Origin of the sequence: Streptomyces rhizoryzae, assembly GCF_023155275.1 — a bacterium.
Classification (GTDB): Bacteria; Actinomycetota; Actinomycetes; order Streptomycetales; family Streptomycetaceae; genus Streptomyces; species Streptomyces rhizoryzae.
On record NZ_JALMUV010000014.1, the window covers coordinates 56,958 to 114,422 of the forward strand.

Here is a 57,465-nt window from a genome sequence, read left to right on the forward strand (position 1 = left end):
CCGGTGTCGGGGAGGAGGGTGCGGACCGCCTCCTCGCCGGCGAGTTTGGTGCGGCCGTAGGCGCTGCGCGGGCCGGTCGGGGCGTCCTCCCCGTACGGGGCGCGGGCGCGGCCGTCGAAGACGTAGTCCGTGGAGACCTGGAGCAGGACGCTGCCCGCGCCGCGGCACGCCTCGGCCAGCAGGCGCGGGCCGGTGCCGTTGACGGCGAGCGCCTCGGCCTCGCGCTCCTCGGCGTCGTCCACCGCCGTCCAGGCCGCGCAGTTGACGACCACGGCGGGGCGGTGGGCGGCGAAGGCCGCGCGCACCGCGTCCGGGTCGGTGATGTCCAGGTCGCCGCGGGTGGCGGCCACCGCGGGCAGGCCGGCGGCGGCCAGGCGGGCGAGGAGGTCGCGGGCGAGCATGCCCCCGGCTCCGGTCACCAGCCAGGGGCGGGCCCGGTCGGTGGTCACAGCGCCGCTCGCGCCTTCAGCGGCTCCCACCAGGCGCGGTTCTCGCGGTACCAGCGGACCGTGTCCGCCAGGCCGGTGGTGAACGGCACGCGCGGGGCGTAACCCAGCTCCTCGCGGATCTTGGTGCAGTCGACGGAGTAGCGGCGGTCGTGGCCCTTGCGGTCGGCGACCTGCTCGACGGCGCCGGCCCAGTCCGTGCCGAACTCCGCGAGCAGCAGCTCGACCAGTTGGCGGTTGGTCAGCTCGGTGCCGCCGCCGATGTTGTAGATCTCGCCGGCCCGGCCGCGGGTGCGCACCAGCTCGATGCCCTGGACGTGGTCGTCGATGTGCAGCCAGTCGCGGACGTTGCCGCCGTCCCCGTAGAGCGGGACCTTCCGGCCGTCCATGAGGTGGGTGATGAACAGCGGGATGGCCTTCTCGGGGAAGTGGTGGTGCCCGTAGTTGTTCGAGCAGCGGGTGACGCGGACGTCCAGGCCGTGGGTGTGGTGGTAGGACAGCGCGATCAGGTCGCCGGACGCCTTGGCGGAGGAGTACGGGGAGCTGGGGCGCAGCGGGTGGGTCTCGGGCCAGGAGCCCTCGTCGATCGAGCCGTAGACCTCGTCGGTGGAGATCTGCACGAAGGTCTGGATACCGGCCCGGTGGGCGGCGGCGACCAGGGTGTGGGTGCCCAGGACGTTGGTGCGGATGAAGGTGTCGCCGCCGTCGATCGACCGGTCCACGTGCGACTCCGCGGCGAAGTGCACCACCTGGTCGTGCTCCGCCATCAGCGGGTCGACGGCCGCCGGGTCGCAGATGTCGCCCCGGACGAAGCGGAAGCCCGGGTGGGCGCGGACCGCGTCGAGGTTGGCGGGGTTGCCCGCGTAGGTGAGGGAGTCGAGCACGGTGACCGCCACGTCGCCGGGGCCGTCCGGGCCGAGCAGCGTGCGGACGTAGTGGGAGCCGATGAAGCCGGCTCCTCCGGTCACGAGTATCCGGGTCGTCATGAGGTGCGCACCTTGGTGTGAACACCGGCGCGGGCCGGTGGGTCGGGCGGTCAGTGGCCGGCGGTCGGGGCCGGCGGTCTTCGCGGGGCGGTCGGGTTACGAGGGGGCGGGCAGGACGAGGGCGGTGAGGAGGTGGCGGGGGGTGGCCCGCCAGGTGCCGTCGAGGACGGCGGGGACCGGCGGCGCGCTGCCGTCCGGTCCGGGCGGGGCGGCGCGGAGCACCCGCGCGCGGAAGGTCCCGGCCGGGTCCAGGGCGATGCTCGCCTCGTGGAAGCCGAGCCAGGCCCCGGTCAGCGGTGACCACACCTTGTAGACCGCCTCCTTGGCGCAGAACAGCAGCCGGTCCCAGCACACCGCGGGGTCCGCCGCCCGCAGGGTGCGCTGGTCCTGCCGTTCCTCCGGCAGCGCGATCCTGGCCAGCATGCCGGACGGCAGCGGCCGGTGCGGTTCGGCGTCGATGCCGACCGCCCGGACGGCGGCGGCCCGGGCCAGCGCGGCGGCGCGGTAGCCGTGGCAGTGGGTGAGGCTGCCGACGAGGCCGGCCGGCCACCGCGGGGCGCCGCCCTCGCCGGGCAGCAGCGGTGCGGGGGCCGCGCCGAGCCGGAGGGCGGCGCGGCGCGCGCAGTGCCGGGCGGTGGCGAACTCGCGGCGGCGGGCCGGCGGCATCGCCGCGGCCCACTCCCGCTCCCCGGGGAACAGCACGGCCGCCGGATCGTCACCGTGGGACTCCGCGACCGCGACGTGGGCCGGGACCAGCTGGGCGAGCACGCGTCAGTCCCGGCCCGGGGCGAGCGCCTCGACCTGGGCGACGGGATCGCCGCCGTCGGCGGGGAGCAGCGCCAGCACGGGGGTGTCCAGACCGGCGTCGACGTACTGCCGGATCCGGGCGCGGCAGGCGTCCGGGGGGCCGTGCACGACCAGTTCGTCGACCACCTCGTCCGGGACGGCCATCATGGCGCGCCAGCGGTCGCCCGCGTCCCAGGCGCGGTACATCGCGGCGAGCGGCTCGGTGCGGCCGAGCCACTCCTGGAACGCGCGGTAGGCGGGCACGGTCAGATAGCTGCCGATCATCATCCGGCCCAGCCGGCGGGCCTGCCGGGCGTCCTCGGTGACGCACACGAAGACCGGCGCGACCAGCTCCGGGCCGGGGCCCAGCGCGGCGCGGACCGTCGGGACGTCGGAGGGGGCCAGCCAGTTGGTGATCGCACCGTCCGCCTCCTCGGCGGCCAGCCGCAGCATCCGGGGGCGCAGCGCGGCCAGCAGGATCGGCGGGGGCGTGGCCGGCGGCCGCTCCAGCCGGAAGCCGCGCACCTCGAACGTGGGGTACCGCTCGGTCACCGGCTTCCCGGCCAGGGCGGTGCGCAGGAACCGCAGGGTGTCGCGGGTCCGGCCGAACGGGCGGGTGTGCGCCAGGCCGTTCCAGTCCTGGACGACACCGGGGGAGGAGGCGCCGATGCCGAGGGCGAAGCGGCCGGGCGCACAGTCGGCGACGGCCGCGGCGGTCATCGCCAGCAGGGCGGGCCCGCGGGTGAACACCGGGGCGACCGCGGTGCCCAGCCGCAGCCGGGACGACCACTGCGAGGCCAGCACCAGCGGCGAGAAGGCGTCCGCGCCGGACGTCTCGGCCGTCCAGACGCCGGTGTACCCCAGATCGGGGAGGCGCTCGACGAGCGCGCGGTGGGCCGGCAGGGGCATGCCGGTCAGCGGGAGGGTGATCCCCCAGCCAGTCATCGCGGTGTGGTCTCCGTCTCTCGGGGCGGCGGGCCGGAAAGGGGTGCGGGCGCCCGGCCGGGGCGGGCGCCCGCGGTCTGCGGCGTCAGGCGGTGCCGGCCAGCTGGCGCTCCGCGTGGTCGCGGAACAGCTCGGCGGCGGCGCGCACCTCACCGGCCATCGGGCGGTCGGCGTCCAGCGCGGGGGAGATCCGGGCCAGCTCGGCCCAGACGCCGGTGGCGGACTCCTCCTTGCCGGTCATCACGGCCAGCTGGGCGGCGGCCAGGGCGAGCGAGCCGACGGCGAGCCAGCCCAGCTCCAGGGCCTCGCCGACGCCGTTGGCGCCGTTGAGCGCCATCGGGACGTGGTCCTGGTTCCAGCCGTTGGTGGGCAGCGTGGTCAGCGAGGCGGGGGTGACCAGCTGGCGGATCCGGGAGATGAACGAGGTCGCGCTGATCTGCACACCGGCCAGACCGCAGCCGCGGCCGGCCCGCGGGGTCAGCATGATCGGCAGGTCGCCGTTGGTGGTGGGGTTGACCACCAGCCCGAGCTGACGCTCCGCCAGATACGCGGCCATGTGCATCGCCAGACCGGTCTGCTCGGAGGCGAAACCGACCGGCATCGCGTGGAAGTTGCCGGCGTGCAGCACCCGGTCCTCGTAGGTGAGGGGGTTGTCGGTGCAGCCGTTGGCCTCGCGGAGCAGGATCTCGCCGGCGGTGGTGAGCTGGTCCAGCACGGCACCGAGCACCTGGGGGGCGCAGCGCAGGCTGTACGGCTCCTGGAGCGGGCGGCGCTCGTCCCGACGGTGGTCCGCGGGCAGCTCCTGGCGGATCCAGCGGGCCACCGCCAGCTGGCCGAGCTGGTTGCGGGCCTGGCCGACGCCCTCGTCGTAGTGCTCGGCGTTGCCGCCGAGCAGGTCCGTCAGGCGGGCGGTGAGGGTGGCGACGGCGCGGACCAGGCGGAGGGCCGAGCGCTGGTTGAGGATCGCGACGGCCAGGCCGACACCGGTGCCGTTGACGAAGGCGAGCGCCTCGCGCACCGGCCAGACCAGCGGTTCGGTGCCCAGCTCGGCGAGGGCCTCGGCGGCCGGGCGCCGCACCCACCGGCCCTGGCCGTCGCGCACCCACGCCTCGCCGTGCCCGGCGCAGGCCAGTGCGACGTGCGCCAGCGGCTGGAGGTCGCCGCTCGCGCTGACCGTGCCGTCGCGCGGGATCACCGGGGTGAAGCCGGCGTTCCACAGGTCGGCCAGCCGCTGCCAGAACTCCGTGGAGACCGCGGAGAAGCCCTTGCGCATGCTGTTCAGCCGCAGCCAGAACACCAGGCGGGCGGCGTCCGGGTCGATCGGGCGGCCCTGGGCGGTGCCCAGGTGGGAGATGAGCGAACTGCCCTGCTCCATCTCGGAGGTGGCGGAGTACGTCACCAGCGGGCCGAAGCCCTGGGTGAGCCCGTAGACGGGCCGGCCCTCGGCCAGGTACGCGTCGACGGTGGCGCCGCTGCGGTCCATCCGCGCCACGTCCGCGTCGGTGAGCGGGCCGAGCTTGGCGGTCCAGGAGGCGGCCTCGACGATGCTGTCCAGACTCGGCATGTCCGTACTGTCGCCGCCGGCCGGCGCCGCGGCCGGCGTGGAGGTCTGTGTCACGTTGCTATCCCTGGTTCGGTGGGTGTGGAGGTCGTGGGGTGCTGGAGCTTGCCGAGCGCGGACCGCTTGAGGTCGGGCACGGTGTGCACCTTCCGCGGGCGGGCGCCCAGGACGGCACGGACCGCGGCGAGGTCGAGGGCGTCCGGGCCGCCGCCGGGCCGGGGGACGACGTACAGGTCGACGTGCTCGCCGATCATCGGGTCGCTGACCGGTACGAGCGCCAGGTCCGCGCAGTCGAGCCGGGCGCGCAGGGCGTGCTCGGCCTCGTCGAGGTTGATCCGCTGGCCGTTGACCTTGACCAGGCGGCCGACGCGGCCCAGGAGCCGGAAGGACCGGTCGTCCAGCGGCTCGACGAGGTCGCCGGTGGGCCAGTCCCGCGGGGCGGGGTGGCCGGGGCGGGCGGCCAGGCGGGGGCTGCGGATCACCAGCGGGACGGCGGTGCCGGGGGCGCCGGGGCCGTCCTGGCCGGTGTCCTCCTGGCCGGGGGCGAAGGTGACGTCCGGGAAGAGGGTCCACGCGGGCGGTTCGCCCTCGCTGAAGCGGCGCATCGCGATGCCGCCGGTCTCCGTCGAGCCGAGCAGCTCCACGACGGCCGCCCGCTCGGGCCCGGCCTCCTTGAGGAAGTCACCGGCCTCGGCCGGCAGCATCGCACTGCTGTAGAGGACGGTGATCCGCTCGAAGGAGCGGACCCAGTCCATGTTCCGCAGCAGCAGGGAGAAGATCCACGGGGTGGCGACCACGGCGATCCGGCGCTGCCCGGTGTCCGGCAGGGCGCCGAGGTAGCCCGGCCGGTACCACACCGGGACGCCGAGCCGGGCCGGCACCAGCAGCGTCGCCAGGGCGCCGTAGACGTGCACCGGCGGGGCGAAGGAGACCACCGCGCCCGGCCCGTCCGGCCGCAGGAAGCCGGCGAGCATACCGGCCTCCTGCCAGGCGGCCTCCCGGCTGCGCTGCCAGCGGCGGCTGGGGCCGGTGCTGCCGGAGGTGTGGAAGTCCAGGACCGGCGGCAGGAGGCGCTCGATCGCCTCCGGCCCGCCCGGGGTCTCGTCCCACCGCACGTACCAGGCGCGGTCGGTGACGTCCGGTGCGCCGAGCCCCGGCGCCAGCAGCTGGGCCGGGGTCAGCTTCTGATAAGCCACTCCATCTCCCTGTGGTGGAGCCCGCAGCGCGCGGGCGGGTCCGCGGTCAGGCGGCGTACTGGGCGACCTGCATGAGGTACTGGCCGTAGCCCGAGTTGCCCATCCGCTCGCCGAGGCGGTGGCAGTGCTCCGCGTCGATGTAGCCCATGCGCAGCGCGATCTCCTCGACGCAGGCCACCCGGACGCCCTGCCGGGTCTCGATGACGTGCACGTACTGGCTGGCGGCCAGCAGTGAGTCGTGGGTGCCCGCGTCCAGCCACGTGAAGCCGCGGCCGAGCCGGATGAGGCGGGCCCGGCCCTGCTTGAGGTACGCGAGGTTGACGTCGGTGATCTCCAGCTCGCCGCGGGCCGAGGGGGTCAGCTCGCGGGCGATCTCCACCGCGTCCGCGTCGTAGAAGTACAGCCCGGTGATCGCGTTGTTGGACCGCGGGTTGAGCGGCTTCTCCTCCAGCGAGACCAGATTGCCCTCGGCGTCGGTCTCGCCGATGCCGTAGCGCTCGGGGTCGGAGACCGGATAGCCGAACAGCGTGCAGCCGTTCAGATCGGTGCGGGCGTTGCGCAGGATCCGGGGGAAACCGGCGCCGTGGAAGACGTTGTCCCCCAGGATCAGCGCGAACGGGTCGTTGCCGATGTGGTCCGCGCCGATGATGAGTGCTTCCGCGATGCCCCGCGGCTCCTGCTGCTCGGCGTAGGTGATGGTCAGCCCGAGGTGCGAGCCGTCACCGAGCAGCGCCTTCAGCGGGGGAATGCTGGTCGGGGTCGAGATCACCAGGATCTCGCGGATTCCGGCCAGCATCAGCACCGAAAGCGGATGGTAAACCAAGGGCTTGTCGTAGACCGCGTGCAGCTGCTTGGACGTTGCCAGGGCCGAGGGGTACAGCCGGGTGCCGTTGCCGCCGGCCAGCAGAATTCCCTTCATCGCTCTCCCTGCTGGTCAAGGTGATTTCTGCCGGTGCGGCAGATCACACCACGTGTACGGTCGGAACGTAGAGAATCCACTTGCCGCCGGCCTCGCGGAATTTCTCTTCCTTCGCCATGATTTCCTCGGCGTGGTTCCAGGCGAAGAGCAGGGCGTAGTCCGGGTATTCACCGGAGAACGCGTCCGGGGTCTTGACGGGAATGTGCGTCCCCGGGCTGAGCCGGCCCTGCTTGGCGGGCGTGGTGTCGCAGACGAACGGGACGAGGTCCGGGCCGATGCCGCAGAGGTTGGTGACCGTGGCGCTCTTGGCGGTCGCCCCGTAGCCGACCACGGTCTTGCCCTCGTCGCGCAGCTTCGTCAGCAGCGCGGTCAGGTCCTCGCGGATCTTCACCACGTTCGCCCCGAACGCCTGGAGGGTTTCGAGGTCGGACAGCTTGCGCTCGCGCTCCTCGGCGACCAGCGCGGCCACCGCCTCGGAGGGGGTGCGCTGCCCGGCGGGCGCGAGGAAGTAGCGGACCTCGCCGCCGTGCACCGTCAGCCGCTCGACGTGCACCAGCTCCAGGCCGTTGCGCCGGGCCATCTCCTGCACCGAGCGGGCGGTGAAGAAGTAGAAGTGCTCGTCGTAGATCTGGTCGAACGAGGTGCGCTCGACGATGTCGCCGAGGTAGGGGTCCTCGAAGACGAACACGCCGGTGGGCTTCAGCAGCGCCCGGACGCCCGCCAGGATGGAGTCCATGTACGGGATGTGGCACAGGGTGTTGGCGGCGTAGAGGACGTCGGCCGGGCCGTCCTCGGCGCGGATCTGCTGCGCCGTGGACTCCTCGAAGAACGCCGTGCGGACCCGGATGCCCTTGGCGGCCGCGACCTCCGCCACGCTGGCGGACGGCTCGACGCCCAGGTGGCGCACGCCCTGGTCGGCGATGGCCTTGAGCATCACCCCGTCGTTGCAGCCCAGTTCGACGATGAACGGGTCCTCGGCGGTGAGCTCGTCGGCCAGCAGCTGCTTGGCCAGGCTCTCGAAGTGCTCCCGCATGTAGGCCGAACCGGACGAGAAGTACGGGTACGCCTCGTGGAACATCTTGTCCCGCGGGACCTCTTCCATCAGCTGCACCATGGTGCAGGACTCGCAGACGCCGACGGCCAGCCGGAAGAAGAACTCCTTCGAGAAGTCCGCGTCCGGAGCCAGGAAGGCGTCGGACAGGGGCTGGCGGCCGAAGTCAAAGAATTCCTGTACCGGAGCGGCACAGATACGGCATGGGGACGTACTCGACATACATGCTCCTGGAAGGCCGACCGGCGGCGAGTGAACGGAATACCCGAACTCCGGCAGCGCGCTTGTGCGCCGTCCGAAGCGGTTCTCGGTGAGTGTGCCCCAGAAACCGGCCGGGGCGGAAGGTGTGCATTGTTCGGTGTCTCGCTGGCGGGACAGAGAAACCGCCGCCGCACGGCCGTTACCGGCGGGCCCGCGAACCCCCGTGCGCGGATGGGGAATTCACCTGTCCCGCCTGCTCGGTGACATTTATCCTTGCGATGTCCCAGTGCGCCCGTGCCGTCCGCAAGAGGCGCCCGCGGAAATCGCGGGCCCGGCCAGGAATCCCGGGAATGGCTCACGCCGGCCGCCGGCGGTCCTCTCGCACGGCTCCAGTGAGAAGGCATGTGAACCATGACGAAGACCAGCTCCCTTCCTCCCCTGACAGAGACGGCGGTGGTGCTCACCGACACCCAGCGTGAAGAGGTCGCCCTGCTGGCCGAGGACCTCACCCGGGCCGCGTCCGGGGTGCTGGACAGCGCCGCGTGGCTGGCCGCGGCCCGCGCCGCGGCGGTCCGCCTGCCGCATCAACTCGCCCATGCGATACGGGAGTTCCGCCATGACGCGGGCCCCGACGGGGTGCTGGTGGTCCGCAACCTCCCCGTCCACGCGGACCTGCCCGCCACCCCCACCCGGCTCGGCTCGGTGCAGCGGACCGCGACCACCGCCGCCGGTGCGATCGCCATGGTGCTGCTCCAGCTCGGTGAGGTGGTGGCGTACCGCAGCGAGAAGTCCGGTGCGCTGGTCCAGGACGTGGTGCCGGTGCCGGGCCAGGAGGGCGAGCAGAGCAACGCCGGGTCGGTGCACCTCCAGATGCACACCGAGAACGCCTTCCACCCCAACCGCCCCGACTACCTCGGCCTGCTGTGCCTGCGCACCGACCCCACCGGCGACGCCCGGCTGTGCACCGCGTCGGTCCGCCGGGCGCTGCCGCTGCTGTCGGGTCAGGCCCGCCGGACGCTGTCCGAGGAGCGCTTCATGACCGAGGCGCCGCCGTCGTTCGGCGGCTCCGGCAGCGTCCCGCCGCCGGTCCACGCGATCCTGCGGGGCGCTCCGGAGGACCCGGACGTCCTGGTGGACTTCAACGCCACGCACGCGCTCGACGACGGGGCGCGGCGGGCCATGGCCGAGCTGAGCAGCGCCTTCGAGCGGACCACCCACGCGCTGGCGCTGACCGCCGGCGACCTCGCGGTGGTCGACAACCGGCTGGTGGTGCACGGGCGGACGTCCTACACCCCGCGCTACGACGGCACCGACCGCTGGCTGCACCGGGTCTACGCGGTCGCCGACTACCGCCGCTCCCGGGCCGACCGGCAGGACGCGGGGAGCGTGCTGGACTGACTCCCGGCCCGCCGGGCCCCCGGGGCCCGGAGCCGGACGCGGGCCCCGCCGTACGGTCACCGACGGCGGGGCCCGCGCCTGCGTGCGGACCGGATCAGCCCTCGCCGGGGCCGGCCCCGCGGCACCACTCCAGGACCGCCATCGCACTGTGCATCTTGTTGCCGGCCTGCTCGAACGCCAGGCTCCGGGGCCCGTCCAGGACCGCGGCGGTGACCTCCTCGCCCCGGTGGGCCGGCAGGTCGTGCAGGAACACCGCGTCCGGGCTGTCCGCCCACAGCTCCTCGCGGACCTGGAAGGGGGCGAACACCGTGCGCCAGTCGGGGTCGGCCTTGGACGTGCCGGTGGTCTGCCAGCGCGCGGTGTAGACGGCGTCGAAACCGCCGGGCAGCGCGTCCATGGTGTGGCTCTCGCGCAGCACCGCGCCGGAGGCCGCGGCCTGCCGGGCCGCCTTCTCGGCGAGGGCGGCGGGCAGGCCGTAACCGGGCGGGGTGCGCAGCTCGAACTCCACGCCCGGGAAGCGGGTCAGCGCGAGCGCCAGCGCCGTGGCGGTGTTGTTGCCCTCGCCGAGGTAGAGCACCCGCAGGCCCTCGACGCGCCCGAAGTGGCGGTACAGCGTGGTCAGGTCCGTCAGCGCCTGGGTGGGGTGCTCCTCGGCGCTCATCGCGTTGATCACCGCCATCCGCTGCTGGCTCGCCCAGGCCCGCATCTCGGCCGGGTCGCCGGCCGTGCGGGCCACCAGCACATCCAGCATCCGGGACAGAACCCGCCCGGTGTCCTCGCTGGTCTCACCGGTGTTGAGCTGGAGGTCCCCCGGCCCGTAGGCGATGAGCGAACCGCCCAGCCGCAGGGTGCCCGCCGAGAAGGCGGTCCGGGTGCGGGTGGAGGTCTTGGCGAAGTAGACGCCGGTGACCAGGCCGTCCAGCGGGCGGCCGGCGTCCGCGGTACCGGCGGCGAACGCGGCGCCGCGCTCGACCAGATGGCGCAGGTCCGCGTCGGACAGGTCGTCCAGGGATATCAGGTGGCGCACGGGGCGGTTCTCCTGGGGCATCAGCGGTCTCCCGAGGGGGTGGGGGCGAGGGCGTCGGCCAGCTCGGCCACGGTGGGGTGGCGCAGGGCGGTGGCCGGGTCCAGGGCGAGCCCGGCCGCCCGGGCCCCGGCCAGGACCCGCAGCACCAGCAGCGAGTCCCCGCCCAGGTCGGTGAAGTCGTCGTGCACACCGACCCGGTCCAGGCCCAGCACCTCCTGCCACACCCGGGCCAGCCGCCGCTCGGTGTCCGTCCGCGGTGCCGCGTACGGGGCCCGGACGGCGGTGGCCTCCCGGGCCGCCCCGGCCGCGGCGGCCCGGTCGTACTTGCCGTGCGCGGTCAGCGGCAGCGCGTCCACGATCTCGTAGGCGGCCGGGACGAACGCGGCGGGCAGCAGCGTGCGCAGCCGGGAGCGCAGCTCGGCCGGGCGCGGCGGGCGGCCCGGGGCGGGCACGACCCAGGCGGTCAGCCGGGGTTCGCCGGCGGCGTCCGGCGGCGCCGCGACCCGCGCCGCGCGGACCCGCGGGTCGGCGGTGAGCGCCGCCTCGACCTCGGCGGGCTCGACGCGGTGGCCGCGGACCTTGAGCTGCCGGCCGGTCCGCCCGGTGAACTCCAGGGTGCCGTCCGGCAGGACCCGGGCGAGGTCGCCGGTGCGGTACAGCCGGGCGCCGGGCGGCCCGTAGGGGTCGGGCAGGAAGTGCTCGGCGGTGCGGGCGGGCAGGCCGGCGTAGCCGCGGGCGAGCCCGGGGCCGCCGATGAACACCTCGCCGGTGATGCCGTCGGGCACCGGCGCCAGGCGGTCGTCCAGCACCCGCAGCACCGTGCCCGGCAGCGCCCGGCCCAGCGGGACCAGCGGGCGGTCCGCCGGCTCCGCCACCCGGTGCGCCGCCGCGGCCACGGTCGCCTCGGTCGGCCCGTACTCGGCGGCCAGCCGCATCCGGCCGCCGCCGGCCGCGATCCGGGCCGCGACGCGGGCGGCCTGCCCGGCGGGGTAGGCGTCGCCGGCGCACACCAACTGGCCTGCCAGCCCGGCCAGTTCGGCGTCCGGCAGCTGCTCCTCCAGCAGCGCCAGGTGGCCCGGGGTCATCCCGGTGAAGGTGTACGGGCCGCCGGCCGCCAGTAGCCGGCCGAACTCCTCCGGCGCGAAGCGCGGCGGCAGCAGATGGACCGTCCCGCCGGTGAGCAGCGGCACGAACAGCGCGGGGACGCCCAGGTCGGTGCCCACGGAGGTGAAGAACGGGGCGTCGGCCGGCCCGCCGCCGGCGTAGGCGCCGGCCGCCCAGCGCAGGTAGTGGGCCAGCGCCCGGTGCTCGACCGCCACGCCCTTGGGGGCGCCGGTGGAGCCGGAGGTGTGCAGGACGTAGGCCAGGCGCTCCGGGGCGCGGTCGGCGGCGGACGGAGCGGCGGGGGCTGCCGCGTCCGCCGTGCCTGTCCCGTCGGCCCCGCCCGTACCGTCCGGTGCGTCGGCCACGAGGGCCGGGAGCCCGGCGGTGCGGGCCGCGTGGGCGGTGGAGGTGAGGACCAGGCGGCAGCCGGCGCCGGTGAACAGCGCGGCCAGCCGGGCGTCCGGGGTGCACGGGTCCACCGGTACGTACGCCGCCCCGGCCTTCCACACCGCCAGCAGCGCCGCGACGAGGTCCGGGCCGCGGTCCAGGAGCACCCCGACGCGGTCCTCGGGGCCGGTGCCGCGGGCGCGCAGCCGCCGGGCCAGCTCCTCGGCGCGGGCGTCGAGCCGGGCGTAGGTCAGGCGGCTGCCGTCGGCGGTGACGGCGACCGCGTCCGGGGTGCGGGCGGCCTGCGCCTCGATGGCGGTCAGGACGTCCTCGAACGGGGCCGGGGAGCCGTCCGGCGCGTCCGGTCCGGCGGGCAGCGCGGGCAGCTCCCGGCCGTGCTCCGCCGCCTGCGGGTAGCCCCGCCGCGCGTCGCCGTCCGGGCCCTCGGCGGCCATGTCGGTCAGGACCGCCATGTAGAGCCCGGCCAGCGCCTCGGCGCGGTCCCGGCGCAGGGTGCGGGTGTCCGACGCCACGGTGAGGTGGTCGCGCAGCGGCGTGCCGACGACGACCGGGAACTCGTTGGGGCTGTCGTCGCGGGTGGCGAGCGGGTCCACCAGGTCGGTGTCCACCTGGTGGAAGTCCAGGTAGTGGAAGAGCACGTCGACCAGGTGCGGATCGCCCCCGGGGCGGCGCATCGCGGGCATCGGGAACCGCCGGTGCGGCCACAGCTCCACCTCGGCGGCGAAGACCTGCTGGGCCAGCTCGCCCCAGGTGCGGGCCGTCCGCTCGTACGGGAACGGCACGGAGTTGAGGTACATGCCGGAGACCCGCTCGGCGCCGCGCACCTCGGGCCGGGCGTCGGCCACCATGCCGCCGCGGAACGCCCGCTGCCGGGTGAGCAGCCCCAGCACCTTGCTGTGCGCGGCGTGCAGCACGCTCTTGTACGGCACCCCGGCCGCCGACGCCAGCGCCCGCAGGCCGGGCACCAGGTCGTGCAGGGGCAGGTCGATGCGGTACCGCTCGGCCGCCGCCCCGGGGGCGCCGGACCAGCCGGCCGGGACGCGGAACTTCTCGTAGCGGTCGAGGAGCCCGTGCCAGTAGGCGCGGTCGCTGCCGGGGCCGTCGTCGGCGAGCGAACGGACCTCGGCGGCGATGAAGTCGGCGTAGCGGACGGCGGGCCGCGGCGGGGCCGCTTCGGGCTCCTGCCCGTCGCGCAGCCGGCCGTAGGCGCCGAGCAGCTCCATCAGCTGGTTGTGGTAGCTCCAGCCCTCGATGGCCGGGTGGCCCTCGGTGATCGACAGCCACCAGCCGGCGTCGTCCAGGACGTGGGTGGCCATCCGCATCAGCGGGGCCCGGGCCGGGTCGAGCAGCCGGTGGCGGTCGGCACGGGCGAACGCCACCAGGGCCGGCCACCGCTCGTCCTCGGGGAGGTGCCGCAGGTCCTCGTGGACGCAGTCCATCGTGGCGCTCGCGTGCACGACTTGCAGCGGCCGGCCGTAGCCGGTCAGCGCGAACGAGGTGCGCATCGCCTCGTGCCGGGCCACGACCAGCGCGGCGGCGGCCCGGAACGCGGCGGGGTCGAAGGGGCGGTCGTCGCGGATCCGGAACGAGGTGATGTTGTGGTACCGCTTCTCACCGCCGTCGCGGTACATCTCGACGAACATCCCGGCCTGGGTGCGGGAGAGCGGATAGGCGTCGACGGCGTCGGCCGGCAGCGCGGCCCGGTCCGCGGCGTCCACCAGCGCGAACGGCGCGACCGGCCGGAAGCCCGGCTCACCGGCCACCGCCCCCTGCTTGACCGCCCGGCACAGCCGGGCCACGGTGCGGTGCTCGAAGAGGTCGCGCACCGCCACCGCCAGGCCGGCCTCGCGCAGCGCGCCGGCCAGCGCGACCGCGCGCAGCGAATCGCCGCCCAGGTCGAAGAAGTTGTCGTGCACGCCGACCCGGGTCAGGCCCAGCACCTCGGACCAGACGGCGGCCATCGCCCGCTCGTCGTCGTCGCGCGGGGCGACGTGCTCGCCGACCGCGGTGGCGGCGCGGTCCGGGGCGGGCAGCGCGGTGCGGTCGAGCTTGCCGTTGGCGGTCAGCGGCAGCGCGTCGAGGGTGACGAACGCGGACGGGACCATGTACTCGGGCAGGCGGGCGCCCAGCAGGCCGCGGAGCCGGGCCGGGGCGAGCGCCGCGGCGTCCGCCCCGGCGGCCGGGACGAGGTAGGCGACCAGCCGCTTGTCGCCCGGCGCGTCCTCCCGGACCAGGGCGACCGCCTCGGCGACCGCGGCGTCCGCGGTCAGCACCGTCTCGATCTCGCCCGGCTCGATGCGGTAGCCGCGCAGTTTGACCTGGTGGTCGGCGCGGGAGACGAAGTCGAGGTTGCCGTCCGGCAGGACCCGGGCGAGGTCGCCGGTGCGGTACAGCCGGGCGCCGGGCGGCCCGTAGGGATCGGGCAGGAAGCGCTCGGCGGTCAGGCCGGCGCGGTGGGCGTAGCCGCGGGCCAGGCCGATCCCGCCGATGTACACCTCGCCGACGCTGCCCAGCGGCACCGGGCGCAGCCGGGAGTCCAGGACGCGCATGGTGGTGTTGGGCAGGGCGCGGCCGATGGAGATCAGCTCGGCGTCCTCGCGGCCGTCGATGAAGTAGGCGGAGTTGCCGACGGTGATCTCGGTGGGGCCGTACTCGGCGGCGAGCCGGGTGCCGCCGGCCTCCGCCGCGCCGAGCCAGCGGTTGGCGAGCCGCCCGGTGAAGGCGTCGCCGGCCGCGATCACCAGCCCGGCCAGGCCGGTCCGCTCCTCCTCCGTCAACTGCTGGGTGAGCAGGTCCAGATGGCCGGGGGTGAGCTTGACGAACGCGTACGGGGCGTGCCGCATCAGCAGGCGGCCCAGGTCCGTGATCTCGAAGTCCTGGTCGAGCAGGTGGACCGGCTGGCCGGTCATCAGCGGGGTGAACAGGTCGGGCACACCGAGGTCGAAGGCGACCGAGGAGAACAGCGGCGCACCGCCGGTGCCGGCGCTCGCGTACGCGTCGGCGGTCCAGCCCAGGTAGTTGGCGAGCCCCCGGTGGGTGATCAGCACGCCCTTGGGGCGGCCGGTGGACCCGGAGGTGTAGATGACGTAGGCGAGGTGGTCGGGGTCGTAGCCGCCGGGCGGCGGGGCGAGCGGGGTGGCCGGGCAGTCCGTGCGCGCCCGGCGCTCGGCGTCCTCGTCGAGCACCACGAGGCGGGCGCCGGTGCCCGCCAGCCGCGCGGCGTGGCGGCGCTCGGTGACCACGAGCCGGGAGCCGGTGTCGGCGAGCATGAACGCCAGCCGGTCGTCCGGGTAGCCGGGGTCGAGCGGGACGTAGGCGGCGCCGGTGCGCCAGATGCCCAGCAGGGTGGCCACCATCTCCGGGCCGCGGTCCAGCAGCACGCCGACGGTGTCCTCGGGGCCGGCGCCCAGGGCGCGCAGCCGGTGGCCCATCCGGTGGGCCAGCGCGTCCAGTTCGCCGTAGGTCGTGCGGCGGCCGCCGTGCAGGACCGCGGTCGCCTCCGGGGCCTCGGCGGCCCGGCGGGCGATGGCCTCGTGGACGGGGCGCAGGGCGGCCGGGTCCAGCGGGGTGCGGGTGCCCACCGGCTCGGCGGGGCCGTCCAGCAGCAGGGCGCGCTCGGCGTCGTCGAAGAGGTCCAGCTCGGCGACCGGGGTGTCGGGGGCCTCGGCGGCGGCCGCCAGCAGGCGGGTGTAGTGGCCGGTGATGCGCCGGGCGGTGGCGGGGTCGAACAGCGCGGTGGCGTACTCCAGGGAGCCCGCGAAGGACCCGTCCGGCCGCTCCTGGAGGTGGACGGTGAGGTCGAAGCGGGAGATCCGGCCGGGCGGCTCGACCGGCGCGGCCGCCACCTCCGGCAGGTCCAGCGGCTCGGCCGCGTCCGCCCGGGTCAGGTCGAACATCACCTGGAACACCGGGGTGGTGGACAGGTCGCGCTCCGGCTCCAGCGCGTCGGCCAGCCGGTCGAAGGGCACCGACGGGCGCTCGAAGGCCGCCAGCACCGTCTCGCGGTTCTGCTCCAGCAGCTTGGCGAACGGCGGCTCGTCCGCCCAGCGGGCGCGCAGCACCAGGCTGTTGTAGGCATAACCGGCCATGGTGGCCAGTTCGGGGCGGTTCCGGGCCGAGACGGCGGTGCCGACGGCCACGTCCGGGGTGCCGGTGTAGCGGGCCAGCAGCACCTGGAAGGCGGTGAGCAGCACCATGAACGGGGTGGCGCCGTGCGCGGCGGCGACGTCCCGCAGCCGCCCGGCGACCGGCGCCGGAACGGTGAAGTGCTCCTGGGCGCCGTGCCAGGACCGGACCGCGGGCCGCGGCCGGTCGGTGGGCAGGTCCAGGGTGCTCAGACCGGCCAGCTCCCGGCGCCACCAGTCGAGTTCGGCGCGCACCTCGGGGCTCTCCTGGCGCTCGGTGAGCCAGGCCGCGTAGTCGGCGTACTGGACCGGCTCGGGCGCCGGCTCCGGGGCGCCGCCGCCGCACTCCGCGCGGTAGAGCGCGGACAGCTCGGTGAGCAGCAGCGGGCGGGTGGCGGCGTCGCAGGCGATGTGGTGCAGGACGAGCACCAGCAGGTGGTCGTCGGCGGCGAAGCGGACCAGGCGGAACCGCAGCGGCGCCCGCTCGGCCAGGTCGAACGGCTCCAGCGCCGCCTCCTCGGCGTACCGCAGGGCCGCCGCGTCCCGGGCCGGGCCGGACAGGTCCGTGCGGGCCTCCTCGGCGAAGTCCACCGGCCCCGGCGCGTCGATGACCTGCCGGGGCTCGGTGCCGTCGAGGACGTAGCGGGTGCGCAGGATCTCGTGGCGGGCGGCGAGCCTGTCGGCGGCCCGGCGCAGCGCGGCCGCGTCCAGCGGGCCGCGCAGGCGGTACGCCACCGGGAGGAGGTACTCCGGGGCGGCCGGGTCGAGCTGGTGCAGGAACCACAGCTGGCGCTGGCCGGCGGAGAGCGGGAGGGGCGCGCCGCGGGGCACGCGGGGGAGCGTTCGGCGGGCCCGGGCTGCGCCGCCGGACAGGCGCCGGCGCAGCAGCTCCTCGCGCAGCGCCGCGGCCGAGGCGGCGTCCGCGGGGGCGTCCGCGGGGGTGGCGGGGGGTTCGGTCATCGGTCGTACTCCCTGTGTGCGGCGGCCAGTTCGGCATCGCTCAGTGACGCGATCTCGGCGCGTACGGCGTCCTCGACGGCCTCGGCGAGCGCGGCGACGGTGGGCCGGTCGAAGAGGGCGCGCAGCGGCAGGGCGACGTCGTACTCGTCCTGGATCCGGGCGATGACCCGGGCGGCGCGGATCGAGTCGCCGCCCAGCCGGAAGAAGTCGTTCCGGGCGCCGATCCGGGGGGCGCGGCCGTCCGGACCGGTCAGCACCGCCGCCCAGATGCCGGCCAGGGCCTCCTGGAGCGGCCCCTCGGGCGCGGTGTACGGGGCGTCGTCGGCCACCGCGGTCAGGTCGGGGGCGGGCAGCGCGGCGAGGTCGATCTTGTTGTGGCGGGTCAGCGGCAGGGCGTCCAGGGACACCAGGAGGGTGGGCAGCATGTAGCCGGGCAGGTGCCGGGCGCAGTGGTCCAGCAGCGCGCCGCGGTCCGGCAGCGCGCCGCCGGCCGGGACGCAGTACCCGACCAGCCGGGCCGCGTCCCCGCTCCCGTGGGCGACGACCACCGCCTCGGCCACCCCCGGGTGGCCGGCCAGCACCGCCGCCACCTCGCCGGTCTCCACCCGCCGGCCGCGGATCTTCACCTGGCCGTCGGCGCGCCCGGCGAAGACCAGGGTGCCGTCCGGCAGCATCCGGGCCAGGTCGCCGGTGCGGTACAGCCGGGCGCCGGGCGGCCCGTACGGATCGGGCACGAAGCGCTCCGCGGTGAGCGCCGGGCGGCCCGCGTAGCCCCGGGACAGGCCCCGGCCGCCCAGGCACAGTTCGCCGAGCGTGCCCGGCGGCACCGGGCGCAGCAGCGGGTCCAGGACGTGGGCGCTGACGTGCGGGTAGGGGCGCCCGATGGGGAGTTCGGCGGTGGTGCCGGAGACGGTCCAGCGGGTCGCGGCGATGGTGGCCTCGGTGGGTCCGTACTCGTTGACGAACCGCTTCAGGCCGCGGGCCAGTTCGCGGGCCAGCTCCGGCGGGCAGGGCTCGCCGCCGGTCTGCCCCACCAGCGGGCGGTCGCCGAGCCCGCTGTCGCGGAGCATCCGCCACTGCGGGTGGACGGCCTGGAGGTGGGTGACGCCGGCCCGGTCGATCAGCTCGACCAGCGCCGGGTAGTCGTCGGTCTCGTGGTCGCGGGCGAGCACCACCGTGCCGCCGGCCAGCAGCGGCATGACCAGCTCGGTGAAGGAGATGTCGAACGAGGCCGGGGCGAGCGCGAGCCAGGCGCTGTCCGGGCCGAACTCCAGGTGCTCGCGGGAGGCGTGCAGCAGCCGCAGCAGCGACCGGTGCTCGACGCCCACGCCCTTGGGGCGGCCGGTGGACCCGGAGGTGTAGATGACGTACGCGAGCCGGGCCGGGTCGTGCCGGACGGCCGCGGGCGGCGCGGCCGGCCCCGGGCCCGCGGCCGGGTGGGGTGCCTCGCCGGTGGTGAGCCAGGCGCCCCGGTGGCGGTCGCCCAGCCGGGCGCGGCCCGCCGCGTCCGAGACCAGCACCCGGGCCCCGGAGTCGGCCAGGATGTGGGCCAGCCGCTCGTCGGGCGAGCCCGGGTCCAGCGGTACGTACGCGGCGCCCGCCTCCCAGCAGCCCAGCAGGCAGGCCAGCAGGTCGCCGGAGCGCGGCAGCAGGACGGCGACCGCGGTCTCCGGGCCGGCGCCCAGCGCGCGCAGCCGGTTGGCGAACCAGCCGGCGCGGGCCCGCAGCCGCGCGTAGCTCCACCGCTCGCCGCCGCAGACCAGCGCGGTGGCCTCCGGGGAGCGGTCGGCGGCCGCGGTGAACGCGGCGGACACGCAGCCGTCGGGGGCGTCGGCGGCGGCCGGGGCGGCGGCGCCGAGCGCGAGCAGGCGGGCCCGTTCGGCGTCCGGCAGCAGCTCGGCATCGGCCAGCCGCCCCCCGGGGGCGTCGGCGAACGACTCCAGCAGCCGCACCCAGCAGGCGGCCAGCCGCTCGACGGTGGCCGGGTCGAACAGCGCGGTGGCGTACTCGGCCAGGCCCAGCAGGCTGCCGTCGGCCTGCCGCTGCACCACGAACGTCAGGTCGGTGCGGGCGGACTGCCAGGCGGCGCGGAACGCCTCCAGGTCCGTGCCGCGCAGCGCGGTACCGGTGCGGCCCTCCTCGTGGAAGTCGAACATCACCTGGTACAGCGGCGTGCGCGAGGGGTCGCGCTCCGGCTGGAGCGCGCGGACCAGCCGGTCGAACGGCAGGTCCTGGTGGGCCAGCGCGTCCAGCACGGTGTCCCGCACCGCGGCGACGGCGCCGGTGACGGTGTCCGCGCCGTCCGGACGGCAGCGCAGGACGAGGGTGTTGAGGAAGTAGCCGGCGGTCTGCGCGACCTCGGGGCGGTGCCGGCCGGCGACCGGCATGCCCAGGGTGAGGTCGGTGCGGCCGGTGAGCCGGGCCAGGAGGGCGGCGAAGGCGGTCAGCAGCGTCTGGTGGAGGGTGGCGCCGGCCTCCCGGCCCAGGGCGGTGAGCCGTGCGGTCAGCGCGGCGGGCACCGTGAAGGTGTGCAGCGCGCCGCGGCCGTCGCGGTCGGCCGGGCGGGGGCGGTCGGCGGGCAGCTCCAGGGGCGTGGCGCCGCCCAACTGCGCGCGCCAGTAGGCGAGATGGCGCTCCGCCGCGGCGTCGCCGGCCGCGGCGCGGCGGCGCTGCCAGACGGCGTGGTCCGCGTACTGCACCGCGACCTCGGGCAGCGCGGGCCGGCCGCCGGAGTGCACCGCCCGGCCCAGGGCCAGCAGATCGCGCTCCAGCAGCACCGAGGACCAGCCGTCGCAGGCGATGTGGTGGATGCCCAGCAGCAGGACCTGGCCGCCGTCGGCGGTGCGCAGCAGCAGGCCGCGCCAGACCGGGCCGCGGGCCAGGTCGAAGCCGCGGCCCAGCTCCGCGCGGGCCAGGTCACGCACCGCGGCGGGATCCGCGGCCTCGGCGGTGCGCAGCTCCACCGGGGCGCCGGGGGCGTCGACGAGCTGCACGGGGTCGGTGCCGCGCACCTCGTAGCGGGTGCGCAGGATCTCGTGGCGGTCGGCCAGCCGCACCAGGGCGGTGCGCACGGTGGCCTCGGTCCACTGCGCGGGGAGCCGGATCCACACCAGGTCGGCCCACTCGGGGCTGCCGGGGCGCATCTGCTCCAGCAGCCACAGGCCGCGCTGCCCGTTGGACAGCGGCAGCCCGCCGTCCCGGGGGACGGGCACGACGGGGTCCTGGCCGGCGTCCGCGTCCGCCGCCGGCAGCTCCGGGGAGCCGTCCAGGAGCGCGGCCTGCTCGGCGACGGTGAGCGCGGAGAACAGGGCGCGCAGCTCGACCCGGCGGCCCGCGGCGGCCGAGAGCCGGCCGGCGAGCTGGCCCAGGTGCAGCGAGGAGCCGCCGCTCCGGAAGAAGTCGTCGTGCGCGCCGATCGCGTCGGCGGGCAGCTCCAGGGTCTCGGCCCAGGCCCGGGCCACGGCGCGCTCGGCGGCCGTGCGCGGCGGGACGTGCCCCGCCCCGCCGGCCCCGGGCCCCGGCTCGGGCAGCGCGGACCGGTCGGTCTTGCCGCTGGCGGTGCGGGGGAAGGCGGCGACCGGGACGAAGACGGCCGGGACCATCGGGTCCGGCAGGGTGCGGCGGGCGAACGCGCGCAGCTCCGCCGGGGCGGGCGCGGCGCCGCGCGGCTGCACCCAGGCCACCAGCCGCTGCCCGCCGGACCGGTCCGGGGCGGTGCCGACGACGACGCCGGCCACCCGCGGGTGGCCGGCCAGCGCGGCCTCCACCTCACCGGGCTCGATCCGTACGCCGTTGACCTTGAGCTGCTGGTCGAGGCGGCCGAGGTAGTCCAGGGTGCCGTCGGCGTTCCGGCGCACGCGGTCGCCGGTGCGGTACAGCCGGGCGCCGGGCGGGCCCTCGGGGTCCGGGACGAACCGCTCGGCGGTCAGGCCGGGCCGGCCGAGGTACCCGGTGGCGACCCCGGCGCCGCCGGCGTGCAGCTCGCCGGTGCCGCCGTCCGGCACCGGGTGGCCGTGCGGGTCCAGCACCAGGGCGCGCAGGCCGCCCAGGGGGCGGCCGATGGGCACCGGGCCGGTGGTCTGCGCGGGGTCGAAGCGGTGCTCGGTGATGTCCACCGAGCACTCGGTGGGGCCGTAGGTGTTCCAGATCTCCACCTGCGGGGCGCGGGCGAGCAGCCGGTGGCACAGCTCGGCGTGCAGCGGCTCGCCGGCGCTGAACAGCAGCCGCAGGGCGCCGCAGCGCTCCCAGCCCGGCGCGTCCGCCAGCGCGCGCAGCACCGAGGGCACGCCTTGCAGGACGGTGGCCCGTCCGGCGGCCACCGCGTCGAGCAGCGCGGCCGGATCCCGCTCCGCGCCGTGCGGGGCGAGTACCACCGTGCCGCCGCCCACCAGCGGCGCGAAGAGTTCGAGACCGGCGGCGTCGAAGCCGATCGTGGTCTTCTGGAGGACCCGGTCGGCGGGGCCGAGGCCGTGCCGGGTCACCAGCCAGCGCACGCGGTTGGCGATGCCGCCGTGCGGCACCACCACGCCCTTGGGGCGGCCGGTGGAGCCGGAGGTGTAGAGCACGTAGGCCGCCCGGCGGGCGGCCTCGGCCGGGCCGCCGGGGAGCGGCGGTGCGGTGTCCGGGAAGGCCGCGGGGGCCTCGTCCGGGGTGCCGCCGTGCTCGTCCAGGAGCAGCAGGCGGGTGCCCGTGCGGTCCGGGTCCGGCAGCGCGGCGCGGGCGCCGGCCTCGGTCAGCACCAGCGGGGCGCGGGTGTCGGCCAGCGTCCAGGCGAGGCGGTCGGCCGGGTGGTCCGGGTCCATCGGGACGTAGGCGGCGCCGGCCCGCCACACCGCCAGCAGGGCGACGACCAGGCCGGGGCCGCGGCGCAGGGCCACCCCGACCAGGCTGCCCGGGCCGGTGCCCAGGGCCCGCAGCCGGTGCGCGAGGCGGTTGGCCCGCCGGTCCAGGTCGCCGTAGGTGAGGCCGGGCCGCCCGGCGGGGAGGCTGTCGACCGCGGGCGCGCCGGGGGCGGCCGCGGCCCGAGCGGCGATCAGGTCGGGCAGCAGCGGCTCGTCGCCCGCCGCGCCCGGTGCGCCGGGGTGCCCGGACGGCCACCCGGGGGTCGAAACGGCCGACGGCGTCCAGTCGTTCACAGATGCTCCTTCGACGGCATCGCCCCGTGCGGGCGGGGAAGGGCGGCGCCCTTGGGGGCCGGTCAGCCGGCGGCGGACCGCTCCATCCGGCGGCGCAGGCTCAGCGGCCGCATGTCGGTCCACACCGTGTCGATGTGGTGCAGGCACTCCTCGCGGCTGCCTTCGGTGCCCTCGGCGTACCAGCCGTCCGGCAGCGGCCGGTCGGCCCACCAGATCGAGTACTGTTCCTCGTCATTGCGGACCACGCGGTAGGTGTGGTCGCTGCTGTGGTCGTCCATGCGGGATCCCAGGGTCGGGTGCGGGCGGGACGGGCGGGCCGGTCAGCTCTCGACGATGCGCCGGACCCGGGCCTCGAACTCGGCGGTGGTGCCGTTGCGTTCGGCGATGCCGGCGATGTGCTCGGCGATCTCCCGGAACGTGCGGCCCTCGAAGCCCTCCAGCTCCTCCAGCACCTTCATCTCCAGCTCGTTCTCCAGGTCGAGCAGGACCTGGACCATGGAGAACGAGTCCAGGTCGCGCAGCTCCTCGGGCTCGGGGACGTCGGGCTGCTCGGCGCAAATCGTGGCGGCCGTCTGGCGAATGACCTCGGTGAATTCGTCGATGAAGGCCGGTGCGCCGCTGTCCGTGGCAGTTGCGTTGTCCAACATAATTTTCGCCTACGCTCCTTGACCGCTCGCGCGGTTGAATTCTTCCGCCGTCGGGCAGGCATGTGCCGAAACGGAATGAAAGTCCTGCGGCTATCGGCCCGAACGTAGTCCGGGCCGCGCGCGCGGGTCAATGAATCACCACCGGCTTGTGCGCGGGCCGTCCCGCCGGCGAGACAGCCGCCGCGTCTTTCCTGGTCAGCGCTTGACCGCCGGCCGCGGGCCTGCCTACCGTCCGGTGATTCCCGCGCCTTGACCGACCGCCGGACCGGCCGGAATATCGCCGGCCGCCGCATTGCCGCCCGCATTCTCGGCGGTATAGAAATCGGTACGGAAAATCAAGGGATTCACGACGGGCCGGCGGGCCGGTTCATCCATGGTGAAAGAGGCAGAAGGCCCATGTTGTTTCCGCACACCGAGACCCGGCGGGTCGCCCTGCGCCCGGCCGGCCCCGAGGACGCCCCCGAGGCATACCAGATCCTCTTCCGGCTGGGGACCGCCGGACTCCCCGTGCTGGACACCTACACCAAGAATTTCGGGGCGGGGCTCTCGGCGTGCTTCCTGGTGCACCGGAAGGACACCGGCGAGGTCGTCGGGCTCGGCACCGTCTCCGATCCCACGCCCGCCGGGCACGTCCGGATCGAGGTGCACCTGGCCGGCCCGGAGAACGCCGAACTCGCCGGCGAGGTGCACGCGCTGACCGCCAACTTCGCCTTCGCGATGTGGCGGGTCCGCAAGGTGTACATTCACCGGACGTCGCCGGACGCCGGCGCCCTCGGTTTCGGACCGGACCACTCCGCCATGGTGCGCGCCGAGGCGGTCCTTCCCGACCACACGTATTTCCACGGCAGGTTGTGGGACGTCCACATCTTCGCCATCCACCGTGACGACTGGAACGCGCACGGTGTGGCTCTGCTCAAGCAGATCGTCTGAAACGGCCGGGCGGCGGTCCGCTTCCCCACGGCCAACTCTTCAATCCTGACGGCAACCCTGTTGGAGGTGACGTGCCGCGATGACCCAGCATGTGTGGGGTTACTTGCCGGAGTACGACAAGGAACGCGCGGACATTCTCGACGCGGTGGACACGGTGTTCAGCTCCGGGCAGCTGGTGCTGGGGAAGAGCGTCAAAGGCTTCGAGCGGGAGTTCGCCGACTACCACGGCCTCGCGCACTGCGTCGGTGTCGACAACGGAACGAACGCCATCGTCCTGGGCCTGCGCGCCCTGGGCATCGGCCCCGGTGACGAGGTGATCACGGTCTCCAACACCGCGGCGCCCACCGTCGTGGCGATCAACGCCGTCGGCGCGACCCCGGTGTTCGTCGACATCCACCCCGAGACGTACCTGATGGAGGTCGACCAGGTCGCCGCCGCCATCACGCCGCGCACCCGCTGCCTGCTGCCGGTGCACCTGTACGGGCAGTGCGTGGACATGGCGCCGCTCAAGGAGCTGGCCGCCCAGCACGGCCTGGCCGTCCTGGAGGACTGCGCGCAGGCGCACGGCGCCCGCCACCACGGCAGCCTCGCCGGCACCATGGGCGACGCCGCGGCGTTCTCCTTCTACCCGACCAAGGTGCTCGGCGCGTACGGCGACGCCGGCGCCACGGTGACCGACGACCCGGCGGTGGACGCCCGGCTGCGCCGGCTGCGCTTCTACGGCATGGAGGACCGCTACTACGTCGTCGAGACGCCCGGTCACAACGCCCGCCTGGACGAGGTGCAGGCCGAGATCCTGCGCCGCAAGCTGACCCGCCTCGACACGTACATCGCCCGCCGCCGGGCGATCGCCGACCGCTACGCGGACGCGTTCAAGGGCACCGACCTGATCACCCCGCGGACCGCGCCGGGCAACGACCACGTCTACTACGTCTACGTGGTCCGCCACCCGCGCCGGGAGCAGCTCATGGAGGGCCTCAAGGCCCACGGCATCGCGCTGAACATCAGCTACCCGTGGCCGGTGCACACCCAGGCCGGCTTCGCCTACCTCGGCTACGGGAAGGACGCGCTGCCGGTCACCACCAAGGTCGCCGACGAGATCTTCTCGCTGCCGATGTACCCGTCGCTGTCCGACGCGGAGCAGGAGCGGGTCATCGACGCGGTGTTCGACGTCATGGGAAGGCTCTGACCGAGGTGAGCCTCATGTCCACCGCCGAGTTCCACGCCTGGTGGGCCGAGCGCCGCCGGGCGGGCGGATTCTCGGTGGAGCGCATCCCCTTCGCCGACCTGGATTCCTGGGGTTTCGACCCGGGGACCGGCAATCTCGGCCACACCAGCGGGCGGTTCTTCACCGTCGAGGGGCTCCAGGTCCGCGCCGGCGGCAGCGGCGGCGCGGAGATCTGGTCCCAGCCGGTGATCAACCAGCCGGAGATCGGCATCCTCGGCATCCTGGTCAAGGAGTTCGACGGCGTCCTGCACTGCCTGATGCAGGCCAAGATGGAGCCGGGGAACTCCAACACCATCCAGCTCTCGCCCACCGTGCAGGCGACCCGCAGCAACTACATGAAGGTGCACCGGGGCGCCGGCACCCGCTATCTGGAGCACTTCACCGGTCCGCAGCGCGGCCAGGTGCTGGTGGACGTGCTCCAGTCCGAGCAGGGCGCCTGGTTCTGGCGCAAGCGCAACCGCAACATGGTGGTGCTGGCGACCGGTGACGTGCCGCTGCACGAGGATTTCTGCTGGCTCACCATCGACCAGATCCGCGCGCTGATGGCGGTGGACAACCTCGTCAACATGGACGCCCGCACGGTCCTGTCGTGCATGCCGTTCATGCTCCCGGACGAGGCCGTGGCGCCGACCGGCGACGCGTTCCGGGACGCGCTGGTGCGCTCGTACCAGTACCAGGGCGCGGCGGAGAGCCGGTACGTGCCGGACACCGCGGGCGGGATCCTGAGCTGGTTCACCGAGGCGAAGACCCGGTGCGACTGGACCGCCCGGCTGGTGCCGCTGGCCGGGGTCGCCGGCTGGAAGCGCGACGACTGGGAGATCACCGACGAGGGGGCGGAGAACTTCCGCATCATCGCGGTGCGGGTGGCGGCCGGCACCCGGGAGGTCACCCGCTGGACGCAGCCGCTGCTCCACCCGCGCGGTGAGGGCCGGGCGGTGTTCCTCGCCCGCACCATCGGCGGGGTGCTCCACCTGCTGGTGCGGGCCCGGCCGGAGTACGGCCTGATGGACCAGGTGGAGATGGCGCCGACGGTGCATCTGCACCCCGGGCAGGGCCCGGACGCCGTCCAGGAGGACGTGCTGCGCGCCGCGCTGGCGCCGGGCGGCGGCACCACCCGCTACGACCAGGTGCTCTCGGAGGAGGGCGGCCGCTTCCACCACGCCCTGACGCGCTATCAGATCATCGAGGTGGGCGAGGACTTCCCGCTGGACGTGGAGCCGCACCTGTGCTGGATGACGGCCCGGCAGCTGACCGACCTGCTGCGCCACGGCCACTACCTCAACATCGAGGCCCGCTCCCTGCTGACCTGCCTGCTCAGCCTCTGCTGAGCGGGCCCGGCGGGTGATCCGTATGCGTGCGACCGACTGCGAGCTGACGAGACTGGTGGGCCATGTTTGATGCGGCACGAGTGACCGAAATGACAATCAAGGGGGCGTATCGCATCGTCCCCAACAAGATCCCGGACCTGCGCGGTTCGTTCTTCGAGGCGTTCCGCGCCGAGACGCTCACGGAGATCATCGGCTATCCGTTCACCGTCGGGCAGGCGAACTACTCCGTCAGCCGCCGGAACACCATGCGCGGGATCCACAGCACCTTCCTCCCGCCCGGCCAGGCCAAGCTCGTCACCTGTGTGCGCGGCGCGGTGCTGGACGTCGCGGTGGACCTGCGGGTGGGCTCGCCCACCTTCGGGATGTACGACCTGACACCGCAGGACGAGGAGTCCGGCACCGCGGTGTACCTGGCGGACGGCATCGGCCACGCCTTCCTGACCCTCACCGACAACGCCTGCATGAACTACCTGTGCTCGGAGGCGTACGTCCCCGGCACGATGATCGAAGTCAACCCCCTGGACCCGGACATCGGCATCCCCTGGGGGCTCACGGAACCGCCGGTCATGTCGGAGAAGGACGCCTCGGCGCCCACCCTGGCCGAAGCGGTGTCCCAAGGACTGCTTCCCACCTATGAGGAGTGCCTGGCCCACTACGCGGCGCTGGGAAAGCGCTCGGCCGACGCCTGACGCCGCCGCGGCACAGGCGACCGCTCCCCTCTTCTTCTCACCCCTGCTTCCCACGCTGAGCGGAGTTCTCCCACATGTTCAATAGCACGAGCGACCGACTGCGCATCGGGATCATGGGGTGTGCGGATATCGCCTGGCGGCGGACGCTCCCGGCCATGGAGGGCAACGCCGCCGTGCAGGTCACGGCGATCGCCAGCCGGGACGAGCGGTCCGCGACGCGGTTCACCGACCGGTTCGGCGGGGTGCCGCTCGAAGGCTACGGCGCCCTGCTCGACCGCGCCGACGTCGACGCCGTCTACATCCCGCTGCCCGGCCTGCTGCACGCCGAATGGGTCTCCCGGGCGCTGGACGCGGGCAAGCACGTCCTGGTCGAGAAGCCGCTGACGGCCGGCTACGAGGACACCCGCGAGCTGGTCGCCCGGGCCCGGGAGCGGGGCCTGGTGCTGCTGGAGAACTACATGTTCCTCTACCACTCGCAGCACACCGCGGTGCACAAGGCGCTGGCCGGGGACGCCATCGGGGAACTCCGGGGATTCTCCAGCGCGTTCACCATCCCGCCGAAGCCGGTGGGCGACATCCGCTACCAGCGCGACGTCGGCGGCGGCGCGTTCCTGGACTTCGGCGGCTACCCGGTACGGGCCGCGCAGTTCTTCCTGGGCAGCGAGCTGAAGGTGGCCGGCGCGGTGTTCCGGCACGACCGGCAGCGGGGCGTGGTGATGTCCGGCAGCGTGCTGCTCTACACGCCCACGGGCATCCCGGCCCGGCTGACGTTCGGCATGGAGCACTCCTACCGCAACACCTACAGCCTCTACGGCAGCACCGGCCGCATCGTGCTGGACCGCGCCTTCACCCCGCCGGAGACCTACCAGCCGGTGATGCGGGTCGAGCGGCAGGACCACAGCGAGCAGTTCGTGCTCCCCGCCGACCACCAGTTCGCCAACGTCATCGACACCTTCGTGGAGGCGGTGCTCGGCGGCCAGGACGTGGCCGAGCAGCAGGAGGGATCGCTGCGGCAGGCCGCACTGATCGAGGACATCCGGCGGAACGCGCTGCTGGTGGAGATCTGAGCGCCCGCCGATCCGGGCCCCGCCGCTCCCGGCCGGGCCGCACAACGCCGACTGCCGTGCCCTCCCGATATTCCTCGGGAGAGCACGGCAGCCGGCGTTGTGGGCGCGGAGCGGCGGGGCCCCCTACGGCAGGAAGCCCTCGACGCGGACGCCCGTACCGCGCGCGCCGGCCTCGTCGCGCACCCAGCGGGCCAGCGCCAGGTCCAGGATGCCCAGGCCGAAGGGGGAGAAGACCGCGGTGCGCGCCGGGTCCCGGCGGAACGCGGACGTGCCGCGCAGCAGCGCCCCCAGCGAGGCGGCGATGAACTCCCGCCCGCCGGTGGCCAGTTCGGCGAGGTGCAGGGTGGTGCGCTCGCGGCAGACGTGGTCGGCGTCGTCGACGACGTTCTGCGCGCCGAGGACCGCCTCCACCGTCAGATCGCGCAGCGAGACGTGCAGCACCGTCGCCCCGGCCGGGCAGGCGGCGAGGTCCAGGTGGGGCTCCACGGCGGAGGTCGCCAGGGAGACCAGCGGCTGGCTGCCGAGCGCCTGCTCCACCTGATCGGCGACGGTGAAGGTGACGTCGGGGGCCAGCTCGCCGGCCCGGTCGGCGAAGGCCGCGGCCCTCGCCCGGTCCAGGTCGAAGACCACGGCCTCGCGCAGCGACGGCAGCTGGGCCTTGGCGAACCGCAGCACCTCGTGGTTGATCGGGCCGGTGCCGATCAGGGCGATGCCCTGCGGCGCCGGGTCCGGGGCGAGCTGGGCGGCGGCCAGCGCGGCGGAGGCCGCGGTGCGCTGGGCCGAGATCAGCGATGCCTCGATCAGCGCCTGCGGGGTGCCGTCGGCCATGGAGTTGAGCAGCATGGCGGCGCTGGCGCGCGCCCGGCCCTCGGCGACGTTCCCGGGGAAGCTGGCGATCCACTTCATCCCGGCGACCGCGTCCTCGCCCCCCACGTAGGCGGGCAGGCCGATGATCCGGTCCCGGGCGCGGTCCGGGAAGCGCAGGAACACCGAGTGCGGCAGGGCGGTGCGGCCCTCGTCGTGCAGCCGGTAGGCGTCGGCCACCAGCGAGAGCACCCGCTGCTCCTGGCCCCGGAGCAGCTCCCGGACCTCGTCATGGCGGATGATCAGCAAGAGACGGTCTCCTTCGGGTCGGGCGAGGCCGGTTTCGCCCACAGGTGCGAGACCTCGCCGAAGTGGTGACGCACCCAGGCGTCGGAGTAGATGGTGTCGAGGTAGCGGTCGCCGCCGTCCGGCAGGACCAGCACGCAGGACGCCCCCGGCGGGATGTCCGGCGCGGCCTGCTCCAGCGCGGCGACCAGCGCACCGGAGGAGCCCCCGGCGAGGATGGCCTCGTGCCGCACCAGCCGGCGGCAGCCGACCACCGCCTCCAGGTCGCTGACGTGCACCACGCGGTCGGCGGCCGTGGGGTCGAAGAGGGCCGGTACGACGGCGGCGCCGTGCCCGGGGATGAGCCGCGGGCACACCACCGGGGAGCCGAAGATCCGGCTGCCCACCGCGTCCACCGCGACCACCGTCGTCGGCAGCCCGCGCCCGCGCACGTACGCGGCGCAGCCGTTCAGCGTCCCGGTGGTGCCGGCCGCGCAGAAGAGGTAGTCCACCGCGCCGTCCAGCGCCTGGTCGATCTCCCGCATGGTCTCCAGGTGCGCCCGGGGGTTGAACGGGTTGCCGTACTGGCCGGGCACGTAGGAGTCCGGGAGGGCCGCGGCCAGCTCCGCCACCCGGCGCAGCCGCTGCGGCAGGTACTCGCCGGACGCCGGATCGGGCTCGGTGACCACCTCGACCTCGGCGCGGTAGGCGCGCAGGATGGCGCGGTTCTGCTCGGTGGTGCGGGCGTCCACCACGCAGATGAACCGCAGGCCGTAGTAGCAGCAGATCTGGGCGATGCCGATGGCGAGGTTGCCCGAGCTGGACTCGATCACCGTGGTCCGGCCGGGCACCACCTCGCCGGTGCGGATCGCCTCGCGGAGCATGCTGAGCGCCGAGCGGTCCTTGATGCTGCCGCCGGGGTTGAAGCGCTCGACCTTGGCGAAGACCCGGAACGGGTAGCCGAACGCGCCGGCGAGCCGGGACAGTTCGACCAGCGGGGTGTCCCCGACCGCGGCGAGGATGCCTTCGAGGGGTTGCGCGGCCACCGCGTCAGCCCCCGGTGGCCAGGCGCGGCAGGTCCTCCGGGCCGAACAGGTCCGGCCGGGTCCAGCCGTCGAGGTCGTACTCCGCCATGCACTGGTCGGCGAACCCCTTCAGGGTGTCGGCCTGGCCCCGCGCCTGGTAGCTGAGCAGGGTCTGCACGCGGATGCCCTCGTGGTCGCCGCCGTAGTTGCGCTCGTACAGCTCGTGCCGGCCGGCGAACTCGGTGCCGACCGCGTCCCACAGCAGCTTCAGCAGCTTGACCCGGTCCACCGCCTCGACCCCGCGCGAGCCGCGCAGATAGCGGTCCAGGTAGGGGCGTATCTCGGGGTTCTTCCAGTCGCTGGAGTGGGAGTTGAGGTAGATCAGGCCGCTGCCGACGGTCTGCTGGATGATCTCCCGGATGCGCGGGTAGCCGATGCCCATGAACGTGCGGTACGCCAGGCCGTAGTTGAGGTTGGGCTGGACCGCGCCGTTGTGCCACGGGGTCGGCGACTTCGCCATCGCGTCGGACATGCCCCAGAACATGTCGCGCCAGTTGAGCACCTCGCCGATCTGCGCCTGCACGCCCCGGAAGCCGGAGGTGCCGGTCACCTCGACGGCCTTCAGCAGGCAGCCGGCGATGAAGTCCAGCTTGACCGCCAGGCGGGTGCAGCCGTGGAAGGTGAAGCGCTCCAGGAAGCCCGAGCGGGTGGCGAAGGCGTTGGCCGACACCGCGTCGTACATGAAGACGTTGTCCCAGGGGACCAGCACCCGGTCGAGGACCATGATCGAGTCGTTCTCGTCCAGCCGGCTCGACAGCGGGTAGTCGAAGGGGCTGCCGAGCAGCGCGGCGTGCATCTCGTAGGAGGTGCGGCAGAAGAGCTTGAGGCCCGGGGCGTTCATCGGCACGGTGAACATCGCGCCGAACCGCTTGTCGCGCAGCGGCAGGCCCATGTGCGCGATGAGGTTGGCGTTGGTGAGCGCCGAGGACGTCGCCACGACCTTCGCGCCGGAGACCACCAGCCCGGCGTCGGTCTCCTCCTCGACGTGCACGCAGACGTCGGCGGTCCGGTCGGCCGGGCGGTCGCGGTCCACCGGCGGGTGGACGATCGCGTGGTTGAAGTACAGCACCCGCTCCTGCGCCTCGCGGTACCAGCGCAGCGCGTTGTCGCGGAACGGGCCGTAGAAGTCGGCGTTCGCCTCCAGCGTCCCGAAGAACGCGGCCTTGTAGTCCGGGGTGCGGCCCATCCAGCCGTACACCAGGCGCTGCCAGGCGACGATCGCCTCGCGCGCGCTGATGAGGTCCTCCGCACTGCGGGCGGTCTTGAAGAAGGGGTGGGTGAAGCCGCCGTTGCCGGTGTCCGTGGGCACGCTCAGCACCCCGCGGGACTCCGGTGCGTGCAGCACGTCGTAGAGCTGCGCGAGCGAGCGCGAGCTGTTGCGGAACGCGGGGTGCGCGGTGACGTCCTCGACCCGCTCACCGTGGATGTAGACCTCGCGCCCGTCCCGGAGGGATTCCAGGTATTCCGCACCGGTCATGGGAGCGACACCGTTCGGCGCGTCCATATTCGTACCTGACGCTTTCGTCAACTCGGTCTTCTCTCGCAGAAAGGGCGCCGGCCTGACAGATGAGGCCGCGTCGGTGGCGGGGAAGGGAAAACACAATCCGGGCCGCGGGAAAACCGGAGAGAATTCTCCGTCCCGCCGGCGAGACAGGGCCGGACGTGCACGATGCTGTCCCAGCGGCGCCGTTCGAGACGAAAGTCTCCAACCGTCCGACCAAGGTATCGTCCACCGTCCGTCCAGGCCGCGGGAAGGGATCGGGCCGGTAAAGTCCCGGCCGTGCCCGTCAACGTGACCGCTCCCGCGCCCGTACGGCGGAGTCCCCGGGACTGGACCGTGGACACCGTCTTCTTTCTTCTCGCCGTGGCCTACGGCGTGTTCAGCGCGAAAAGCCGCGGCCGGGCCGGATTCGACCTCGGCGGCCTGGACTGGTTCCACGTCGAGCAGATAGCCGCGGTCGGCGGCTGTGTGCTGCTGTGGCTGCGGCGGCGCCGGCCGGTGGCGGTCGCGCTCGCGCTGATCGCGCTGTCGGTGCCGTTCGAGATGGCCTCCGGCGCCATGCTCGTGGCGCTGTTCTCGGTCGCCGTCCACCGCCCGCCGCGCACCACCGCGGCCGTCTACGCGGTGAGCCTGGTGACGGTGGTCTCGGACGCCGTGGTCCGGCCCGCCGCGGTGCTGCCGGACTGGCTGTTCTACTTCCTCTTCGGCGCCCTCGCCCAGGGCACCGCGGTCGGCTGGGGCCTGTTCGTCCGCCACCGCCGCCAGCTGCTCGAACGGGTCGCCGCCGAGGCCGAGTTGCGCGCCGAGCGGGCCCAGCTGCGGGCCCGGGAGGAGGTGGCCCGGGAGATGCACGACGTGCTCGGCCACCGGCTGTCGCTGCTGAGCCTGCACGCCGGAGCGCTGGAGTACCGCCCCGACGCCCCCAGCGAGGACATCGCGCGGGCCGCCGGGGTGATCCGGGAGAGCGCCCACCAGGCGCTCCAGGACCTGCGCGAGGTGCTGACCGTGCTGCGGGCGCCGGCCGCCGGGCTGCCCCAGCCCACGCTGGCCGACCTGCACCGGCTCGTCGCCGAGTCGTGCGCGGCGGGAATGCGGGTACGACTGGCCACGGAGATCCCCGAAGCGGTCCCGGAACTGGCCGGCCGGACGGTCTACCGCGTCGTCCAGGAGGCGCTCACCAACGTCCGCAAGCACGCGGAGGGCGCCCCGGTCGACGTCCGGGTGACCGGGGAGGAGGGCGCGGGCCTGCGCGTCGAGGTGGCCAACGGTCCTGCGCCCCGGCACCGGCCGGGTCCGGCGGCGGCGCCCGCGGCGCCCCCCGGCCAGGGCCTGGCGGGCCTCGCCGAGCGGGTCGCGCTGGCCGGCGGCCGCCTCAGCCACGGGCCCGGCGGGGACGGCGGGTGGGAGGTCACCGCGGAGCTGCCGTGGCCGGCCGCGGAGCGGCCCCGCACATAGCCGAGTTGTCGATGTCCACGGGCGCCGGGAGCCGGTGTACCCGTTCGAATGGTGGGAGTGATCTGGCGTGCAGAAAGAGCGGAACCCCAAGGCGGACGAGACCACGGTGCTCGCCGAACCGGTCTCGGGCCAGGTGCTGGTCTGCGTCGTGCTCGGACTGCTCGGGGCGGGCCTGGGCTGGCTGGCCGAGGTGGTGGCGAACTGGCTCGTGACGCTGCCCTGGGCGCCCCTCCAGGGGCCGGCCAAGCTGCTGACCTCGATCCCCCGGCCGGGGCTGACCATCGGGCTGGTCGCGCTCGGCGCGGTGGCCGGCGTCGTCGCCGGCTGGCTGATCGCCCTGCACGAGCTGAAGGTGGAGGTCTCCGCACGCCGGGTCGTGCTCGGCCGCAAGGGCGAGACCCGGGAGATCCCGGGCGAGGAGATCACGCTGGCCTTCCGCGACGGCAAGGAGCTCGTGCTGCTCGGCCGGAAGACCGAGGAGCTGGCCCGGGAGGAGTGCGACCACAAGCCGGCCCGGCTCGCCGAGGCGTTCACCGCGCACGGCTACGCCTGGGCCGACGAGGACCCGCACAAGGAGGAGTTCCGGCTCTGGGTCCCGGACAGCCCCGAGCTGCCGGCGCAGGCGCACGCGGTGCTCAAGGCCCGCGCCGAGACGCTGCGGAAGCCGGGCGGCGACGAGCCCCGGGAGCTGCGCGACGAACTCCGCAGGCTCGGGATCGTCGTCCGCGACGCGGACAAGCGGCAGTACTGGCGCTCGGTGAGCCGCTGACGGGCGGCCGCGGGACGGCCGCCGCACCGCGTCAGCGGACCCCGGCGGCCGCCCGCTGCTCCAGCTCCGCGACCAGGGCGTTGGCGTCCGGCACGGCGAGCGTCTCGGCCCGCAGCCGGTCCGCGGCGTCCCGGAAGCGGTCCTCCGACAGCAGCCGGAGGAGGCTGTCGCGGATGATCTGCCCGGTGGCCTCGGTGGAGTGCGTGGTCAGTCCCGCGCCCTGCGCGGCCAGCCGCGCCGACAGCAGCGGCTGGTCCACGTCCCACGGCACGGCGAGCTGCGGCACCCTGTAGAAGGCGGCGGTGGTCAGCGTGCCCACCCCGGCGTGGTGGATGACCGCCGCGCAGGTCGGCAGCAGCGCCTGCATCGGCACGTACGGCACCAGCCGGGCGTTGTCCGGGATCCGCGCGAGCCGCTGCCGCGCCTCGTCCTTGACGGTCGCCACCAGTTCGATGTCCAGGTCGGCGACGGCGTCGAGGACGTCCTGGAGGTCGACGGGGTAGGCCAAGCCGTGATCGGCCACCGTCAGCCCCATGGTCAGCGCCACCCGGGGCCGCTCGGGGGCCTGCCACAGCCAGCGCGGCACCACCGCCGGGCCGCCGTACGGGGTGAAGCGCACCGACCGGTAGTCGTGGCCGGGCGCGTGCACCTGGAGCGGCGGCGGCAGCAGGTCGATGCTGAACTGCCCGGTGACCAGCTCCTCCCGGAACTCCCCGCCGTACCGCCGGGCGTAGCCGCCCAGCCACGCGGCGAGCGGATCGTCCCCGGCGCCGCCGTGCTCGGCGTGCAGCCGCAGGAAGTGGTGGCGGGCGATGCCGTAGACATCGGCGCCGATCAGCATCCGGGCGTGCGCGGCGCCGACGGCCTCGGCCGCGATTCCGCCGGCGAACGTCAGCGGCTCCCAGATGACGAGGTCGGGGCGCCACTGCCGGGCGTACTCGACCAGCGCGCCGGCCAGCGGCGCGTTGGTCATCTTGTGCGCGGCCGCGATCCGGACCCGGTACGCCTCGCGCATCCAGTCCAGGGTGAGGTCCTCGGGCGCGCGCTCCACCGCGTCGTAGGGCTCGGCCAGGCCCGGTGCCAGCCGGGCGCCCGCGCCGGTGAGCCGCCCGGCGACCTGCCACAGGTCGCGGTCGCTGCCCACGGGGACGGCGGTGAGCCCGGCCTGGGTGATGGCCTCGGTCATCTTCGGCTGGCAGGCCACCCGGACGTCGTGGCCGGCGGTGCGCAGCGCCCAGGCGAGCGGGGCCATGAGCAGGAAGTGGGTGCGCTCGGGATAGCAGGTGAACAGTACGCGCATGGGTTCGGTCGACTCCGGGTCAGGCGGCGGGGCGGTGCCGGGCGGTGAGTTCCTCGAGCCGCGGGACGAGGGCGTTGGGGGTGGGCAGGGCCAGCATCTCGTCGCGCAGCGCGGCCGCTCCGGCGCGGAACTCCGGCTCGTTCAGCAGCCGCAGCACGTGCTCGCGGACCGCCTGCCCGGTGGCCTTGCCGTGCGGCAGTTCGAGCCCGGCGCCCCGCTCGGTGAGCCGGCGGGCCAGGATCGGTTCGTCGAAGCTGTACGGGACCGACAGCTGGGGCACGCCGTGGCGGGCGACGGTGCCGATGGTGCCGGGCCCGGCGTGGTGGATGACCACCGAGCAGGTCGGCGCGAGGGCGTGCAGCGGGACGAACGGCAGCAGCCGGGCGTTGTCCGGGATCCGCCGGAGCTTGGCCTTCTCCTCGTCGGCGATGGTGGCGACCACCTCGATGTCGAGGTCGGCGAGGGAGTCCAGTACGTCCTGGGTGTTGATGGTGTAGCCGTCGAAGAGGTCGGTGGCGGTCAGGCCCATCGTCAGGGCCACCCTGGGCCGCGCGGGCGTCGCCCACAGCCACTTCGGCACACTCGCCGGGCCGTTGTAGGCCACGTACTGCATGCGCACGTACTCGAGGTGGCCCGCTTCGAGCTGGAGGCAGCCGGGGAACTGGTCGATGGTGAAGTGCCCGGTGGTCATGTCCTCGGTGAACTCCCCGCCGTACTTGCGGGCGTAGCCGCCGAGCCACTCGGCGAGCGGGTCGGGCCGCGCGTGGGCCGGCTGCTCGGCCTTGAGGCGCAGGAAGTGCTCGCGGGTCGCCCCGAAGACGTCCAGCCCCCACAGCAGACGGGCGTGCGCGGCGCCGCTGGCCTTGGCCGCGATGGCGCCGGCGTAGGTGAAGGGCTCCCAGATCACCAGGTCGGGCCGCCACGCGCGGGCGAAGTCGACCAGTCCGGCGACGAGCGGGAAGTTCTCCGGTTTGTCGATGTCCTCGACCTGGGCGGCGCAGCCCTTCAGCAGGTGCGCGAAGGTCGCGCCCGCCGGGTCGTTGACGACGTCCCACGGGGGCGGCAGGTCGGCCCGCACCCCTTCGAACGGGTCGATGCCGGCCCACTCCATGACCCGGGAGAGGGTGTAGTTGCGGCCCACGGGGACGGCGGTGAGCCCGGCCCGGGTGATCTCGTCGGCGAACCGCGGCTGGCTGGCGAAGCGGACCTCGTGGCCCGCGGTCCGCAGTGCCCAGGCCAGCGGCACCATCGACAGGAAGATGCTGGTGCCGGGAGCGGCGGTGAACAGGACGCGCATGGTGGTCTTCCTTCCGGCCGGCCTCAGCCGGCGACGCGGTGGGCGGCGGTGAGTTCCTCGAGCCGCGGGACGAGCGCGTTGGGGCTCGGCAGGGCGCGCAGCTCGTCGCCGAGCGCCGCCGCCCGCTCCCGGAAGCCGGGCTCACCGAGCAGCCGCAGCACCGCCTCGCGGACCGCCGGGACGGTCGCCCGCTCGGCCCCGATCGTCAGTGAGCCGCCCTGCTCCGCGGCGCGGCGGCCGAGCACCGGCCCGTCGAAGTCCCACGGCAGCAGCAGCTGCGGCACCGGGTGCTGGGCCATCGTCAGGAACGTGCCGAAACCGGCGTGGTGGATGGCCAGGTCGCAGGTCGGCGCCAGGGCGTGCAGCGGCACGTACGGCACCAGGCGGGCGTTGGCCGGCACCCGGGCGAGCTTGCGCTGCTCGGCCTCGGCGACGGTGGCGACCACCTCGATGTCGAGGTCGTCCAGCGCGTCCAGCACGTCCTGGACGTCGATCTCGTACCCGGCGCCGTGATCGGTGGAGCTGACGCCCATGGTCAGCGCCACCCGGGGCCGCTCGGGCGGGGTCCACAGCCACTTCGGCAGCACCGCGGGGCCGCCGTAGGGGACGAACCGCATCGGCAGGACCGGCGGGCCGCCCGGCAGCCGCAGTGACGCCGGGAGCTGGTCGACGGTGAAGTGCCCGGTGACCATGGACTCGGTGAACTCGCCGCCGTGCATCCGGGCGTAGCCGCCGAGCCAGTCGGCGAGCGGGTCGGTGCGGGCGCCCTCCGGCTGTGCGTCCCGCAGCCGCAGGAAGTGGGCGCGGGTGACGCCGAAGGCGTCCGCGCTCCACAGCAGCCGGCCGTGCGCGGCGCCCACCGCCTCGGCGGCGATCGGCGCCGCCATCGCCAGCGGCTCCCACAGCACCAGGTCCGGCCCCCACTGGCGGGCGAACCGCACCAGGTCCGCGATGAGCGGGAAACTGGCCGGCTTGTGCCACAGGCGGACGATCTCCTCGTACCCCTTGACGAGGTGGTCCCAGTCGGCCCGGGACGGGTCCTGCGCCACGTCGTAGGGCGCGGGCAGACCGTACTCCGGGCGGTAGGACCAGTCCGGGAGCGTGTGCATCTGGCGGCGCAGCAGCTCCCACAGGTCGTAGTCGCGGCCGACCGGCACGGCGGTCAGCCCGGCCTGGGTGATCACGTCGGTGAACCACGGGGTGGCGGCGACCCGCACCTCGTGGCCCGCGGTGCGCAGCGCCCACGCCAGCGGCAGCATGGGCAGCACATGGGCCTTCTCGGGGTTGGCGACGAACAGCACGCGCATCGGTCAGCCCCCGCTCACCGCGCCGGCCGGGCGCCGCCGCTCGGCGGCGAACCGCTCCAGCGTGGCCACCATGGCGTTGGGCGCGGGCTGGTCGAGCATCCGGTCCCGCAGCCCGGCCGCGCCCTGGCGGATCCCCGGGTCGGACAGCAGCTTGAGCAGGCTGTCCCGGACGTCCGCGCCGGTGGCCTCCTTGGGGTTGAGGACCAGGCCCGCGCCGGCCCGCGCGACGCCGTCGGCCAGCGCCGGGCCGTCGTTGTCCCAGGGCAGGGTCAGCTGCGGCAGACCGCGCAGCGCGGTGGTGGCCAGGGTGCCGAAACCGGCGTGGTGGATCACCGCGTCGCAGGTCGCGGCGAGCGCGTCCAGCGGCAGGAAGGACGCCACCGTGGTGTTGTCCGGGATCCGGGCCAGCTTGCGCTGCTCGGCCTCGGCGATGGTGGCGACCACCTCGATCTCCAGGTCGCCGAGCGAGTCCAGCACGTCCTGCACGCCCACCGCGTACTCCCCGCCGTGCCCGGTGGTGCTCAGGCCCAGGGTGAGCGCGACCCGCGGCTTCGCCGGCGGGCGGCGCAGCCACGCCGGGACGACGGCCGGGCCGCCGTAGGGCACGTACCGCAGCGGGAGGTAGTCCAGGCCGCCGGCGCGGCGCTGGAGGCACTCCGGGACCAGGTCGACGGTGGCCTGCCCGGTGATCAGCTGCTCGCCGAACGCGAAGCCGTACTTGCGGGCGTAGCCGCCCAGCCACTCGGCCATGGGGTCGGTGCGCGCGCCCTCGGGCTGCTGCGCGGCCAGCCGCAGGAAGTGCTCGCGGGCCACGCCGTACATGTCGATGCCGAACAGCAGCCGGACGTGGGCGGCGCCGACGGCCTCGGCGGCGATCGCGCCGGCGTAGGTGAGCGGCTCCCAGACGACCAGGTCCGGCTGCCAGTTCCGGGCGAACTCCACCAGGTCGGCGACCATCGGCACGTTGCTGGTCTTGTGCCAGCGGTCGACCTGCGCCGCGTAGCCGTCGCGGAGGTACTCCCAGGTGATCTCCTCGTCCGGGAGGTCGGCCACGTCGTACGGCAGCGGCATCCCGCCCTTGTCGGACTGGCCCAGCCAGGCGGGGTCCCGGGAGAGGATCTGCCACAGGTCGCGGTCCCGGCCGACGGGGACGGCGGTCAGCCCGGCCTGGGTGATCTCCCCGGTGAACTTCGGCTGGCTGGCGAACCGGACCTCGTGGCCGGCGGTGCGCAGCGCCCACGCCAGCGGGGCCATGAGGAGGAAGTGCGTGCGCTCCGGATAGGCGGTGAACAGGACTCGCATGGGGCTGCCTTCCAGGGGTTCAGGCGGGGGTGGTGCGGTAGCGGGCGGTGAGCTCTTCCAGCTGTGGGACGAGCTGGTTGGGGGTGGGCAGGGCGAGGGTCTCGTCGCGCAGGGCGGCCGCGCGCTCGGTGAAGTGCGGTTCCTTCAGCAGGCGCTGCACCGCGTCGCGGACGGCCTGGCCGGTGGCCTGGCTGGTGTGCAGGTCCAGTCCCGCGCCGTGCTCGGTGAGCTTCCGGGCCAGGATCGGCTGGTCGTAGTGGTAGTGCAGGGCCAGGTGCGGCACGGGGTGGCGGGCGACCGTGGCGAGGCTGGCGGCGCCGGCGTGGTGGATGAAGGCGGAGCAGGTGGGGGCGAGGTGGTGCAGCGGGACGTAGGGCACCAGGCGGGCGTTGTCCGGGACGTGCCGGAGCTTGGCCTTCTCGCTGTCGGCGATGGTGGCGACCAGTTCGATGTCCAGGTCGGCCAGCGCGTCGAGGAGGTCCTGGGTGCGCACGGTGTAGCCGTCGTAGACGTCGGTGGCGCTCAGCCCCATGGTGAGCGCGACCCGCGGCTTCTCGGGCCGCTGCCACAGCCACTTCGGGACGGTGGCGGGCCCGCCGTAGGGGATGAACTGGGTCCGCAGGTAGGTGAGTCCGGGCGCCTCGATCTGGAGGCTGCGGGGGAACTGGTCGATGGTGAAGTGCCCGGTGACCATCGACTCGGTGAACTCCCGGCCGTACGAGCGGGCGTAGCCGCCCAGCCAGTCGGCGAACGGGTCGGTGCGCTCGCCGGGCGGCCGCTGCGCCGCCAGACGCAGGAACTGCTGCCGGACCCCGCCGTGCACGTCGATGCCGAAGAGCAGCCGGGCGTGCGCGGCGCCGGCGGCGGTGGCCGCGATCGGCGCGGCGAAGGTCAGCGGGTCCCAGATCACCAGGTCGGGCCGCCACTGCCGGGCGAACTCCACCAGTCCGGCGATCATCGGGAAGGCGGTCTGGCGGTGGCGGTCGGCCACCGCGCGGGCCAGCCCGGGCGCCAGGTACTCCCAGGTGTCCTTCTCCGGGTCGGTGAAGGCGTCGTAGGGCTCCTCGATGCCCGCCCGGCCCGCCTCGAAGCCGGACTTGGGCGCGCGGGCCGCCCACAGCTTGGCGTGGTCGCGGCCCACGGGGACGGCGGTCAGCCCGGCCTGGGTGATGACCGGGGCGAAGTCGGGCTGGCTGGCGAAGCGGACCTCGTGGCCGGCGGTGCGCAGCGCCCAGGCCAGCGGGGCCATGTACTGGAAGATGCTCTTGTGCGGGTTGGTGGCGAACAGGACGCGCATGGTGCGGGGCCTCCTCACGCGGATCGTCGGGCGGGGGAGCGGTACTCCTCGGTCAGCCGCTCCAGTTCGGGCACCAGCTCGTTGGGCGTGGGCAGCGCGCGGAACTGGTCCCGCAGGTCCGCGGCGGCCTTCGCGAACGCCGGTTCGTTCAGCACCCGCAGCAGGCTCTCCCGCACCGCCTCGCCGGTGGCCCGGTCGGCGCGCAGGGTCAGCACCGCGCCCGTGGCGGCGGCCCGCCGGGCCAGCTCCGGTTCGTCGAAGTCCCAGGGCACGGCGACCTGCGGGACCGGGTTGAGGGTGGTGGTCAGGAAGGTGCCCGGGCCGGCGTGGTTGATCACCGCGCTGCACGTGGGCAGCAGGGCGTGCAGCGGGACGTACGAGACCACCCGGGCGTTGTCCGGGACGCGCCGGAGCTTGCGCTGCTCGGACTCGGCGAGCGTGGCGACCACCTCGATGTCCAGGCCGTCCAGCGCCTCCAGGATGTCCCCGACGTCGGCGACGTGGCCGGCGAAGCGGCTGGTCGCGGCGATGCCCAGGGTCAGCGCCACGCGCGGCCTGGCGGGCTCCTCCCGCAGCCACGTCGGAACCACCGCGGGCCCGCCGTAGGGCACGTACCGCATCGGGACGTAGCGGATGCCCTCCGCGGCCATCCGCATCGAGGGCGGGAACTGGTCGAGCGAGAAGTGGCCGGTGGCCAGGTCCTCGGTGTACTCGCCGCCGTACTTGCGGGCGTAGCCGCCGAGCCACTCGGCGAGCGGGTCGCTCTGCTCCGCGGGCGGCTGCTCGGCCTTCAGCCGCAGGAAGTGGCTGCGGGTCTGGCCCAGGACGTCGATGCTCCACAGCAGCCGGGCGTGCGCGGCGCCGGTGGCCTTGGCGGCGATCGCGCCGACGTAGCTGAGCGGCTCCCAGATGACCAGGTCGGGGCGCCAGTGGCGGGCGAACTCCACCAGGTCGGCGGTCATCGGGAAGTTGTCGGTCTTGTGCCAGTGGCCGACGACCTGCTCGTAACCGGCCTTGAGCGTGGCCCAGTCGAGGTCCTCCGGCGCCTGCTCGGCGGCGCTGTACGGGGCGGGCAGGCCCTTGCGCTCGGCCTCCATCCGCTCCGGGTCGAGCTGCGGCAGCCGCCAGATCGGGCGGTCGCTGCCGACGGGTACGGCGGTGAGCCCGGCCTGGGTGATGACGGAGGCGAACTTCGGCGGGGCGGCGACGCGGACCTCGTGGCCGGCCGTGCGCAGCGCCCACGCCAGCGGCACCATCTGCTGGAACAGGCTCTTGTCCGGGGTGGTGGTGAACAGTATTCGCATCGTGTCCCTCGGAGTCGGTCAGGCGGGGGTGCGGTGCTGCCGCGCGACGGCGGCGGCGATCCGGTCCAGCCCCTCGTGGAGCGGTACGCGCGGCGCCCAGCCGGTCACGTCCCGGAACGCGGCGGAGCGCAGGACGAAGTCGAGCTGGTCGGTGGGCATGGCGTACTCGGCGGGCGCGGTGTCCACCACGGGCACCGGCGGGCGGCCGGTCTGCCGGGACACCGCCTGCGCGATCCCCGCGAACAGCTCGGCCACGCTGGTCTGTTCGCCGGTGCCGATCTCCCAGGCCCGCCCGGCGACCGCGTCGAGCGCGTCCAGCGCCGCGGTGAAGGCCCGGGCCGCGTCGTCGATGCCGAGCAGGTCGCGCTTGGCGGTGCCGCCGTGCCAGACGGTGAGCGGCTGCCCCTCGACGGCGCGCCGGGTCATGGACGCCACCACCCCGCGGTCCAGGTCGGCGGGGTCGGTGCCGAGGCTGTAGAGGGTGGACAGGCGCAGCGTGCTGCCGCGCACCAGGCCCTCGTCGGTGGCGTCGGCGATGGCCCGCTCGGCGGCCAGCTTGTGCCGGTCGTAGGCGGTCAGCAGCGCGTCCGGCTGGACACCGCCGGCGGCCAGCGCGGCGGGCACCCGGGCGGTCTGGGAGAGCGAGCCGGAGAACAGCAGGGCCGGCGGGCGTGCCGGGCGGGCGGCCCGGACCGCCTCGATCACGTCGTGCACCAGGCCGAGGTTGACCCGCTCGGCCAGGGTGTCGCCGTCGGCCACCCGCCAGGTGCCCGAGCCGGAGATGTGCGCGACGAGGTGGATCACCACATCGGCACCGGCGATCGCCTCGGCGACCGCCCCGGGCCGGGTGAGGTCGACCCGGCGCTCCTCGATCCGCGCGACGGGGTGCGGCGGCACGGTCACCGGGCGGCGGCCGACGAGCCGGAGGCGGACCGGCCGGCCCGCCAGCTCCCTGCTGACGGCCGTGCCGAGCAGGCCCGAGGCCCCGAGGACGGTGATCAGCGGTCCCGTTCCCTGACCTGGCACTGGTTCTCCTCAATTCCTGTTGCGGTGGGTGGCGGCTGCGGCGCCCCTGCCGCGGCGGGCGCCAGGGGGTGTGACGGGCGGGCGCCCGGGGTCAGGCGGCGGCCTGCGGGCGGTTCGGATCGGTGCGCCAGCTGCGCCCCGGCCCCAGGACGTCGTCGAGGTCGCCGTCGACGTGCTGCTCCCATTCGGCGCGGTCGAGCTGGTAGGTGTGCAGGTCCCAGTGGCGTCCGCGGAAATAGAGATAGTCGCGCAGAACCGCGGTGGCGGAGCCGTCCTGGGAATTGAGGCCGACCGAACCGAACGTCGCTTCGGTGGTCTGCGCGATCACCCTATCGATGGGGAACATCGCGAAGGCATAGTTGATCGTCAGGTAAATCGCCTCGGATCCCACGCCGAGCCGGGCGCGTTCGGGATCCAGATAAACACCGGACTTGATGTGTCCGGCGGCGTCCAGTCCGTGCAGCGTGCTGAAACCCAGCAGATCTCCGCTGCCGCGGCGGGTGACGAGAAAAGCCGCATCGCACTTGGACAGGTCGCGATTGCCCGCGCGGCCGGTGGGGCTGACGTTCTCGATTCCGGTCCGCAGCATGGTGCGTATCAGGTCCGCGTGGTGCGCGGTGGACGCCGGGCGGAATGCCAGCCGGCGCGACGTGGTGTGCGGGAAGAGCACGGTGGTCGTCCCATCCTTCCGGGAAGTGCCGTTCACGCGGACGGGTGGTGGCCGGCGGCGTCCGGGGCGTCCGCGCGGCCCGTACGCTCCTGGCGCAGCCGGTCCCAGTGCATCTCGCCGACCGCCGCCGGCAGCGTGTCGAGCTGGTGCAGGTCCTCCTCGGTCAGCCGCAGCCCGGCCGCGGCCACGTTCTCCTCCAGCCAGTGCAGGTGCCGGGTGCCGGGGATCGGGACGACGTCCGGGCCCTGCGCGAGCGCCCAGGCGATGGCCACCTGGGAGGGCGTGGCGGCGCCGTGCCGGGCGGCGATCGCGCGCAGCCCGTCGAGGATCGCCTCGTTGGCGCGCATCGCCTCGGCGCCGAACCGCGGGTCGCGGACCCGGGAGTCGCCCGCGCCCAGCCGGTCGGGGGAGACCCGGCCGGAGAGGAAGCCGCGCCCGATGGGGGCGAAGGCGAGGAAGCCGACGCCGTTGCGCCGGCACCAGGGCAGGATCTCCCGCTTGCTCTGCGGCGCCCACACCGACAGCTCGTACTGCACCGTGGTGAGCGGGAAGATGGCGTGGACCTCGTCGAGTTCGGCGCAGGTGGCGTGCGAGATGCCCAGGGCGCGGACCTTGCCGGCGGTGACCAGTTCGCCGAGCGCGCCCCAGGTCTCGGCGAGCGGCACGGCGGGGTCCACCCGGTGCAGCTGGTACAGGTCGATGGTGTCGGTGCGCAGCCGGCGCAGGGAGGCGTCGCAGGCCCGCCGCAGGTGCTCGGGACGGCCGTCGCGCATGAACCGGCCGTCGGGCCGGGCGACCATCCCGCACTTGGTCGCCACGACCGCCTCGGCCCGCCGGTGTTCCAGGGCGCGGCCGATCAACTCCTCGTTGGTGAACGGACCGTAGACGTCGGCGGTGTCGAAGAGATTGACGCCGAGATCCAGTGCCCGGTGGATGACCCGGATGGATTCCTGATCATCCCGCGGACCGGTCTCGTAGCCATACGACATGGAACTACAGCCAAGGCCGAGCGCGCTCACGGAAAAGCCGTCCGCCAGCTTGATTTCCCACATCTGGTGCGTACTCCAAAATATCCGGTGTCGACGATACGGGGCGGCCGGGAAACCCTGGGCTTTCCCGCGGCACACATCGATATATGTCCGGGGCTTCAGCGCCGTCCCGCATCTTTCCGTATCCGCCGGGCGGTTCGGGAGTTGTCGGTGCGCATTTACTCCCCGGGCCCGGCGGAATTCCGCTCCGCGGCGGGCCGGAGAATCTCCGCGAGCAGCTCGGGGGCGGCCTCGCCGGCGAACGTCACGAACTGGTCCGCCGTCATATCGGGGGCGTGGTAGTAGCGCATCCCGGCGGCGGTGGGCACGCCCAGGCTCACCAGCCCCAGCCACCGCTGCACCAGCGTCTGGCGCACCTTCAGCCCCAGCACCGCCTCCCGCTGGAGCGCCACCGTCTCCCGCCGGGACACCCCGCGCCGCATGACGAGGTACCGCCCGGCGAAGGTGTGCCCCAGCGTCCGGTAGGCGACCACCGCCAGCAGGACCGGCAGCGGCGCGCCCCACAGCGGGACCTTCCACAGCCACCCGGGGACCACGCCGGTGGCGCCCAGCCAGGCCAGCAGGCCGCAGACCGCGGCGCAGAACACCGCCGCCCACAGCAGCCGCCGGTACAGCGCCGCGCGCGGGTGGCGGCGCAGCGGCTCCTCCAGCGGCCGCACCGGCCCGGGGAGGATCAGGCCCGCCACCCGCCGGGCCTCGCCGGCCGGTCCGCGCGGCAGGATGACGCTGGCCGGCTCGCTGGTGAGCGACCAGCTCGCCAGGCCGGTGGAGATCACCGAGGTCTCGGTGAGCCCGATCCAGCGCCAGAACAGCGGCTGGCTGAGGTGGATACCGCGCAGTCGCCGGTCGTCGCGGTGCACCTCCCGGGTCGACAGCAGGCCCTGCCGGGTGACCAGCGCGGTGCCGTCCTCCTTGACCCGGCGGACCAGCTGGAAGTTCCAGTTGTCCTTGACGAAACCGCTGGTCAGCGCGCAGAGACCGAGGAAGGCGACCACCGCGGCCCACAGCGCCCAGGCGACCGGGCGGCTGGGCGCGAGCCGGTCGATCAGGCGGTCCAGCGGGCCGATGAGGTCGAGGTTGACCAGGTCCAGCAGCCCGTCCAGGCTCCACAGCAGCAGCCCGCCGATGAGCATGCCCCAGATGTTGATGACGTTGTAGAAGATCCAGAACCAGCGCGCCCGGGCGAGCACGGTGTCCTGCCCGGCGCCCTCCTGCTCCGCGGCCCCGGCCCCGTCCTGCACCGCCGAGCGCATCAGCTCGCGGCGCAGCGCCTCGGCCCGGTCCTTGGAGACCGCGTCGAGCCGCAGCGCGGCCCGGGACCGGCCGGAGCTGATGACCACCACGCGCAGCCCGGCGAGCCGGTGCCGCAGCTTGGCCTTGTGGTCGACGGTGCGGATCCGCTCGCGCGGGACCTGGCGGTAGACCCGCAGGATGCGGCCGGTCCGGATCTCCACCAGCTCGTCGGTGATGCGGTAGCGCGTGCGCAGCCAGCGCAGCACGTCGGAGGCGCTGATGACCATGCCGATACCGGTCGCGACCATCGCCGGCCACAGGTCCGACAGGTGCCGCCCGGTGCCGAAGAAGACCATCGAGAGCACGGTCGGCAGCGTGGAGAGCACCAGCCGCGCCAGATTGACCCAGATCAGCCGGCCGTTCAGCCGCTGCCAGGGCACCTCGTCACCGGGCGGCTCCGGTGCCGGGGCGGTGTGCTCCGGGACGTCCACCGTCGTCACGTCGCGTCCCCCGGGGTGGCCTGGGTGAGCGCGGTCAGCTCGGCGGCGGCCCGCGCCACCACGTCCGCGTCGAGACCGACGATCTTGACGTGGCCCTCGTGCGCGGCGGTGACCACCCGCAGGGTGGCCAGCCCCAGCAACTGCTGGACGGGGCCGCGCGCCACGTCGACGCTCTGGATGCGGGAGATCGGGATGATCCGCCACTCCCGCACCAGCCAGCCCTTGAGCTCGTAGACGGCGAGATCGGTGCACTCCCAGCGGTGGACGCGGTAGCGCACGGTCGGCATGACCGCCCCGGTCACCAGATGGCCGGCCGCGGTGGCGAGGAGGACCGGACCGACCCAGGTCCGGCCCCCGTCCCACAGCCAGTAGGTGAGCCCCAGGGCACCGACCGAGACGACCAGCGACAGGGCGACCCGGATCGTCCACCACCACACCGCACGGCGTTCCACGCGGTGGCGGGGCGGGCGTATCGGGGATTGACGGTGGCCGGCCGAAAGTGCCAATGGCGGCACCTCTTCTCCAGTCATGCCGCTATCGTGCACCGTCTTTCTCCCGAAACGCGATGATGCGTAACGGAATAAACGCGGTATCAGCCGCTGATGGCCGGAGCGGATTTCGCCGCGTCGTCCAGCACCGTGGTGATCCAGGTCAGCAGGTCTTTCCCGGTGCGCAGTGCGGCGGCCTGCCAGAGTTCGCGCTGACCGTCATCCGGTTTCATTTTCAACTGCACCGCGCGTTCGGCCGCACCGGCGATTTCCTTGCGGGCCCGGACCTGCCGCCGCAGTTCGTTCCGCGACCAGCGGTGCTCCGCGGCCCGGGCCAGCCACTGGCCCCGCTCCTCCGCCGGCAGCCCCGCAACCTCGGCGTGGTGCTGGAAACTCAGGCCCTCGTGCCGCTCGCCCGGCGCGAACCGCCGGGCGACCCAGGCGTAGTTCCGCAGGGTCTGGTAGTCGAGCGAGGTCTGCGCGATGGCGTGCTTATAGCGGTTGGGGAATTCCGCCTGACCGTAGAGCAGCCAGTCGCCGAGCCACCAGGCGGAAGAGCTGGAAATCTCCTGGATCTGCCGGCCCAGACTGCGCCAGGCATCGATGGACATCCCCCGGGGGATACAGAGAGCGGTTCTCCCGCGCAATGCCTGGCCCGGTGACGCCGACGGACCGGTTTGTGAGCTGCTTCCCCCGGCCGCGACGACCGGGTTCACCGATTTACGCAGAGCACCATCGAGCACTCCCCTCACCGCCTCTCGCTGCGTGGCATTTCGTCAATAGAACACCGGGAGCGGCGGTATCTCCTTGATGGGATCTGGACGCCCTCCAAACGCCCAGGTTGGAGTCCGGCGGGTACGGGCCGGGCGAGGACCGGAGGGCGCGTATCCGTCCCGCCGGCGGGACGCCGCCACCGACCCGCGGGACGGTCCGCACCCCCTCCGACCTGCACCGTTCGCACGTCTTGTGCGCAGTCGTGGCGGTAGATAAGGGCGTGCACCGGAGCGTGTTCTATTGCTGGGCTATGATCACGCCGGAGGGGAGTAGGAGGGGGAAACGAATGCCTGCCTCTCTGACCGCAACACTTCTCGGTCCCGTTCTGGCGATACGGGAAGGACGCCAACTCGAACTGGGGTCACCGACCCAGCGGACGATCTTCGCTGTGCTCGCCGCCCACGCGAACCGCATCGTCAGCCGCGACGAACTGGTCCAGGCGATCTGGGGGGACAACGCCCCGCCGACCGCCGTCAACAGCGTCTACACCTACGTCTCCCGGCTGCGGAACTCCCTGCGGCCGGAACACCGCGCCGACCACGCGGAGTTACTGGTCTCGGACCGCTCCGGCTACATGCTGCGCGTCGCGCCCGAGGGCGTGGACATCCAGCAGTTCGCCACCGCCCTGACCACCGCCCGCCAGCTGCGGGCCGAGGGCGCGGCACCCCGGGCGGTCCGCGAACTGGAAGCGGGACTGGGGCTGTGGCGCGGGACCCCGTACGGGGGCGCCATCGGCCCCTTCGTGCACACCGAGCGCGCCCGGCTGGCCGAGGCCCGCCTGCTGGCGCTGGAGGACTGCGCCGAGATGCTGCTCGACCTCGGCCGCCCGGTCGCCCTGGTCGGCGAGCTCTCCGCCCTGGTCCACCACCACCCGCTGCGGGAGCGTCTGCGCTACCTCCTCATGCGCTGCTACGTCGATCTCGGCTGGCACGCCGACGCCGTCCGGGAGTACCACTCCCTGCGCGAACGGCTCGTCGAGGAGCAGGGCATGGAGCCGGGCAGCCACCTCCAGCAGCTCTACGAGCAGGTGCTGCGCGGGGAGCCGGCGCCCGCGTCAGCGCCCCGCCCGGCGCGGCGGCCGGGCCCCGCGGCGCCCGCCGGCAGCGGCGGCCGGCCCGAGGCACTGGCCCAACTCGTCCGCGACGTCCCGGGGTTCACCGGCCGCACCGCGGAGCTGGCGCAGCTGACCGCGCTGGCGGAGGAGTCCGCCGCCGAGCCCACCCTGCTGCTGGTCACCGGCGGCCCGGGGGTCGGCAAGACCGCGCTGGCCACCCGCTTCGCGCACGCCATGGCCCACCGCTATCCCGACGGCCAGCTCCACGTCGACCTGCGCGCCTCCGGCACGCCGGAGCAGCAGGCACCGGAGGCCGCCATCCGCCATCTGGTGGCCGCCATGGGCCAGCCCCCGCCGCCGGAGAGCATCGACGCCCGGGCCGCCTACCGCAGCCTGGTCGCCGACCGCCGGCTGCTGATCGTCCTGGACAACGCCGCCGGCGCCGAGCAGGTCAGGGCGCTGCTCCCCGGCACGCCGTCCTGCCTGGTGGTGGTCACCAGCCGCAACGGCCTGGCGGGCCTGATCGCCCGGGACGGCGCGCGGCGGATCGTCCTGGACGGGATGGCCGAGGAGGACGGCCTGCGGCTGTTCGGCCGGATCGCCGGCGAGCCGTTCACCGCCCGCCACCGCCCGTCCGTGCGGCGGCTGGTGGCCGCCTGCGACGGGCTGCCGCTGGCCCTGCGGATCGCCGCCACCCGCATCAAGGTCGCCCCCTCGCCCGAGGACGCCCTCGCCTGCTTCGAGAACGGCGACCCGGTGGACTTCCTGGAGCTGCCCGGCGACCGGGAGTCCTCGCTGCGCACCGTCATCGGCTGGTCCTACGACGCGCTTCCCCCCGAGGCCGCCCACGTCTTCATGGCGCTCGGCCTCCAGGAGGCGCGGGTGGTCACGCTGCCCCTGGCCACCGGGTTGAGCGGGATGGACCGTCCGGAGTGCCGGCGCGCCCTGCACGCCCTGGCCGACGCGGGCCTGCTGCGCGAGGTGGCCCCCGACCACTTCCGCCTGGACGCTCTGATTCTGGCGTACGCGCAGTGGCTGGGGAAGCCGCAGAGCCTGGTTCCCCGTCAACGCTCCGCGCCCTGCGCGCGATTAGCCACGATCACCACGATCGCCCCCAGCACGGACAGCGAGAGATTGCAGATGACCTCGTAGCCCTGGAGCGGCGGGATGTGCGGGATGACGTAGCGGTTGACGAAGTTGAGCACCGGACCCAGGAACGGCTGGGTGGCCAACTGGTCGACGGTGCCGCTGAGTCCGGCGACGACCAGGAAGAGTCCGAGGAGCTGCACCAGCTTTGCCATGCGGCCACGCTAGGCGGGCGGTACCGGTGGCCGGATCGGCCATCGGTACCCCCCGCGCCGACCGAAGTGCCGCCGCCCGGCGGCCGGGACGGACCAAAGTACTGCCGGCCGCCGACTTCGGTACCAGCCGGCTGTCAGGGGCACCCGTTACGCTGACCGCATGACCTCAGCCGAGTCCTCCACGGTGGTGTCCTCCACGGTCGACGTGCTGATCGTCGACGACGATCCGCTGGTCCGGGCGGGGTTGTCGGTGATGCTGGGCGGCGCCCCCGACCTGCGGGTGGTGGCCGAGGCCGGCGACGGCGCCGAGGCGATCGAGCTGGTCCGCCGGCACCGCCCGCACGTGGTCCTGATGGACGTCCGGATGCCGGTGATGGACGGGCTGGCGGCCACCGAAGCGCTGCGGGCCGCGGACGGCGCCCCGGAGATCCTGGTCCTGACGACCTTCGACGCCGACGCGTACGTCCTGCGCGCCCTGCGGGCCGGCGCCGCCGGGTTCGCCCTCAAGGACACCCCGCCGCCGGAGATCGTCGCGGCCATCCGGCGGGTGGCCCGGGGCGAGCCGGTGCTCTCCCCGGCGGTCACCCAGCGGCTGATCCGGCAGGTGGTGTCCGCGCAGGACACCTCGCACCGCCGCAGCCGGGCCGCGGAGCGGCTGGCGGTGCTCAACGACCGCGAGCGCGCGGTGGCGCTCGGTGTCGGCCAGGGGAAGTCGAACGCGGAGATCGGTGCCGCGCTCTACCTGGGCGTCTCCACGGTCAAAACGCATGTCTCCAGCGTCCTGACCAAGCTCGGCCTCAACAACCGCGTACAGATTGCGCTGTTGGTGCAGGACGCCGGGGAGCTGGAGGACTACCGTTGAGTAGGCATCCGTCGAGAACGGCGGAGAAGCAGGCCCACGGCCTTTTTCGGGGGAAGTGACAAAGTTAAAGAAAGGGTATAGACACCGCCCGGCCGTGGCTGGATAGAGTTGCCTGCAATCAGTCGTCAAATGACCTAGCACGACAGAGGCAATGCATCATGGGGGAATGGCAAGTACGGGCACGTCCCCGTACGGATCTGCCCGCGGTCACCACGCCCGCGGGGAAGCTTTCCAAGGCTGCCGAGAAGGCTACCGCGCGCCGCACGACGCTCGAATTGCCGTCCGGCATAACGCTTAATGACTGGCAAAGGATTGGTAAACAGCTCTATGTAGCCGCCGATTCGTCCGCCTGGTGGCTGGGGGACTGGCTCATTTACGGCCGGTCCGCCTATCCGGACCGCTACCAGCGCGCCGTGGAGGAAACCCAGCTCGATTACCAGACGCTGCGCAACTACGCCTGGGTGGCCCGGCGCTTTTCACCGCTGCGCCGGCGGTCGGCGCTGAGCTTCCAGCACCACGCCGAACTCGCCAGCCTGCCCGAGAGCGAGCAGGAGTACTGGCTCGACCGGGCCGAACGGCTCGGCTGGTCCCGCAATTTCCTGCGCAGCCGCCTCAAGGCGGCCCGGCAGGGCGCGCTGGACGAGGCGGCCGCCCGGGACACCGACGGGATCAGCATGCGGATCCAGGTGAACGTCTCACGCGACCGGCGGCGGCGCTGGGCCCAGGCCGCGGCCGACGCCGATCAGGACCTCCAGGGCTGGGCGATGTCGATCCTCGACTACGCGGCGGCCGCGGTCCTGGAGGAGTAACGCCCCACGGGCCCGCGGGACCCGCCGCGCACTGCCCCTGACCTGCCGGAACCGGCGGGCCGGGGGCAGTTCCGTGTGCCGCGGGGGCGGCGCTCGCCTGGCGGCGGCGCCCGGAGGGGGGCAGGGTCGGAAGGCAGGGCGGCCGGGGCGCCCCAGGGGGCGTACCCGACGCAGACGGCGTCTGCGGCCGAGCGACCTGGAGGCTGGCGCATGCTTCGCAGCTCCGCGCGGATCCGGCGGTCGCCGCGGGCCGCGGCGGGCGCGTGCGCGTTCCTGGTGACGGCGGCGGTGGCCTCGTCGGCCCTGGCGTCCGGCCCCGGCGGACGGACGGAACTGGCCACCCGGGGCGGGACGGTCGTCAGCATACGGGCGGACCACCGGACCCCCTTCGTGATCGCCCACCGGGGTGCCTCCCGGTACGCGCCGGAGAACACACTCGCCGCGGTCGACGCCGCACACCGCCGCGGACTGGTCTGGGTGGAGAACGACGTCCAGCGCACCAAGGACGGCCGCCTGGTGGTGCTGCACGACACCACCCTGAACCGCACCACCGACGCCGCGAAGGTGTTCCCGCACCGGGCGCCCTGGCGGGTGCGGGACTTCACCGCGGCGGAGATCGCGCGGCTGGACGCCGGGAGGTGGTTCGGCGCGCGGTTCGCCGGCGCGCGCGTCCCCACCCTCGCCGACTACCTGCGCCGGCTGGACCGCAACCACCAGGGCCTCCTGCTGGAGCTCAAGGCGCCCGAGGACTACCCCGGGATCGAGGCGCAGACCCTCCGGGAACTCAGGGCCCACGGCTGGCTGGACCGCGCGCACCTGCGCGGCCGGCTGGTGATCCAGAGTTTCTGCGTCCGGTGCGTCAAACGCGTCCACACGCTGATGCCGCGGGTGCGCACGGGCATCCTGGGGCGGCCCCCGGTGAGCCGGCTGCGGCGGTACGCGCGCTTCGCCGACCAGATCAACCCCCGGATGTCCGAGGTGAGTTCGCGCTGGGCCCGGGCCGTGCACCGGCTGCGCGGGCCGCACGGCCGGCGCCTGGAGATCTACGCCTGGGACGTGGGCGCCCGCGCGAGCGTACGGGCGGTCCGCGCACGCGGTGTCGAAGGCGTCATCGACTGACCCGCACCCGGAGGCGGCACCGCGACGGGAATTCCGCCGGGCCGGAGTTGCGCCCGCTCGTCCGGGGCGCACCGGTGTAATCTCCCGCCCATATTTTGCGGCGTTTTGCCCGGGTCGGGTGAAGGAGCTGTGGAGGGTTGTGCGCGGCACGGGGGCGCGGCCGGGCGGGATTTACGGGATTCCACCGGCGGGGCTAAGGTGCCAGGGATGTTCGACGCGACGCTCCCCGTAAAAAGACTAAGACGGTGGATTTGCCTTTCGGGTTCCGTTTCGGGGACCGGTGCGGATCCGGGTCCGGTTCCTGGGCCGCCTGCGTTCCGGGAGGGCCCTTGACGCATGACATTCCGGCGTACGGCGAGCGGCGGGTGCCGCTGCCCGCGCCGCGGCAGACCCCGAGCGCCGCGACCGCCACGCTCGCCCCGGCCGCACCGCCCGGCCAGGACGTCCCGGCTCCCGCACCACCGGCCGGCGGCCCCCGCCGGCACGCCAGGGCCAAGACGGGCGGGACCGCCGCCGGCCCGGCCCGCTCCCGCGACGCGTTCTTCGACAACGCCAAGTACCTGGCGATCGTGCTGGTCGCGATGGGCCACGCCTGGGAGCCGCTGCGCGACGGCAGCCGCGCCGCGGCGGCGCTCTACCTCACCGTCTACGCCTTCCACATGCCGGCGTTCATCATCATCTCCGGCTATTTCTCGCGCAGTTTCGACCTGCGCAAGGACCGGCTCCAGCGCCTGATCACCGGCGTCGCCGTCCCGTACGTCCTCTTCGAGGTCGCCTACACCTTCTTCAAGCGCTGGGCGGACGACGACCCCGGCTACCCCATCAGCCTCCTGGAGCCCTGGTACCTCACGTGGTTCCTGATCGCGCTGTTCATCTGGCGGCTGACCACACCGCTGTGGAAGATCGTGCGGTGGCCGCTGCCGCTCGCGCTGGCCATCGCGGTCCTGGCGTCGCTCTCCCCGGAGATCGGTGACGACCTCAGCCTCCAGCGGGTGCTGCAGTTCCTGCCGTTCTTCGTGCTGGGGCTGAACCTCCGGTCCGAGCACTTCCGGCTCGTCCGCCGCCGGGCGGTGCGGATCGCCGCGCTGCCGGTCGCCGCCGGTGCGCTGGCCTTCGCGTACTGGGCCGCGCCGCGGATGAACGCCGCGTGGTTCTACCACCGCGACAGCGCCCAGGAGCTGGGCGCCCCGTGGTGGAGCGGTGCGGTGATGACGCTGGCGATGTTCGGCTGCTCGCTGGTGCTGGTCGCCTGCTTCTTCGCCTGGGTCCCGGGCCGCCCGATGTGGTTCACGGCGCTGGGCGCCGGCACCCTCTACGGCTACCTCCTGCACGGCTTCCTCGCCAAGGGGTCGCGCTTCTGGGGCTGGTACCACCACGCCTGGCTGCACACCCCGTGGGGGGAGATCCTGCTCACCCTGATCGCGGGCACCGTCGTCACGCTGCTGTGCACCCCGCCGGTGCAGCGGATCTTCCGGTTCGCCATGGAGCCCAGGATGACCTGGGCGTTCAAGCCCGACCCGGTGGGCACCGGGCCCGGCGCGCGGTGAACGGGCCGGCGGGCCGGTGCCCGGCACCGCCCCGCCGGCCCCCGCGGCTCCGCCCCCGGACGTAGGACCCACCGCCGAGCGCCCTCGGTCCGGCCGCCGATCCGCCCGGCCCCCGTCCTCTCCTATGCTCCCTTCCGGTTCCGCCGAAGGAGCCGGAACGACGAGGGACGTACACCATGACCGGATCCACCTGGGGCGGCGACCAGCTCGACCTCGACGCCTATCTGGCCCGCATCGGCCACACCGGCGACCGCCGGCCCACCCTGGACACGCTCCGGGCCCTGCACGCCGGGCACGGCGCCGCCATCGGCTTCGAGAACCTGGAGATCGTGCTGGGCCGCCCCGTCCCGCTGGACCTGGCCTCGCTCCAGGACAAGATGGTGCGGCAGCGGCGCGGCGGCTACTGCTACGAGCAGAACCTCCTCTACGCCGCCGCCCTGGAGCGCCTCGGCTTCCGCGTCACCGGCCTCGGCGCCCGGATCCGGATGGGCGAGGAGAAGCTGCGCCCGGTCACCCACGCGCTGCTGAAGGTCGAGCTGGACGGTGCGGAGTGGATCACCGACGTCGGCTTCGGCGGCGAGGCGCTGCCGGCACCGGTGCCGCTGCGGGACGGGGCCGAGGTCCGGCAGGGCGCCTGGACCTTCGGCCTCGTCCGGGAGCCGGGCACCGGCAGCTGGGTGCTGCGGTCGCGCCACGCGGACGGCTGGTTCGACCTCTACGCCTTCGGGACCGAGGAGCGCTTCCCGGTCGACTACGCGGTCTTCAACCACTACATCTCCACCCACCCGCGCTCCCCGTTCACCCGCCGGATCGTCGTCCAGAAGCCGGGGGCCGCGCTCCGCCGCACCCTGATCGGCCGGGACCTGACCCTCACCCGCCCCGACTGGTCCCAGGAGGTCCGCCGGATCGCCCCGGAGGAGCTGCCGGCCCTGCTGGACACCGCGTTCGGCATCACGCTGACCGCCGCGGACGCCGCGGCGCTGGTGGCGCACGCCGCGGAGTGAGACCGGGCGGCGGGCCGCACCCGGCAGGCGGCGGGGAGCGTCCCCGCCGCCCCGGCCTACCGCACCACCGCGATGCCCTCGATCTCCACCAGCGCCGCCTCGTCCCACAGGCGGGTGGCACCGATCACCGCCATCGCCGGGAAATCGCTCCCGACCAGGCGCTTCCACACCCGGCCGAGCTCCTTGGCGTGCCGGCGGTAGTCGGCCACGTCCACCGCGAAGACGGTGAGCTTGGCCAGGTCGCCCGGGCCCGCCCCGGCGGCGGCGGCCGCCGCCAGCAGATTGCCCAGCGCCCGCTCGAACTGCTCGACGATGCCCTCGCCGACGATCCGCCCCGCCCCGTCCAGGGCGGTCTGCCCGGCCAGGAAGACCAGCGTGCCGGGCCCGGTGACCCGCACGGCGTGGCTGAAACCGGTCGGCGGGGCGAGCCCGGCCGGATTCACCCGCGCCAGCCCGCCCCCACCCTGCCCGTCCGCACCCTGCCTGTCCGCACCACTCATCCCCACCGACTCCCCTCCGCCGCCGCGGCGACCGACGTCGCCGCTGCTGTTCCTACCCCGCGGCGGCCCGTCCCCCGCACGGCTCGAACCGCCCGTACAGCGCCGCCCGCAGGTGCGCCGTCCAGTGGTCGGTCACCTCCCGCGCGAGGCCGGTCTCCGGGGCGTACAGCTCGAAGCCGTGCCAGGCGCCGGGCACGTTCCGCACGGTGACCGGCACGCCCGCGTCCATCAGCCGCCGCGCGTACGCCAGCCCCGCGTCGCGCAGCGGGTCCAGATCGCAGACCAGCACGTACGCCGGCGGCAGCCCCGACAGGTCGGCGGCCCGGGCCGGTGCGGCGTACGCGTCCGGTGCGCGGCGCTCCGGGGTGAACGCGCCCTCGGGGAGGTAGTGCCGCCAGGCCAGCCGGATCGTGCGCAGGCTGTTCACCCGCGGGTCCGGCGGGCCGTCCGCCGTCCCGTCCGGGACCGGCTCGTCGGCGACCCGGTCGTCCAGGTCGGGGATGCACATCGACTGGTGGACCGGCGCCGGGCCGCCGCGGTCGCGGGCCATCAGCGACACCGCCGCCGTCAGCCCGCCGCCCGCCGACTTGCCGTGCAGGGCGATCCGTTCGGGATCGATGCCCAGCTCGGCGGCGTGCGCGGCCGTCCACTCCAGCGCCAGGTAGCAGTCCTCCACCCCGGCCGGATAGCGGTGCTCGGGCGCGAGGCGGTACTCCACCGCGACGGTCACCGCGGGCAGGCCGCGGCAGAGCGCTATCGCCGTCCGGTCCTCCCCGGGCAGCGAACGGCCCAGGGCGTAGCCCCCGCCGTGGAAGTGCAGCACCGCGGGCAGCGGCGCCCCGTCCCCGGCCTCCGCGCCGGGATCCGGGTGGTAGACCTCCACGGTCAGCGCGCTGCCGTCCGGCCGCGGGAGGACGTACCGCTTCGAGCGCACCCCGGAGCGGTCCGCGGGCAGCGCCGCCAGCAGCGCGTCGAACCGCGCACGGGTGGCCGCGATGTCGGCGTACGGATCGGCGAACGGCGGCAACGACGTGAGATACGGGACCAGTTCGGGATGGACGGGCGGTACGGACGGCACAGCCATGAACGGCAACCTCTCCTCGGCACACACGGCACACACGGCACGGACAACGCGGTACGCAACCGCTCCCTACCCCGCCCCGCCCCTCACTTGGCGTCCCCGTAGCACTCCACCACCGCCGTGGTGAACGGGAACCGCACCGGCGTGGGCCCGAAGGCGATCCGGCCCGCGGTGGCCGCCGCGGTGGTGATCGCCTCGGCGACCGCCGCGGCCTCCTCCGCCGGGCAGTGCACGATCACCTCGTCGTGCTGGAAGAAGACCAGCTCGGCGCGGAGCCCGGGGCGGGCCAGCGCGTGGCGCAGCGCCGCCAGCAGCAGCAGCGCCCAGTCGGCGGCGCTGCCCTGTACGACGAAGTTGCGGGTGAACCGGCCGCGGGCGCGGGCGGCCGAGGCGCTGCCGGCACCGCCCGGCGGCTCCTCGTCCTGCGGCAGCCCCGCCTCGTCGGGCGGCGCCATCGAGGCGGGCGGGCAGGTGCGGCCCAGCCAGGTGCGCACCAGGCGGCCCTCCTCGCCCGCGCGCGCCGCGTCGTCGACGTAGGCGACCGCCGCCGGATAGCGGCGGCGCAGATCGGCCAGGTGCTTGAGGCCGTCGCCCGAGGTCTGCCCG

47 protein-coding genes and 1 pseudogene (2 of these 48 running past the window's edge) are annotated in these 57,465 nt (G+C 74.3%); 15 read left to right on the forward strand and 33 right to left on the reverse strand.

Features of this window, described 5'->3' with window-relative positions; genetic code table 11:
* The 8 genes from rfbD to MUU72_RS13955 form a co-directional block, all read right to left on the reverse strand.
* Positions 1-449, reverse strand: partial view of a dTDP-4-dehydrorhamnose reductase gene (gene rfbD, locus MUU72_RS13920; protein WP_308403813.1) — the start only. The gene continues 487 nt to the left of window position 1, outside the view; only the first 449 of its 936 coding nucleotides appear in the window; its start codon is at positions 447-449; its stop codon lies off the left edge, out of view.
* Positions 446-1,432: a dTDP-glucose 4,6-dehydratase gene (rfbB, locus tag MUU72_RS13925; RefSeq protein ID WP_248013533.1), complete on the reverse strand. Its 987-nt coding sequence runs from the start codon at positions 1,430-1,432 to the stop codon at positions 446-448. Before rfbB ends, rfbD begins: the two co-directional genes overlap by 4 nt.
* A 96-nt stretch (positions 1,433-1,528) precedes the next feature.
* On the reverse strand, positions 1,529-2,200 hold the full coding sequence (locus tag MUU72_RS35290) for a 4'-phosphopantetheinyl transferase family protein (RefSeq protein ID WP_308403814.1): 672 nt from the start codon (positions 2,198-2,200) through the stop codon (positions 1,529-1,531).
* 3 nt (positions 2,201-2,203) lie between these two features.
* A complete protein-coding gene (locus MUU72_RS13935; RefSeq protein ID WP_248013534.1) occupies positions 2,204-3,163 on the reverse strand; it encodes an LLM class F420-dependent oxidoreductase in 960 nt (319 codons plus the stop codon).
* Between the two features lie 85 nt (positions 3,164-3,248).
* Positions 3,249-4,781, reverse strand: coding sequence for an aromatic amino acid lyase (locus tag MUU72_RS13940; protein WP_248013535.1), 1,533 nt, complete (start codon positions 4,779-4,781; stop codon positions 3,249-3,251).
* Complete coding sequence (locus MUU72_RS13945; protein ID WP_248013536.1) at positions 4,778-5,920, reverse strand: AMP-binding protein; 1,143 nt, start codon at positions 5,918-5,920, stop codon at positions 4,778-4,780. Before MUU72_RS13945 ends, MUU72_RS13940 begins: the two co-directional genes overlap by 4 nt.
* Positions 5,921-5,966: 46 nt before the next feature.
* Positions 5,967-6,839 carry a glucose-1-phosphate thymidylyltransferase RfbA gene (gene rfbA / locus MUU72_RS13950; RefSeq protein WP_248013537.1) on the reverse strand — a complete coding sequence of 291 codons (873 nt, stop codon included), beginning with the start codon at positions 6,837-6,839 and terminating at the stop codon, positions 5,967-5,969.
* Positions 6,840-6,882: 43 nt separating this feature from the next.
* Positions 6,883-8,112: a class I SAM-dependent methyltransferase gene (locus MUU72_RS13955; protein ID WP_248013538.1), complete on the reverse strand. Its 1,230-nt coding sequence runs from the start codon at positions 8,110-8,112 to the stop codon at positions 6,883-6,885.
* 390 nt (positions 8,113-8,502) lie between these two features.
* On the opposite strand from MUU72_RS13955, the gene MUU72_RS13960 reads away from it, so the two are divergent.
* Positions 8,503-9,489 carry a TauD/TfdA family dioxygenase gene (locus MUU72_RS13960; RefSeq protein ID WP_248013539.1) on the forward strand — a complete coding sequence of 329 codons (987 nt, stop codon included), beginning with the start codon at positions 8,503-8,505 and terminating at the stop codon, positions 9,487-9,489.
* Between the two features lie 94 nt (positions 9,490-9,583).
* On the opposite strand, the gene MUU72_RS13965 is transcribed toward MUU72_RS13960, so the two are convergent.
* The 6 genes from MUU72_RS13965 to MUU72_RS13995 form a co-directional block, all read right to left on the reverse strand.
* Complete coding sequence (locus tag MUU72_RS13965; RefSeq protein ID WP_282504065.1) at positions 9,584-10,537, reverse strand: ornithine carbamoyltransferase; 954 nt, start codon at positions 10,535-10,537, stop codon at positions 9,584-9,586.
* Positions 10,537-17,112 carry a non-ribosomal peptide synthetase gene (locus MUU72_RS13975; RefSeq protein WP_282504066.1) on the reverse strand — a complete coding sequence of 2,192 codons (6,576 nt, stop codon included), beginning with the start codon at positions 17,110-17,112 and terminating at the stop codon, positions 10,537-10,539. The genes MUU72_RS13965 and MUU72_RS13975 overlap by 1 nt, the downstream gene beginning before the upstream one ends.
* Positions 17,109-22,247: a non-ribosomal peptide synthetase gene (locus MUU72_RS13980; RefSeq protein WP_248013540.1), complete on the reverse strand. Its 5,139-nt coding sequence runs from the start codon at positions 22,245-22,247 to the stop codon at positions 17,109-17,111. The genes MUU72_RS13975 and MUU72_RS13980 overlap by 4 nt, the downstream gene beginning before the upstream one ends.
* Before the next feature lie 62 nt (positions 22,248-22,309).
* Positions 22,310-22,525: an MbtH family protein gene (locus MUU72_RS13985; RefSeq protein WP_248013541.1), complete on the reverse strand. Its 216-nt coding sequence runs from the start codon at positions 22,523-22,525 to the stop codon at positions 22,310-22,312.
* 42 nt (positions 22,526-22,567) lie between these two features.
* The gene (locus tag MUU72_RS13990; protein ID WP_248013542.1) at positions 22,568-22,894 is read right to left on the reverse strand and encodes a hypothetical protein; all 327 of its coding nucleotides are present in this window, start codon (positions 22,892-22,894) and stop codon (positions 22,568-22,570) included.
* Positions 22,895-23,119: 225 nt separating this feature from the next.
* Positions 23,120-23,269, reverse strand: coding sequence for a hypothetical protein (locus tag MUU72_RS13995; RefSeq protein ID WP_248013543.1), 150 nt, complete (start codon positions 23,267-23,269; stop codon positions 23,120-23,122).
* Positions 23,270-23,290: 21 nt separating this feature from the next.
* Here MUU72_RS13995 and MUU72_RS14000 point away from each other — a divergent pair, with 21 nt between their 5' ends.
* From MUU72_RS14000 to MUU72_RS14020, 5 genes are all read left to right on the forward strand, one after another.
* On the forward strand, positions 23,291-23,824 hold the full coding sequence (locus MUU72_RS14000) for a GNAT family N-acetyltransferase (protein ID WP_248013544.1): 534 nt from the start codon (positions 23,291-23,293) through the stop codon (positions 23,822-23,824).
* A gap of 79 nt (positions 23,825-23,903) precedes the next feature.
* Positions 23,904-25,013: a DegT/DnrJ/EryC1/StrS family aminotransferase gene (locus MUU72_RS14005; RefSeq protein ID WP_248013545.1), complete on the forward strand. Its 1,110-nt coding sequence runs from the start codon at positions 23,904-23,906 to the stop codon at positions 25,011-25,013.
* Positions 25,014-25,027: 14 nt separating this feature from the next.
* Positions 25,028-26,380: an NDP-hexose 2,3-dehydratase family protein gene (locus MUU72_RS14010; RefSeq protein ID WP_248013546.1), complete on the forward strand. Its 1,353-nt coding sequence runs from the start codon at positions 25,028-25,030 to the stop codon at positions 26,378-26,380.
* A gap of 89 nt (positions 26,381-26,469) precedes the next feature.
* On the forward strand, positions 26,470-27,069 hold the full coding sequence (locus tag MUU72_RS14015; RefSeq protein ID WP_248013609.1) for a dTDP-4-dehydrorhamnose 3,5-epimerase family protein: 600 nt from the start codon (positions 26,470-26,472) through the stop codon (positions 27,067-27,069).
* A gap of 74 nt (positions 27,070-27,143) precedes the next feature.
* Positions 27,144-28,136, forward strand: coding sequence for a Gfo/Idh/MocA family protein (locus MUU72_RS14020; protein ID WP_248013547.1), 993 nt, complete (start codon positions 27,144-27,146; stop codon positions 28,134-28,136).
* A 123-nt stretch (positions 28,137-28,259) separates the two neighbouring features.
* Here MUU72_RS14020 and sbnB read toward each other — a convergent pair whose 3' ends face one another.
* The 3 genes from sbnB to MUU72_RS14035 are packed head-to-tail and all read right to left on the reverse strand — an operon-like array spanning position 28,260 to position 31,787.
* A complete protein-coding gene (sbnB, locus tag MUU72_RS14025) occupies positions 28,260-29,249 on the reverse strand; it encodes a 2,3-diaminopropionate biosynthesis protein SbnB (RefSeq protein WP_248013548.1) in 990 nt (329 codons plus the stop codon).
* Entirely contained in the window at positions 29,243-30,271 is a 1,029-nt protein-coding gene (sbnA, locus tag MUU72_RS14030) for a 2,3-diaminopropionate biosynthesis protein SbnA (protein ID WP_248013549.1), read from the reverse strand. The genes sbnB and sbnA overlap by 7 nt, the downstream gene beginning before the upstream one ends.
* Positions 30,272-30,275: 4 nt before the next feature.
* Complete coding sequence (locus MUU72_RS14035) at positions 30,276-31,787, reverse strand: 4-hydroxyphenylacetate 3-hydroxylase family protein (RefSeq protein WP_308403815.1); 1,512 nt, start codon at positions 31,785-31,787, stop codon at positions 30,276-30,278.
* A gap of 303 nt (positions 31,788-32,090) precedes the next feature.
* Between MUU72_RS14035 and MUU72_RS14040 the strand changes: the two genes are divergently transcribed.
* Positions 32,091-33,266, forward strand: coding sequence for a sensor histidine kinase (locus tag MUU72_RS14040; protein WP_248013551.1), 1,176 nt, complete (start codon positions 32,091-32,093; stop codon positions 33,264-33,266).
* Positions 33,267-33,333: 67 nt separating this feature from the next.
* Entirely contained in the window at positions 33,334-34,035 is a 702-nt protein-coding gene (locus MUU72_RS14045; RefSeq protein WP_248013552.1) for a YqeB family protein, read from the forward strand.
* 31 nt (positions 34,036-34,066) lie between these two features.
* On the opposite strand, the gene MUU72_RS14050 is transcribed toward MUU72_RS14045, so the two are convergent.
* The 12 genes from MUU72_RS14050 to MUU72_RS14105 form a co-directional block, all read right to left on the reverse strand.
* On the reverse strand, positions 34,067-35,335 hold the full coding sequence (locus tag MUU72_RS14050) for an activator-dependent family glycosyltransferase (RefSeq protein ID WP_248013553.1): 1,269 nt from the start codon (positions 35,333-35,335) through the stop codon (positions 34,067-34,069).
* Positions 35,336-35,354: 19 nt separating this feature from the next.
* Complete coding sequence (locus tag MUU72_RS14055; RefSeq protein WP_248013554.1) at positions 35,355-36,632, reverse strand: activator-dependent family glycosyltransferase; 1,278 nt, start codon at positions 36,630-36,632, stop codon at positions 35,355-35,357.
* A gap of 23 nt (positions 36,633-36,655) precedes the next feature.
* Positions 36,656-37,939 carry an activator-dependent family glycosyltransferase gene (locus MUU72_RS14060; RefSeq protein ID WP_248013555.1) on the reverse strand — a complete coding sequence of 428 codons (1,284 nt, stop codon included), beginning with the start codon at positions 37,937-37,939 and terminating at the stop codon, positions 36,656-36,658.
* Positions 37,940-37,942: 3 nt separating this feature from the next.
* A complete protein-coding gene (locus tag MUU72_RS14065) occupies positions 37,943-39,241 on the reverse strand; it encodes an activator-dependent family glycosyltransferase (RefSeq protein WP_248013556.1) in 1,299 nt (432 codons plus the stop codon).
* A 19-nt stretch (positions 39,242-39,260) separates the two neighbouring features.
* The gene (locus MUU72_RS14070; protein ID WP_248013557.1) at positions 39,261-40,538 is read right to left on the reverse strand and encodes an activator-dependent family glycosyltransferase; all 1,278 of its coding nucleotides are present in this window, start codon (positions 40,536-40,538) and stop codon (positions 39,261-39,263) included.
* A gap of 14 nt (positions 40,539-40,552) precedes the next feature.
* Entirely contained in the window at positions 40,553-41,842 is a 1,290-nt protein-coding gene (locus MUU72_RS14075) for an activator-dependent family glycosyltransferase (RefSeq protein WP_248013558.1), read from the reverse strand.
* 18 nt (positions 41,843-41,860) lie between these two features.
* The gene (locus MUU72_RS14080) at positions 41,861-42,868 is read right to left on the reverse strand and encodes an NAD-dependent epimerase/dehydratase family protein (RefSeq protein WP_248013559.1); all 1,008 of its coding nucleotides are present in this window, start codon (positions 42,866-42,868) and stop codon (positions 41,861-41,863) included.
* Between the two features lie 91 nt (positions 42,869-42,959).
* The gene (locus MUU72_RS14085) at positions 42,960-43,538 is read right to left on the reverse strand and encodes a GNAT family N-acetyltransferase (protein ID WP_248013560.1); all 579 of its coding nucleotides are present in this window, start codon (positions 43,536-43,538) and stop codon (positions 42,960-42,962) included.
* Positions 43,539-43,570: 32 nt separating this feature from the next.
* Complete coding sequence (locus tag MUU72_RS14090) at positions 43,571-44,590, reverse strand: aldo/keto reductase (RefSeq protein WP_282504068.1); 1,020 nt, start codon at positions 44,588-44,590, stop codon at positions 43,571-43,573.
* Between the two features lie 155 nt (positions 44,591-44,745).
* Positions 44,746-46,320: a PH domain-containing protein gene (locus MUU72_RS14095; protein WP_248013562.1), complete on the reverse strand. Its 1,575-nt coding sequence runs from the start codon at positions 46,318-46,320 to the stop codon at positions 44,746-44,748.
* Positions 46,317-46,850 carry a PH domain-containing protein gene (locus tag MUU72_RS14100; RefSeq protein ID WP_248013563.1) on the reverse strand — a complete coding sequence of 178 codons (534 nt, stop codon included), beginning with the start codon at positions 46,848-46,850 and terminating at the stop codon, positions 46,317-46,319. The genes MUU72_RS14095 and MUU72_RS14100 overlap by 4 nt, the downstream gene beginning before the upstream one ends.
* Before the next feature lie 62 nt (positions 46,851-46,912).
* On the reverse strand, positions 46,913-47,560 hold the full coding sequence (locus MUU72_RS14105; RefSeq protein ID WP_372503102.1) for an LmbU family transcriptional regulator: 648 nt from the start codon (positions 47,558-47,560) through the stop codon (positions 46,913-46,915).
* Between the two features lie 308 nt (positions 47,561-47,868).
* Here MUU72_RS14105 and MUU72_RS14110 point away from each other — a divergent pair, with 308 nt between their 5' ends.
* Positions 47,869-49,788 (forward strand): AfsR/SARP family transcriptional regulator, encoded by a 1,920-nt coding sequence (locus MUU72_RS14110; protein WP_248013565.1) that lies wholly within the window; start codon positions 47,869-47,871, stop codon positions 49,786-49,788.
* On the opposite strand, the gene MUU72_RS14115 is transcribed toward MUU72_RS14110, so the two are convergent.
* Complete coding sequence (locus MUU72_RS14115; protein ID WP_248013566.1) at positions 49,701-49,937, reverse strand: hypothetical protein; 237 nt, start codon at positions 49,935-49,937, stop codon at positions 49,701-49,703. The two genes, MUU72_RS14110 and MUU72_RS14115, sit on opposite strands and share 88 nt — an antisense overlap.
* 160 nt (positions 49,938-50,097) lie before the next feature.
* Between MUU72_RS14115 and MUU72_RS35875 the strand changes: the two are divergent.
* The 6 genes and pseudogenes from MUU72_RS35875 to MUU72_RS14140 all read left to right on the forward strand — a co-directional run.
* Positions 50,098-50,469: pseudogene (locus MUU72_RS35875) on the forward strand (response regulator); the annotation flags it as partial.
* Between the two features lie 129 nt (positions 50,470-50,598).
* A complete protein-coding gene (locus MUU72_RS35880) occupies positions 50,599-50,799 on the forward strand; it encodes a response regulator transcription factor (RefSeq protein WP_372503104.1) in 201 nt (66 codons plus the stop codon).
* 158 nt (positions 50,800-50,957) lie between these two features.
* Complete coding sequence (locus MUU72_RS14125; RefSeq protein ID WP_248013568.1) at positions 50,958-51,608, forward strand: LmbU family transcriptional regulator; 651 nt, start codon at positions 50,958-50,960, stop codon at positions 51,606-51,608.
* A gap of 210 nt (positions 51,609-51,818) precedes the next feature.
* Complete coding sequence (locus MUU72_RS14130; protein ID WP_248013569.1) at positions 51,819-52,727, forward strand: glycerophosphodiester phosphodiesterase; 909 nt, start codon at positions 51,819-51,821, stop codon at positions 52,725-52,727.
* Positions 52,728-53,056: 329 nt separating this feature from the next.
* Positions 53,057-54,274, forward strand: a complete 1,218-nt coding sequence (locus tag MUU72_RS14135) for an acyltransferase family protein (RefSeq protein ID WP_248013570.1) — start codon at positions 53,057-53,059, stop codon at positions 54,272-54,274.
* 176 nt (positions 54,275-54,450) lie between these two features.
* Positions 54,451-55,278, forward strand: coding sequence for an arylamine N-acetyltransferase family protein (locus MUU72_RS14140; RefSeq protein WP_248013571.1), 828 nt, complete (start codon positions 54,451-54,453; stop codon positions 55,276-55,278).
* Between the two features lie 56 nt (positions 55,279-55,334).
* Here MUU72_RS14140 and MUU72_RS14145 read toward each other — a convergent pair whose 3' ends face one another.
* From MUU72_RS14145 to MUU72_RS14155, 3 genes are all read right to left on the reverse strand, one after another.
* Positions 55,335-55,778 (reverse strand): RidA family protein, encoded by a 444-nt coding sequence (locus tag MUU72_RS14145; protein ID WP_248013572.1) that lies wholly within the window; start codon positions 55,776-55,778, stop codon positions 55,335-55,337.
* A gap of 52 nt (positions 55,779-55,830) precedes the next feature.
* Positions 55,831-56,862 carry an alpha/beta hydrolase gene (locus tag MUU72_RS14150; RefSeq protein WP_248013573.1) on the reverse strand — a complete coding sequence of 344 codons (1,032 nt, stop codon included), beginning with the start codon at positions 56,860-56,862 and terminating at the stop codon, positions 55,831-55,833.
* A gap of 83 nt (positions 56,863-56,945) precedes the next feature.
* A protein-coding gene (locus MUU72_RS14155) for a bifunctional 3'-5' exonuclease/DNA polymerase (protein ID WP_248013574.1) crosses the window boundary here: on the reverse strand, positions 56,946-57,465 show its end. It continues 1,160 nt past the right edge of the window; only the last 520 of its 1,680 coding nucleotides appear in the window; the start codon falls outside the window, past its right edge; the stop codon is at positions 56,946-56,948.

Excerpts from the sequence above, each read along its gene's own strand:
- rfbB (WP_248013533.1), bottom strand. The coding sequence starts at position 1,432 with ATGACGACCCGGATACTCGTGACCGGAGGAGCCGGCTTCATCGGCTCC.
- MUU72_RS13935 (WP_248013534.1), bottom strand. The coding sequence starts at position 3,163 with ATGACTGGCTGGGGGATCACCCTCCCGCTGACCGGCATGCCCCTGCCG.
- rfbA (WP_248013537.1), bottom strand. The coding sequence starts at position 6,839 with ATGAAGGGAATTCTGCTGGCCGGCGGCAACGGCACCCGGCTGTACCCC.
- MUU72_RS13955 (WP_248013538.1), bottom strand. The coding sequence starts at position 8,112 with ATGTCGAGTACGTCCCCATGCCGTATCTGTGCCGCTCCGGTACAGGAA.
- MUU72_RS13960 (WP_248013539.1), top strand. The coding sequence starts at position 8,503 with ATGACGAAGACCAGCTCCCTTCCTCCCCTGACAGAGACGGCGGTGGTG.
- MUU72_RS13965 (WP_282504065.1), bottom strand. The coding sequence starts at position 10,537 with ATGCCCCAGGAGAACCGCCCCGTGCGCCACCTGATATCCCTGGACGAC.
- MUU72_RS13975 (WP_282504066.1), bottom strand. The coding sequence starts at position 17,112 with ATGACCGAACCCCCCGCCACCCCCGCGGACGCCCCCGCGGACGCCGCC.
- MUU72_RS13985 (WP_248013541.1), bottom strand. The coding sequence starts at position 22,525 with ATGGACGACCACAGCAGCGACCACACCTACCGCGTGGTCCGCAATGAC.
- MUU72_RS13990 (WP_248013542.1), bottom strand. The coding sequence starts at position 22,894 with ATGTTGGACAACGCAACTGCCACGGACAGCGGCGCACCGGCCTTCATC.
- MUU72_RS13995 (WP_248013543.1), bottom strand. The coding sequence starts at position 23,269 with ATGGATGAACCGGCCCGCCGGCCCGTCGTGAATCCCTTGATTTTCCGT.
- MUU72_RS14000 (WP_248013544.1), top strand. The coding sequence starts at position 23,291 with ATGTTGTTTCCGCACACCGAGACCCGGCGGGTCGCCCTGCGCCCGGCC.
- MUU72_RS14005 (WP_248013545.1), top strand. The coding sequence starts at position 23,904 with ATGACCCAGCATGTGTGGGGTTACTTGCCGGAGTACGACAAGGAACGC.
- MUU72_RS14010 (WP_248013546.1), top strand. The coding sequence starts at position 25,028 with ATGTCCACCGCCGAGTTCCACGCCTGGTGGGCCGAGCGCCGCCGGGCG.
- MUU72_RS14015 (WP_248013609.1), top strand. The coding sequence starts at position 26,470 with ATGACAATCAAGGGGGCGTATCGCATCGTCCCCAACAAGATCCCGGAC.
- MUU72_RS14020 (WP_248013547.1), top strand. The coding sequence starts at position 27,144 with ATGTTCAATAGCACGAGCGACCGACTGCGCATCGGGATCATGGGGTGT.
- MUU72_RS14035 (WP_308403815.1), bottom strand. The coding sequence starts at position 31,787 with ATGACCGGTGCGGAATACCTGGAATCCCTCCGGGACGGGCGCGAGGTC.
- MUU72_RS14050 (WP_248013553.1), bottom strand. The coding sequence starts at position 35,335 with ATGCGCGTACTGTTCACCTGCTATCCCGAGCGCACCCACTTCCTGCTC.
- MUU72_RS14055 (WP_248013554.1), bottom strand. The coding sequence starts at position 36,632 with ATGCGCGTCCTGTTCACCGCCGCTCCCGGCACCAGCATCTTCCTGTCG.
- MUU72_RS14060 (WP_248013555.1), bottom strand. The coding sequence starts at position 37,939 with ATGCGCGTGCTGTTCGTCGCCAACCCCGAGAAGGCCCATGTGCTGCCC.
- MUU72_RS14065 (WP_248013556.1), bottom strand. The coding sequence starts at position 39,241 with ATGCGAGTCCTGTTCACCGCCTATCCGGAGCGCACGCACTTCCTCCTC.
- MUU72_RS14070 (WP_248013557.1), bottom strand. The coding sequence starts at position 40,538 with ATGCGCGTCCTGTTCGCCACCAACCCGCACAAGAGCATCTTCCAGTAC.
- MUU72_RS14075 (WP_248013558.1), bottom strand. The coding sequence starts at position 41,842 with ATGCGAATACTGTTCACCACCACCCCGGACAAGAGCCTGTTCCAGCAG.
- MUU72_RS14090 (WP_282504068.1), bottom strand. The coding sequence starts at position 44,590 with ATGTGGGAAATCAAGCTGGCGGACGGCTTTTCCGTGAGCGCGCTCGGC.
- MUU72_RS14100 (WP_248013563.1), bottom strand. The coding sequence starts at position 46,850 with ATGACTGGAGAAGAGGTGCCGCCATTGGCACTTTCGGCCGGCCACCGT.
- MUU72_RS14110 (WP_248013565.1), top strand. The coding sequence starts at position 47,869 with ATGCCTGCCTCTCTGACCGCAACACTTCTCGGTCCCGTTCTGGCGATA.
- MUU72_RS14115 (WP_248013566.1), bottom strand. The coding sequence starts at position 49,937 with ATGGCAAAGCTGGTGCAGCTCCTCGGACTCTTCCTGGTCGTCGCCGGA.
- MUU72_RS14125 (WP_248013568.1), top strand. The coding sequence starts at position 50,958 with ATGGGGGAATGGCAAGTACGGGCACGTCCCCGTACGGATCTGCCCGCG.
- MUU72_RS14130 (WP_248013569.1), top strand. The coding sequence starts at position 51,819 with ATGCTTCGCAGCTCCGCGCGGATCCGGCGGTCGCCGCGGGCCGCGGCG.
- MUU72_RS14140 (WP_248013571.1), top strand. The coding sequence starts at position 54,451 with ATGACCGGATCCACCTGGGGCGGCGACCAGCTCGACCTCGACGCCTAT.
- MUU72_RS14145 (WP_248013572.1), bottom strand. The coding sequence starts at position 55,778 with ATGAGTGGTGCGGACAGGCAGGGTGCGGACGGGCAGGGTGGGGGCGGG.
- MUU72_RS14150 (WP_248013573.1), bottom strand. The coding sequence starts at position 56,862 with ATGGCTGTGCCGTCCGTACCGCCCGTCCATCCCGAACTGGTCCCGTAT.